Genomic DNA, 57671 nt, shown 5'->3' with positions numbered 1-57671 from the left:
CAACATTAATGTAAATAAAATGATTGACGCGAGAAAAGTGGCAAACGATATGAAAGACATTGATAAAAAGGCACATTCTTATTGCAATCAGGTTAAACCATTATTTGATGATATTCGTTATCATTGCGACAAGTTAGAATTGTTAATCGACGACGAAATTTGGCCTCTAACCAAGTACCGTGAAATGTTGTTTACAAGATAGTTTTTTCATTAGTCAATTGAGGTGACTTTTTTTGGAGTTTAAGTTCAAATGACTTCTTGATATTTTTAATAAATAATGTTTTTCTTAGGAAAAGAGATAAAAGTGTAAAATTAAATTCGCTTGAAAACTTGGTTCTGATTCATTCTAAAGCTTTAAATGAAACTAAATAATCATACTTACTAGATTTTGAATTGTTATCGAAGGATTTAACTTCATACTGGAATTTATTCTGTTTTCTGATTTCTAAAGAATAACTGTAAGGACTTAAATTGCCATTATAATCTATATAGTTTCGGTAAAAACTTGTAATTCCTTTTTTAGAAAATCGAAAACCTTTGTTGTAGAGTATAACAAATAGCTCTTGGGGTAGAACATAATAATATTGTTTACTAAGTAATAAGCTGGGAAATGAATGGTCTAAGAATTCAAAATTTTCATAAATAGATCCTTTTCTCCAGTTTGTATTGGTGTTTCTTACTGGCGATGGGTTTTCGTTTGTAAACTCTTCTATTTTGATTAAATTTTCTTGATCGTTATGAGAAAAAATAATTTTATGCCCCTCGAGAAACCCAAGAGAATCTTTATCTGAAGAAATAAAGGTTTGAATTTTTGTGATGACTTTATTTTGGTTAAAATGAATTATTGATTTGTGTTCAATAAATTTCATTTTGCTATCAAATCTATATATGACAACTTGCTCATGATTAAATTTAATACATCTTCTTGTTATGTAGAGATTTGTTAAATTCGTAAAATAATCATCAATCACTAAACTATCCGGCTCGCTAAATTTTTCTGCAAAAAGACTACCAGTACTAAAAGATGTGTAGTTGTTATTAGTATCAAAACGATATCTTATATTTGAATTGTATTCTTTTTCGGCGCCAACCCAAACCATTTTAAACTGTTCGACTTTATCATAGTCAGGGAAATATTCAATTTTTGAGTCAGAATCAGAACAACTTAGTAATGTTAGTAATAAAAAGACAATCCAAATAGCAAATATTTTCCCCTTCATTATTAGTTGGCAATTAAAAACTCAGATGCGTTATTTTTAATTAAATAAACGAATTTAATTGAAAATTTTTACAAAATGAAATTTGTTTTAGTTTAAAACCTGTTAGTAAAACTGGATTAAAAAAGCACTTAAGTTTTAATACAAAGAATTACCTTTGCACCATATTATATATTTATGAGTCAAGAAGTTTCAAAACGATATGCGCAACGCGGTGTATCAGCATCAAAAGAAGATGTGCATAATGCCATTAAGAACATTGATAAAGGATTGTATCCTAAAGCATTCTGCAAAATAGTTCCAGATTATTTAACTAAAGATGACGATTATTGCCTAATCATGCATGCCGATGGTGCAGGGACAAAATCTTCTTTAGCTTACATGTATTGGAAAGAAACTGGCGATATTTCTGTTTGGAAAGGTATTGCTCAAGATGCGTTAATCATGAATATCGACGACCTGTTATGTGTTGGGGCAACTGATAATATCATGTTATCATCAACCATAGGAAGAAATAAAAATTTAATTTCAGGCGAAGTACTTTCTGCTATTATTAACGGTACTGAAGAATTGCTCGATGATTTAAAATCGTTCGGTGTAACTATTCATTCTACAGGTGGTGAAACTGCCGATGTTGGCGATTTGGTTAGAACCATTATTGTTGATTCTACCGTAACCGCAAGAATGAAACGAAGCGAGGTTATAGATAATGCAAATATCAAAGCTGGCGATGTTATTGTTGGTTTAGAGAGTTTCGGGCAAGCCACTTATGAGAAGGAATATAATGGAGGTATGGGAAGTAACGGTTTAACATCTGCACGACACGATGTGTTCAGTAAATATCTAGCAAAAAAATACCCTGAAAGTTTTGACGCGTCAGTTCCAGAAGATTTAGTGTATTCTGGAGGTGTGAAACTAACAGATAGTGTTAATGATTCACCGCTTGATGCTGGTAAATTAGTGCTATCGCCTACTCGAACGTATGCGCCAATTATAAAAACCATTTTATCTAAATATAACAGTGAATCTATTCATGGTATGGTACATTGTTCTGGTGGTGCACAAACTAAAATTCTTCATTTTGTTGATGAGTTTCATATTGTAAAAGATAATATGTTTCCAATTCCACCATTATTTAAATTGATTCAAGAGCAATCAAAAACCGATTGGAAGGAAATGTATCAAGTCTTTAATTGCGGACACCGCATGGAATTATATGTATCACCTGAAGTGGCGGAAAGCATCATTGAAATATCGAAGTCTTTTAATGTAAATGCTAAAATTATAGGTAGAGTTGAGGCTTCAAAAGTTAAGAAGCTTACAATAAAATCAGAGTTTGGTGAGTTTAGTTACTAAAATTCTTAAAATTTAATTTACTATGGAATAGTTTTTGAGGCAAAAACTGATTTTAAAATCAACCTAACAACCATGAAAAACACCATTTTAATTTTAGTATGTCTATTTGTTAATTTTGTCTTTGCGCAACCAGATACGCTTTACATAAAAGTTAAAAAAGAAAAATACACAGGGCCACAATGGAAACAAAAGAATAATGTATCAGCAGATATCAATCAAGTTTCATTTACTAACTGGAATTCTGGTGGTAGTAATTCAATTTCTGCTTTAGTTGGTTTAAGATCTGCCTTAAATTATAGTGATAAATTCTTCAATTGGAAAAATAACGCATCCATTAGTTACGGTATTAATAAACAGCAATCACGTGAGCTTAGAAAAACCGACGATTTATTTGAGTTAAACTCGAATATGGGGTATAAACCAGATAGTTTATCAAATTGGTTTTACTCCGCAAGACTAAATTTCAGAACTCAACTTACCAACGGTTATAAATATCCAAATACTGATGAGCCAATTTCTAGATTAATGGCTCCAGGCTACTTGTTTTTAGGTGTTGGTATGGAATATGGTAAACGAATTGAACAACTATCATTTTACTTTTCTCCATTAACTTTAAAAGCCACTTTTGTTTTAGATGAAGATTTAGCAAATGCTGGATCATTTGGTGTTACGCCTGCGATTTTCGATGATGAAGGCAATGTGCTTGTTCCTGGCGAACAAATAAGGCGGGAAGTAGGAGTTTTGGTAACCAATAGTTATCAAATGGAGCTTGCAGAAAATATAAACGTTAAAAATCAATTAAGTCTTTATTCAGATTATATAAATAACTTCGGAAATCTAGATATTGATTGGAGAATAGATTTCGATTTTAAAGTGAACTCGTTTGTTCGAGCCACACTTGGTTCTCATATTAGATATGACGACGATGTTAAAATACAAACACCTACCGAGATAGAGGGGGAGTTTGATGAAGCTGGGGCTAAAGTGCAATGGAAACAGTTTTTAGGAGTTGGTTTTGCTCTAGATTTCTAAAAAAATAAATCACAACTTTATTGAAAAATTTGTTAACTTTTTTATGTTGATAAATTATTAAAACACTATAAATCAGTTACTTAGGTCGTTTTGTTGGTAAACTTTATGACTTTTGTCATATTTTATGTTGTACATTTAGGGTTTCTTTATAGAATTAATTAATCTGTATTAACCTTAAAACCTTGAATGTATTAATGAACACTGAACTTGCCCAAAAAACAGCCAAAACTTACAGCACTGACAGTGCATTTGAAGCCTCCCTCAAATATTTTAAAAATGATGAATTAGCCGCCCGTGTTTGGTTAAACAAATACGCTTTAAAAGATTCGGAAGGGAACATTTACGAATTAACGCCTAACGATATGCATACTCGCATAGCAAAAGAAATTGCTAGAGTCGAGAAAAAGTATGCAAATCCGATGTCTGAAAAAGAAATATTTGATCTTATTAAAGATTTTAAATATATAGTTCCTCAAGGAAGCCCAATGGCCGGAATAGGAAATCCTTATCAAATTGGGTCACTATCCAATTGTTTTGTTATTGGTAATGATGGAAATTCTGATTCTTACGGTGGCATCATGAAAATTGACCAAGAACAAGTTCAGCTTATGAAGCGCCGTGGTGGTGTTGGTCACGATTTGTCACATATCAGACCTAAAGGATCAGCCGTAAAAAATTCGGCATTAACCTCTACAGGTATTGTGCCTTTTATGGAGCGTTATTCAAATTCTACAAGAGAAGTAGCGCAAGATGGAAGACGAGGTGCACTTATGCTTTCAGTTTCAATTAATCATCCAGATTCCGAAGATTTTATCAATGCCAAATTAGAGCAAGGTAAAGTAACTGGTGCGAACGTTTCAGTAAGAATTGATGATGAGTTTATGAAAGCTGTTAAAAACGACTCAGATTACATTCAGAAATATCCAGTCTTCAGTGAAAACCCAAAAGTTTCTAAAACTATAAAAGCAAATGCTTTATGGAAAAAAATAGTTCATAATGCATGGAAATCTGCAGAACCCGGAATTTTATTTTGGGATACTATAATCAACGAATCAGTTCCAGATTGTTATGCTGATTTAGGTTATAAGACCGTGTCTACTAACCCTTGCGGAGAAATCCCTTTGTGTCCTTATGATTCTTGTAGATTGTTAGCTATTAACTTGTTTTCTTATGTAGAAAATCCGTTTACAGATAAAGCAGCATTCAATTTTGATTTATTTAAAAAACACGTTGCGGCAGCACAACGTATTATGGATGATATCATTGATTTAGAACTTGAAAAAATCGATAATATCATTAAAAAAATTGACCAAGACCCAGAATTGGACGAAGTTAAAGCTACCGAACGTAATTTATGGTTAAACATTCAGCGTAAAGCTGAAGAAGGAAGAAGAACAGGAGTTGGTATTACGGCAGAAGGCGATATGTTGGCTGCATTAGGTATTCAGTATGGAAGTAAAGCAGGTAATGCATTTTCATTAGAAGTTCATAAAACAATTGCAATTGAAGCTTATAGAGCATCTGTGCATTTAGCTAAAGATCGTGGTGCATTTTCGATTTTTGATGTAGAGCGTGAAAAAAATAATCCTTTTATAAATAGGTTAAAAGAAGCCGATAGTCAACTCTACTATGAAATGTTGGAATATGGCAGACGTAATATTGCGTTGTTAACTATCGCTCCAACAGGAACAACAAGTTTAATGACACAAACAACTTCGGGAATTGAACCGGTGTTTATGCCTGTATATAAAAGAAGAAGAAAAGTAAATCCTAACGATAATGACGCACGTGTTGATTTTGTTGATGAAGTAGGGGATTCTTGGGAAGAATATGTTGTTTTTCATCACCGATTCAAACAATGGATGGAAGTGAAAGGCATTGATACTACGAAAAACTTTTCTCAAACTGAAATAGACAAGCTAATAAAAAAATCGCCTTACTATAAAGCGACTTCCAATGATGTCGATTGGTTAAGTAAAGTGAGTATGCAAGGTGCTATTCAAAAATGGGTAGACCACTCCATTAGTGTAACTATCAATTTACCAAATGATGTTTCAGAAGATTTAGTTGGTGAATTGTACTTAAAAGCATGGGAAGTAGGTTGTAAAGGCGTTACCGTTTATAGAGATGGTTCGCGTTCAGGAGTATTAATTTCTAATGAAGATAATAAAGAAGAAAAAGCAGATACAACGCTAACGGCGTTCCCAATTAAGCGTCCGCAAGTTTTAGAAGCTGATGTTGTTCGTTTTCAGAATAGTAAAGAAAAGTGGATTGCCTTCATAGGATTAATAGATGAGAAGCCTTATGAAGTGTTTACTGGACTAGCTGATGATGAAGATGGAATCTTAATTCCGCGTTGGGTTAATAAAGGTGTAATCATTAAAAATAAAGATGAGGATGGTAGTACCAGATACGATTTTCAATACAAAAACACCCGAGGTTATAAAACAACTATAGAAGGGTTGTCGCATAAATTTAATCCAGAGTTTTGGAATTATGCAAAACTCATTTCAAGTACGCTGCGTCACGGTATGCCAATAGATAAAATTGTAGATTTAATTAACAGTTTGCAATTAGATAGTGAATCTATCAATACCTGGAAAAACGGTGTTGTAAGAGCATTGAAGCGTTATGTTGCAGATGGTACAAAGGCCAAAGGACAAGCTTGCGATAATTGCAAATCTGAAAATTTAATTTACCAAGAAGGTTGTTTAACTTGTAAAGATTGCGGTTCTTCAAAGTGCGGTTAATATTAGAATAAAATAGATTTTTAAAAAAGGAAGCCCATTGGTTTCCTTTTTTCATTATTCAAAAGGCAACTTCAATTATATAAACTCTTGTAATATGATTAAAAAGGGAAGCGAAAATACCGCGTCAATAATAAAAATAATTGAGAATAATTTTAAAGTTGTAATGCCTAAATTTTTGTAGAGATTTAGTTTACGTTTGGCACGAGATTCATTCAATAAATGCCATAATGAAAGTACTAAAAGCAATTTAACTATAAGAATTACGATGATGTCTAACTTTATAAAAGAAAACAACATGTTTAGTATTAAAGACCAAATAATAAATGGTCTGTAAAACATCAATATGGATAATAGTTGCTGCATGAGTATCATTAATAACGATTTATACGAGATATTATTTTTTATTTTACCAATTACAACCCTTTCTAATCATTGAAAATTGATAAATTATCGTATTTTTGGTGTCCAATTATAAAAGGCAGATGTTAGAGAAATTACAGATAGTAAAGCAACGTTTTGATGAGGTTAGCGATTTAATTATCCAACCAGATATTATATCAGATCAAAAGCGATATGTTGAGCTAAATAGGGAATATAAAGACTTGCGAATTCTTATGGATAAACGCGAGAAATACATAGAACTTACCAATAATTTAGCAGAAGCTGAAGAAATTATTTCTGATGGAAGCGATTCAGAAATGGTTGAAATGGCTAAAATGCAATATGATGAAGCCAAATCAGGAATTTCAGCTTTAGAAGAAGAAATTAAAGTGTTATTAATACCTAAAGATCCTGAAGATGCTAAAAATGCCGTTGTAGAATTACGTGCGGGTACAGGTGGTGATGAAGCAAGTATTTTTGCAGGTGATTTATTTAGAATGTATACTAAATATTGCGAAAGTAAAGGTTGGAAAGTAGATACTGTAGATTTTAGTGAAGGCACCAATGGAGGCTTCAAGGAAATTCAGTTTGAAGTTACTGGTGAAGATGTTTACGGAACATTAAAATTTGAAGCAGGAGTGCATCGTGTTCAACGCGTACCACAAACAGAAACACAAGGTCGTGTGCATACTAGTGCAGCTACCGTTATGGTTTTTCCTGAAGCTGAAGAATTTGATGTTGAAATAAACCCGAAGGATGTAAGAATTGATTTTTTCTGTTCTTCTGGTCCTGGTGGTCAATCGGTAAACACCACGTATTCGGCGGTACGTTTAACACATATTCCAACAGGTTTAGTTGCTCAATGTCAAGATCAAAAATCACAACATAAAAATAAAGAAAAGGCATTTAAAGTTTTACGCTCACGATTATACGATTTAGAACTTGCTAAAAAGCAAGAAGAAGATGCGGCTAAACGTGGTAGTATGGTGTCTTCTGGTGATAGAAGTGCAAAAATTAGAACGTATAACTATCCACAAGGTCGTGTAACAGACCATAGAATTGGTTTAACACTTTACGATTTGAGTAATATAGTAAATGGCGATATTCAAAAAATAATTGACGAATTACAGCTTGCTGAAAATACTGAAAAGTTAAAGGCAAATAGCGACGTAATTTAAAACTAACTAAGTGACAACAGCACAACTCGTTCAGGAAATCAAAAAAAAGAAATCCTTTTTATGCATAGGATTAGATGTTGATTTAAATAAAATACCAAAGCATCTTATAGAAGCCGAGGATCCAATTTTCGAATTCAATAAAGCCATAATTGATGCCACTCATCATTTATGTGTAGCTTACAAACCAAATACGGCATTTTATGAAGCTTATGGTATTAAAGGTTGGCAGTCTTTAGAAAAAACTATTAACTACATTAATAATAATCATCCTGAAATATTTACAATTGCCGATGCTAAACGTGGTGATATTGGTAACACAAGCAGTATGTACGCTAAAGCATTTTTTGAAGACCTTGCGTTCGATTCTGTAACAGTTGCACCTTACATGGGTCAAGATTCCGTCGAGCCTTTTTTAGCATTTACAAATAAGCACACTATTCTTCTGGCCCTTACTTCAAACCAAGGTGCTTTTGATTTTCAGACAAAAACTATTGATGGAAAAGAAGTGTACAAACAGGTATTGGAAACTTCAAAACAATGGAAAAATGCTGAGCAATTAATGTATGTAGTTGGAGCTACCAAGGCCGAATATCTAGCGGATATTAGAAAAATAATTCCTGATAGTTTTTTATTGGTTCCTGGTGTTGGCGCTCAAGGTGGAAATTTGCAAGACGTTTGTAAGTATGGGATGAACAACAATGTGGGCTTGCTAATAAATTCTTCAAGAGGTATTATTTATGCTTCAAACGATACTGATTTTGCACAGGCCGCTGCAAGAAAATCTCAAGAATTGCAGGAAGAAATGCGCTCAATATTAGAATTAATTTAATTGAGTTTTAGCCATAAATATCTAAGCTATTCTCTTTCGAAACTAGCTAGATATTTTAATATATTTCGATGAAAGTTTTAAAAAGCACTTTTTAAATCTTCAGAATAATAGACTTTTGATGTGTCGTCTACAAAGTTCGCTATTCGTCTTTCTAATTCTTTTAAACTGATTGCTTTACTAAGGTTGGGTCTTATTTTTCCAACTCTACAAAATTGTGTGTTCATATACGTTCTTTTTTATACTTTAAAGTACGTATAAATGAGCCAATTAGATGTGACGGAATAGTTAAAGAATTATTAAATAAACTTAAGCAATAGATTGATATTGTTCTCTAGCAAGAAATTTTAGTCGATTAAGTTTGTTTAGAAGCTTTATTGCTTTGTATTCTGAAATATCACTTAATGCAGAATCTGTTTGTCTAAAATTATAAGCTTGTTCAACTAATTTTTTGTATTTACTATTGAGTTCTTCCTGCTTTTTAAGAATCACATCCGTGTTTTGCATGACTTAGTTAAATTTCAATCATTTAAATATACATTTTTTATTTAAAAAATTCAAACGAGAAAAATTAGTCCAATAAGACAAGGCTTTTTACTCTAATCTTGTAGTGCGAAAACTTTTTTGAGTAAATCTGTTGTTCTTGATGATATATTTGTTCTAATATCTTTTTCTTCAACGGCTATCATGGTATAAACCCCTTTTAAAGCTTCACCAGTTACATAATCCGTTAAATCTGGATTCACCTTGTTTGTAAAAGGAATGTTATTGTATCTATTAATCAAATTACTCCAAATTTCATCTGCACCTACTTTATCAAAAGAATTTTTAATTACTGGGTTGAATTTAGCGTATAACTCCAATTGTGTTTTTGCGGTGAGGTATTGTGTTGCAGCATCATTATCTCCTAATAGAATGTTTTTAGCATCATCAAAAGTAATTTCCTTTACAGCATCCGCAAATATTGGAGTAGCTTCTTTAACGGCATCTTCCGCAGCTCTGTTAAGTACTTTTAGACCTTCGTCTGCCAAATTATCTAAACCAATATCTCTAAGTGTTTTATCGACTTTCTGAAGTTCTTCAGGTAGTAATATTTTAACCAATTCATTTTTAAAAAATCCATCGGTTTGGGTTAGTTTAGTTACCTGTTTATCTATACCAAAGTCTAATGCTTGTCTTAATCCAGCAGCAATATCAGAATTTCCAAGGGTTCCTCCTTGCGGGAGTTGATTGACAACTTGTTGAAGTTCTGCACAGGCAGTTAGGTTAAGAATTAAAATTAAGGCTAATAATTTACGTGTCATGATTTTGGGTTTTATGTGAAAACAAAGATAAATTTTAGTTCTTAAAATTTTTAGGTTTATACTTTTATTTAATAAAATACTATTTTAGCACAATGTTTGTTATGTAATTGATACAAAGTCAATTTAATCAAGTTAAAGTTTAAATTATAATGAAATTTAAAAAGATATCTTTTTATTTAGTATGCTTTTTTAGTTCGACGTTTATCTTCGGACAAATAAAGGTTTCTGAATATATTCAACAATCAACCATTGCGACTCAAACAGACAATAAGCTTTATTTTGTAGATTTTTGGGCTACCTGGTGCGGTCCTTGTGTTCATGCATCTAAATATATTGAATCGCTACAAAAGCAATATGCTGATGATTTTTATGTGCTTTCGTTATCTCAAGAAAGTCCTGAAGTTGTGAAACGTTTTATGCTTAAACATCAAAATGGATTAGCTACAGCAATTGACTACGAAGGACAAACTTTTTCCAAAAATAAAGTACAGAGTTTACCTTACAGCATTTTATACAACGCACATGGTATGAAACTTTGGGAAGGTCATCCTGCCGATTTTAAGCCAAATCATTTAGAACAGTTTTTGAGAGATAACCCCAATAAAATAGAAGTAGATAAAATAATACTAACACAAGCATATCAAAAAACGGTAGTTAAAAAGGAAGATGTGCTTAAAAAAGACATTGAGATAACGCCTTTAAATGAAACTTGGGATGCCGCTTTGCAAATTGTAAAACATGATAGTTTTATTGAGTTAACCGGTAATTTAAAGGATATTTTGGCATATGCTTTAGATTGTTACAAAAGCCAAATTAAATTAACTAATGCCAATAATGATTCGTATCGGGTTAAATTAAGAATTGATTCGGATGCGTTTAATAATAAATCTAAATATGTATTGAAGGCCTTAAAAATGAAGGAGTCTAGAAAATATACTGAGGGAGAGGCTTTGGTTTTTGAAATTAAAAACCCAACATTTTGGGATACTAATCAAATCGATTGGGGTAAGGATACACAGCAGTTTTTAATTGGTGATTCTGAAATTAAGGCAGATAATGTTACATTAAATCAAGTTAAATTTCAGCTTTCTAATGTGCTTGAAACACCTATAATTGTAACATCGAATGTTGAAAACCAAAAGCATGATTGGGATATTCATTATAAGTATTTTGATTTGATGGTGTCCATAATGAAAGATAATTATGGCATTGATATTGAAAAGAAAGTTATTGAATATCCGGAGTATACCATAACAAGAAAAGGAAGAAATTAATCTTCTGGTATATTAATAAAGTAAAAAAGGCATCCTAGTGGATGCCTTTTTTATTTTTAGTGTTGAATTATAACTATTAGTTGTTTAATACTCTAAATTCAGTTCTTCTATTTTTTTGGTGTTCTGCTTCAGAGCACTCTACACCATTAGAACAACGGTTAACTAATCTAGTTTCTCCGTATCCTCTTCCAGATAAACGGCTTCTGTTAATACCTTTAGATACTAAGTAGTTTACAACAGCATTAGCACGTTGTTGTGATAAAGACATGTTGAAATCATCATTACCTCTAGCATCTGTATGAGACATTAATTCAATATTTACAGGCTTACTGTTTAATAATGGTAATAAAGTTTCATCAATAGTTTTCTTAGAGGCTGGAGTAATACGCGCGCTACCTAACTCATAGAAAATTGGTAATACGTTAGCATCAAATAATCCACAGTCAACTTCTTCCCAAGTAGTGATTCCACCTTTTTTAGCTAAAACAGTTCTAGTAATAGTTTGTGTTTTTGCAGGTACAGTTATACTTCTTGTTGTTGCAGGACTAGCAACAACTTGACGAGTGATAGTTCCATATTCAGCAGGAATCTCAATCTCAGTCATTGTAGCTGGAGTTTTAACAACACGTTTTTTGTAAGTTCCACCTACTTCTCCAACTGGTGAGTTACTTACTGTAGCATCTTTTGCTAAAGTTGTAAAGCTAACATCTTTAAATTGAGCTGGGTACCCAACATAACAAGCAACCATACAGTCCTCTTTGTTTGGAGAATCACATGCAGTTTCTTTGTATTCCCATCCAGAAGTTTCAGGATAAACCTCAAAAGTTCTAGAGTTAGTAGCAAATGATGCAGGATTTACCTTTAAATCACCTCTACCATCTTTTTTAGTATAAGGAACATCAACAGTTTCATATACAGCAGGTACATATACGAATTTTTTAGACGCTTCTTTAATTAATACACGATCTTCAACAGTCTTGTAAGTTGCAGGGACAACTTCTAATTTTGTATAAGAAGGATATACTTCAATAGTTTCTGTAACTTCATTGAATTCATCTTTTGTGATACATTTTACATAACACTTCCCTGGTTCTGGGTTCGAGGGTAGGTTTTGAGCTTGAGCAAAACCTAAGCCTAATAAAAAAGTTAGGCATAAAAATACTTTTGTTTTCATAAAAATTAAAATTTAGTTAATGGGTTAATATTTCCACAGTTGTGAGACACACATAAAATAAATAAGTCACACAAAAAAAAAGAAATTAACATTTGTTAAGAGTAAATTTTAATTTTTTGCAATAAAAATCTTAAATAAATAGACTAGGAGAAGATCACAGTTTTATTATTAAAAACCATTACTTTTCTATTAGCGTGCAGTTTAACTGCGTTGGCGAGAACTATCTTTTCTAAATCGCGTCCTTTTGCAATTAAATCTGATATGGCATGAGAATGTGATACTCTTGTAACATCTTGTTCGATAATAGGACCAGCATCTAGCTCCTCTGTAACATAATGGCTTGTGGCACCAATAATTTTAACACCACGTTTAAAAGCAGAGTGATAAGGTTTGGCACCAACAAACGCTGGTAAGAACGAATGATGAATGTTGATGATTTTATTAGGGTATTGATCAATTAATTTTCCAGAAACTATTTGCATATATCTGGCAAGTACTATAAAATCTATTCTATGGTTTTTTAGAAGTTCCAGCTGTTGGTTTTCGGCTTCATCTTTTAACTCTTTAGTTACTGGAATATGATAAAACGGAATATTAAAACTGTCTGCAATAGGTTTTAAATCCAAATGATTGCTAATAATAAAAGGTATTTCTAAATTGAGTTCACCTGAGTTGTAGCGTCCAAGTAGATCGTATAAGCAATGGTCATATTTTGATACAAATAAAGCCATTTTAGGTTTCTTTTCAGAAGAATAAATACGCCATTTCATTTCAAATGTTTTAGCTAAACCAGTTTCAAAAACAGATTTAAAATGTTCTGTAGAAAATGATTCCGAACTAAATTCACTCTCTAATCGCATAAAAAAGATGTCTTGTTCTCGATCAACATGTTGGTCAATATAAACAATATTTCCGCCTTGTTCTGCAATAAAACTTGTAACAGATGCAATTATTTTAGGTCGGTCTTTACAATGTATTAATATGGTAATCTTATTCATAATGCCTTCAGTATTCGGCGCTAAAAATAGTTTAAAATTGACTTAGGCAAGAATTGGAATAATAGTTTTATATAATCTTTTGTAAATGGCTTATTTTTTTGAATATTTCGTAAATTGCGGTACTAAAATGTAATAATCTTTACGAATGAACCAACAAGTGCCTTATAAGCCCGAGCATAAAGTTAGAATTGTAACAGCTGCATCACTTTTTGACGGACATGATGCGTCAATAAACATTATGCGCCGTATTATTCAAGCAACAGGTGTAGAAGTGATACATTTAGGACATGATAGAAGCGTCGAAGAGGTTGTTAATACTGCCATTCAAGAAGATGTGAATGCTATTTGTTTAACTTCATATCAAGGTGGACATAACGAGTATTTTAAATATATGTATGATTTGCTCAAGGAAAAAGGTGCAGATAATATCAAAATATTTGGCGGCGGCGGAGGCGTAATTTTGCCTGCTGAAATAAAAGATTTAATGGATTATGGAATTGCTAGAATCTATTCGCCAGATGATGGTCGAGAAATGGGATTGCAAGGTATGATTAATGATTTGGTTAAGCAATCAGATTTTGCCATTGGTGATAATTTAAATATAGCGCTAGCGGACTTAGAAAATAAAACTCCAAAAACCATTGCCAGGGTTATATCTTCCGCAGAAAATTTTCCGGATATAGCAAAAGAAACATTGGATAAAATTCATATAAAGAATAAAAATTCAAAAATCCCAGTTTTAGGTATAACAGGAACAGGAGGCGCAGGTAAATCTAGTTTAGTCGATGAATTAGTAAGACGATTTTTAATTGATTTTCCTTCTAAGACAGTTGGTATTATATCTGTTGACCCCTCTAAAAGAAAAACAGGTGGCGCATTATTGGGCGATAGAATCAGAATGAATTCTATTAATAACTCAAGAGTTTATATGCGCAGTTTAGCTACACGTCAATCTAATTTAGCATTATCAAAACATGTTAATGAAGCGGTTGAAGTTTTAAAAGCAGCTGAGTTTGATTTGATTATTTTAGAAACTTCAGGAATTGGTCAATCTGATACCGAAATTATTGAACATAGTGATGTCTCGTTGTATGTTATGACTCCAGAATTTGGAGCAGCTACACAATTAGAAAAAATTGATATGCTTGATTTTGCAGACTTAGTAGCTATTAATAAATTTGATAAACGAGGCTCTTTAGATGCTTTACGCGATGTAAAAAAGCAATACATGCGTAACAATAATTTATGGAATACGCCACAAGAGGACTTACCTGTTTTTGGTACCATAGCATCACAGTTTAATGATCCAGGTATGAACACTCTATATAAAGCAGTCATGGATAAATTGGTTGATAAGACCGACGCTGATTTAAAATCTACGTTTGAAATTTCACTTGAAATGAGTGAAAAGATTTTTGTAATTCCCCCAAATAGAACCCGTTATTTATCGGAAATTGCAGAGAATAATAGGGCTTATGATAAAACAGCTATTGATCAGGTTGATGTTGCACAAAAATTATATGGAATTTATAAAACCTTAGAATCTGTTTTGGGAAAATCTCCACAATTAGATAAAGCTGGTATTGATTCAAAGTCAATCGAATCTAAAGAAAATAGAGAGTTTATAAAATTGCTTACAGGAGAATTCGATAGAGTAAAACTAAACCTAGACCCTCATAATTGGGAAATGATAACAGGTTGGAACGAAAAAGTAAACAGATACAAAAATCCAGTTTATAGCTTCAAAGTTAGAAATAAAGAGGTGAAAATTGAAACCCATACGGAGTCTTTATCACATGTCCAAATTCCAAAAGTAGCGCTTCCTAAATACCAGGCTTGGGGCGATATTTTAAAATGGTGTTTGCAGGAAAATGTTCCGGGGGAATTTCCTTTTACATCTGGACTGTATCCGTTTAAACGAACTGGCGAAGATCCTGCTAGAATGTTTGCGGGCGAAGGTGGTCCAGAACGAACCAACAAACGTTTTCATTATGTAAGTGCTGGTTTGCCTGCCAAACGTTTATCTACAGCTTTTGATAGTGTAACGCTTTATGGAAACGATCCAGATTATAGACCAGATATTTACGGAAAAATTGGAAATGCAGGTGTTAGTATTTGCTGTTTAGATGATGCTAAAAAACTGTACTCAGGGTTTAATTTGGCTGATGTTATGACATCGGTGAGTATGACAATAAATGGTCCTGCGCCCATGTTATTAGGTTTTTTTATTAATGCAGCCATCGACCAACAATGTGAAATTTATATAAAAGAAAACGGTTTAGAAAAAGAGGTTGAAGCTAAAATTGCAAAGTTCTATGAAGGTAAAGAGAGACCCAAATATAATGGAGAATTACCTGAAGGTAATAACGGACTAGGGTTAATGTTGTTAGGGGTAACAGGTGATCAAGTGTTGCCTGAAGATGTTTACGAAAGTATAAAAGCGAATACCATTGCCCAAGTAAGAGGAACGGTTCAAGCCGATATTTTAAAAGAAGATCAAGCACAAAATACCTGTATTTTTTCAACTGAATTTGCATTGCGCTTAATGGGTGATGTTCAGGAATATTTTATTGAAAATAATGTGCGTAATTTTTATTCAGTTTCTATTTCAGGCTATCATATTGCAGAAGCTGGGGCAAACCCAATTACACAGTTGGCATTAACACTGTCTAATGGTTTTACTTATGTAGAATATTATTTAAGTCGCGGTATGGACATCAATAAATTTGGTCCTAATTTATCGTTTTTCTTTTCAAACGGAATCGATCCTGAATATGCCGTTATAGGTCGTGTGGCACGAAAAATTTGGGCTAAAGCTATGAAGCTTAAATACGGAGCCAATGCCCGTGCACAAATGCTAAAATATCATATCCAAACCTCAGGACGAAGTTTACATGCTCAGGAAATTGATTTTAATGATATTCGTACTACGCTTCAAGCATTATATGCCATTTACGATAATTGTAACTCACTTCATACCAATGCTTATGATGAAGCTATAACAACACCTACTGAAGAATCTGTACGTCGTGCAATGGCTATACAGCTCATAATAAATAAAGAATTGGGATTAGCGAAAAACGAAAATCCAATTCAAGGATCTTTCATTATTGAAGAGTTAACCGATTTGGTAGAAGAAGCTGTGTTGTTAGAATTCGATAGAATTACTGAAAGAGGAGGTGTTCTTGGTGCCATGGAAACCATGTATCAACGATCTAAAATCCAAGAAGAAAGTTTGTATTATGAAACTTTAAAACATAACGGAGATTTCCCAATCATCGGTGTAAATACATTTTTGAGTAGTAAAGGATCTCCAACAGTTTTACCTGCTGAAGTAATTCGAGCTACGGAAGAGGAAAAGAAGTTCCAAATTAAAACTTTAGAAAATCTTCATAAAGCACATAAAACCGAAGCCTTACTTAAAGAACTTCAACAAAAAGCTATTCATAACCAAAACATTTTTGAATCTTTAATGGAGGTTTGTAAAGTTTGCTCCTTAGGGCAAATAACGAATGCATTATTTGAAGTTGGAGGGCAGTATCGCAGAAATATGTAAGCCGTTAATCACTTAACTTAGAACATAATTTCATTTTTGAAAGCTAATCAAAAGGTAGAATTATATGAATGTCGAGTACTAAAATTTAAGAAATTATAAAGTTAACATCCAAGAACTTTGAAGTTTTTTGAATTTTTTCAATTCACTTCTTAAAATTGGCAAGAAATCTTTACCGTTACTATTAGATTTTTCTAATCGATAGGAGTTTCTGTAAAGTTTGTTTGTAAGTTTTCTTAAAGACGCAAGATGTTTATGTTTCTTATCCGAATAGCGCTCTAATTCGGCATTAACAATTTCAGGAACAAGGGATACAGATTGTTGTACAATATCACCAGAGAAATAGATATTGATATCTTCTGAACCATCTGGTTTTAAATTAGATAGGTCGTGATTTAAATACAAAGATATGTTCTGAGATAAAGCGAAAATCTCTAAAGCCTTTTGATAAACCGGTAAATCCGATAGGTTTGATGGGGTATTGTGTAACATATCTTAATTCAGTAAGCAATTTTACCAAAATTACTCACAAGTTATGATATTCAACTTTAGTTTTTAAAGTAAAAATGTATATTTGCTTTAATTATTAATTATTTTTAGTTAATTTTCCTTTAAATGAGTATCGATAATATAAATAGCAAAATTTTAAAGTGCTTACAAGAAAATGCGAGACTATCAAATGCTGCCATTGGGAGGCAAGTTGGCATAAGTTCTCCTGCAGTTTCAGAACGCATTAAAAAAATGGAAGATCTTGGAATAATAGAGGGTTATAAAACTATTGTTTCTCCATTTGAAATTGGATATCAACTTAAAGCTATCATAACCTTACGTGCTTTTATGGGTAAACTGAAGCCCTTTTTAGAAAAAGTAAAAACCTATGATGAAGTTATCAATTGTTATAGAATTACAGGTGATGAAAACATTGTAATGGAAGTAGTTTTGAAAAATCAAAAACATTTAGAAACCTTTATAGACCAATTGATTACCTATGGTGAATCAAAAACACAAATCGTTTTGTCTCGGGTTGTTAAACAAAAAGAAATAAAACCACTTAAGTAATCCTTTAGTGAACGCGCCAAGGTGGATTTTTTCTGTTTTCACCTGCTTTATATAAAATGATACAATTTCCGTCAGGATCCTTTAAATGTGCTTCGCGCCAAAGCCACGGTTTGTCCTCTGGTAGTACATCGAATTGAATACCTTTTTTTCGAAGTTCATCTACATATGCATCTAAATCATTTTCTTCAAAATAGATGGTAACACCTGCACCTTTTGGAAGCTCATCAACTTTATGAATAGAAAAGGTAGTATCTCCATCAGGACATTCAAATCTTGCATAATTTGGGATGGCATCCACAATTAATTTCAATCCTAACGATTTATAAAACGTTACTGCTTGTTCTAAGTGAAGCGACGGAACGGTTATTTGATTTAAATTCATAAACAAAGAATTTTAAAAGCTTTTCTTTAATTTTAAATGACTCCTCAAAATAAGAAGTAACAGCATGCAAAAGCCACCTATAATGGTAATCATATACCAAGTATTATCAAATCCGAAACCATCAACCATTTGCATACCTGCCTTGTGTCCGAAAATATGTGCCATTGAAAACGCGATGGAATAAAGAGCCATATATTCCCCTTGATTTCCTTTTTTAGCGCGTTCCATTGCAAAAGCATTGGAGAAAGGAAAAGCAATCATTTCGCCTATGGTCATTAAAAACATACCAACAATTAAAATACCAGACCAAGTTGTATAATTTAAAATTATAAAACTTGATGTCGTTAGGGTTGCACCTATGAGCATGAGTTCGGTTTTCGACAGTCTGCTATTTTCTAGCCACTTTATTAAAGGCATTTCTAATAAAAAAATAAAAAATCCATTGGCACCAAGAAGTAGCCCAATTTCAAGTTCTGATAAAACATGAATTTCTCGGTAATAAATAGGCATTGTAGAGAAGTATTGTAAAAATATAACACCGAATAAAAACATGGCTATCAAAAATATTGTGAATGCTTTATCATTATATGCAGAAACAGGATTAGTCACCAAAATATCATCGAGTACTGTAGATTTTTTAGGATTTAATACCATTATTAAAACTACTGTTGCCAGTATGCATGTTATACCATCTACCCAAAATAAGCCGCCGTATCCCATAGTAGTAATAATAATTCCACCAATTGCAGGACCCGCTGAAAAACCTAAGTTTATTGCTAACCTTATAAGCGTTACACTTCGTGTTTTATTTTCGGGTTTGCTATAAGCACTTAAAGCCACAAACATGGCAGGACGAAACATATCTGCAACCAACATCACTAAAAAAATACCAAAGCATAAGGCGTAAAAAGTATCTAAAAACTGAAGCGCTATAAATAAAACGCCCGTGCTTAAAAGACTTCTTACCATAACTTTGTAGTAGCCAATAGTATCGGTTAATTTACCTCCTAACCATGAACCAGAAACTGAACCCAGACCAAAACAAACCATAAGCGTACCAACATTACTTAAAGAAAAGTTTAAATCTTCAGTAAGATATAATGATAAAAAAGGAATGACCATAGTACCGGCTCTATTAATTAATGTAATTAAAGCAAGCCACCATACTTCTTTTGAAAGTCCTTTAAATGTATCAAGATAATTGTTGAATAATTTTTTCATTGGTTTTAATTGGTGCGAAACTGCATATTAAAATTGAATTCGTAATGTCTTTAAAAATAAAAAGTCCGACGGTGAAGTCGGACTTTTACATATTGTAATAATTTATAATCATATCACCATAATATATAAAAAGTCCAGCTTCTTGCCTTAATACAAGAGGTCCATTGCTTTCTATAAATTCTGACGTTATTTAACATTTTATTTCTTTTCGTGAATCAAATCTAGGTAAAATAAATTTAACTTGTATTTTTACATTGATAATTTCTATAATATGAAGCGATTTGGTTTAGCATTATTAATCAGCTTTTTGCTGGTTTCTTGTAGTAGTAGTTTTCAAAGTTTTTATGATAACCATAAAGCAGATATAGGCACAACATCGTTTCAAGTGCCCAATTTCATGAAAGCTGTTTTAGGTAATATTTCTCCCGAAGTAAAACATGCCATTGGAAATATTTCAGATTTCAAATACATAAAATTCGAGAAGGTTGATAATATAAAGCGACAAAACTTAATTGCAGAAATGAGTGTCGTTACAAATAATGGATTTACAGATGTATTTAGAAAAAATGAGCTTGATAATACTCGAATTATTTCTGTGCGTGAATCGGGAGTTGTCGTTACCGATGCCATTATTTTTAATAGTAATCCAACTGAGACAACAGCTTTTTATTTGCAAGGAAATTTTGATCCTGAAAAAATCAAAATGTTTGCTGATGAAGAGACTTTTAATACATTTTCAAACGATTTAATACAAAATTATAATACCAATCTTAATCCATCATTTAATCCAGAAAATTAATGAAAAATGCAATTTTTATTAGTATTCTATTCATTTCACTGTTGAGTTGCGCACAAAAAAAAAGAGCGTTAAAAGGGGAAACCAAGTTTCAAAAAGAGCTTAACGCAAAATATAAGGATGCCTCACAATCTCCTTTAAAAGATAAGGATAGAAAACAATTTGAAGGATTAGATTTTTTTAAGTTTGATTCGCTTTATGTTGTTGAAGCCAGTTTTAAAAGAACACCAAATGAAAAACCCTTTAAAATGAAAACGACAACTTCAAGAAGACCCATTTATGTGAAATATGGTGAGTTATCTTTTAATTTGAAAGGCGAATCTTTTACTTTAAATATTTATCAAAATCAAGAAGTAATCACCAAAGAAGGTTATGAAGATTATTTGTTTTTACCTTTTTTAGATGAAACCAACGGTTTAGAAAGTTATGGTGGAGGTAGGTATGTTGATGCCAGAATACCTGAGGGCGAAACTATGATAATTGATTTTAACCAAGCTTATAATCCGTATTGCGCTTATAATGATAAATATTCTTGTCCGTTAGTTCCAAGAAAAAATTATTTAAAAACTAGAATTGAAGCGGGAGTAAAAGCTTTTTCTAAAAAATAGGGTTTCAAATAAATTTATGGGAACCGTCGCAATTCGGTTTTCGTTTGGATAAGCCACAAGTGCAATCATTTAAACCATAACCATCAATTATTCTTTTGATGTTTTTTTCAATTCTTGAAATTCTAGTTTTAGATTGTTTTGGTTTAGTAAAATGTAATAGGTAACCGCGCTGTCTGCCTTCAGATAATTTATAAAAAGCATTTTTAAAAGATGAATTTGTTTCAAATATCTGCTCTAATTCATCTGGAGTTTCAAATTCAGAAGTTGTTTTCATCTTTACTTTTAGACCCATTTTTTCAACTTCTATGGCTTCAAAAATATAAGATTTAATAACGGACTTTTGTTTCTCAATGTCATTAAGGTTTGTAAATCTTAATTGTCTTGCAGATTGTGTGTTTTCTGTTTGTTGTACTAAAATGCCTTTTTCATCACTTAACAAGGCACCTTTATTGAAAAGTAGGGCACAATAATCTTTAAAACCGTGAATTAAAATCACATTCTTACCATTGTCAGTGTAGCAAGGGTGCATCCATTTAAAATCTTCAGTTAAACCGCAATCAAGAATAAGTTCTCGTAATCGTGTCAACTCTTCTTGCCAAGTTTTGAGGTTAGCTAAAAATGTATCTACTTTTGCATTCATTTTTTATTTCACTAAAAAGATTCCTAGAAAAACTGCTAAAAAACCGATAACGAAACTAGCTATGGTATATATGGCAAAATTTGTAAAATCGCCAGATTTTAAAAAGATATGATTCTCATAAGCGAAAGTTGAAAAGGTTGTAAAACCGCCGCAAAAACCCGTAGCTAAAAGTAAGGATTGACTTTGTGATAAGGTATTGTTTTTAGCCGCTAAACCGAGAATAATACCTATAAGTAAACTTCCTATTATATTGGCTAAAAAAGTACCATATGGTAAGCTGTTTTCAGCGTTGTTTAAATATTTCCCGAGTATAAATCGTAACACACTTCCAAATCCGCCACCAACAAAAACTAAAAACAGTTGCTTCATTACTTTAATGCCAAATAAATTTCGGTTGTCCAATCGGCAGGATTTGGATGTTGCATAGGATCGTTCGTGTACACTTCAAGAGCAGGACCATTTTCATCTTGTACTAAATTATTATCCTCAATATATTTCATAGCAACTTCCCAAGCTTCTTTTAAATTAGAATAATCACCTTTTAAAGTTGTTTTAAGTGCTTTAAATGGCTTTAACTGACCAGTTAGAATATCGGGTTCAGTTGAAATAATTTTACTAATGGTTGGGATACAACATGAGAACATGGTTGTATTATTTTCTTCATCCCACTTATGATAATAATTAAAAGGAGCTCCAGCCATCTTAATATTATTGTCAATGGCATATGCACCTAATTTAGGCATCATTTTTTCGATATTTGCTGGCATATCTGGGATTTTACACGATACAGTGTTGTATATATAAAACCCACCGCTATGTTCGGTAACACCATCAACGGTAACACTAAATTTTTTCATATCGGCAACAACAATACTATCTAATTTCTCTAAACTACGCTCGTAATGTGGTGCAATTTGTTTTTCCATACCTCCAGTAAAGGTTGCAAAGGCCTTAAATCCAAACGGTAAATCTTTTCCTGAAATGGTCCAGGTAACATCTGTTGTCTGGTCTTCATTTGGATTAAACTCCCAAGAAATATCAGAAGGTGGAAAATCGGCAAATTGCATTTGTTGTGTGATGGATTTATTTGGAGTTGTAGCAATATTTTTCATCGTACCTACGCCATCCTTATCTTCCCATGAATAAGAACCATCAACACCTTGAGTTTGATCAGAAAGCATTATTTGCATATCTGGATCTGCTTCCACCCAAGACGACCAAGCTTCCCAGTTTTTAAAATCAATGACATTGTTATAAATAACTGGTGCAGGTGCTTTTATCGTTCTAGTTCTGCTCACTTCAAACTCGTTAGGTTGAATTGCAATATATATAGCTACACCAATTATAACTATGAGTAATAAGAATAAAATGTATTTGAGAGCTTTCATTATTTTTTGTTTGATTATTTACAAATCAAAGATAATCATTTTTAATTTTCGATTAATAAATTATTACATTTGTTGTGTTGATAATAGATAATTAATATTTAAAACGTAATATTTTCGTATTATCAATAATTTAAGAGCTTTTTTAAGCGTTTTTTTATTTATAATTTAAAACATATTTAATCACAATGAAACTAAAATCTATATTAAATTTATTATTTGTTGCCACAATTTTGTTCTCCTGTGGTAATGAGAAATCTCAAAAAGATAGTGATATTTTGGCATCAAAAGAATCTGTAGCGTTTGATCATAACGTTGAGCAGTTCGCTGATATTAAAATATTAAGATACCAAGTTCCTGGTTGGGAGCAACTTACAATTAAGGAGAAAAAATTAGTTTATTATTTGGTTCAGGCAGGATTATCAGGAAGAGATATTATGTGGGATCAAAATTACAGACATAATTTAACCATAAGAAAAGCTTTAGAAAACATCTATACGAATTTTGATGGTGATAAAACTTCGGAAAATTGGAAGGCTTTTGAGACGTATTTAAAGCGTGTTTGGTTTAGTAATGGAATTCACCACCACTATTCAAATGACAAGTTAAAACCCGAATTTTCTTCAGATTATTTGAAGGAGTTATTAACTTCAACTAAAACAACCTTAAAAGGTGAAGCCTTTGATGTTATTTTTAATAACGAAGATGCTAAAAAGGTTAATCAAGCTAAAGGTGTAGATAATGTAGCACTTTCTGCTGTGAATTTTTACGGACCCAATGTTACCAATGCAGATGTTGAAACATTTTATAAAGCAAAAAAATCTCCAGACCCTAAAAAGCCTTTATCTTTTGGTTTAAACTCACAACTAGTAAAAGAAAACGGTGTTTTAAAAGAGCGTGTGTATAAGTCGGGCGGACTTTACGGGCAAGCCATTGATGAAATTGTAAAATGGCTAGAATTTGCAAAAGGTGTGGCAGAAAATGAAGCGCAAGGAAATGCTCTTGGGCTGTTAATAGATTATTACAAAACTGGTGATTTACAAACTTGGGATGATTACAATGTTGCTTGGACAGCAGCAACAGAAGGTAATATTGATTACATCAATAGTTTTATAGAAGTGTATAATGACCCTTTAGGATACAGAGGTTCTTATGAAAATATCGTACAAATTAATGATTTTGATATGTCACAGAAAATGAAGGTGTTGTCTGATAATGCACAATGGTTTGAAGACAATTCTACATTAATGGACGCTCATAAAAAGAAAAACGTTGTGGGTGTAACTTATAAGGTGGTTAATGTAGCTGGAGAAGCTGGAGATGCTTCACCAAGTACACCTATTGGCGTGAATTTACCAAACGCCAACTGGATTCGTGCTGCTGTAGGTAGTAAATCGGTTTCATTAGGAAATATAACCAATGCTTATAATAATGCTTCAAGCTCCGGACGATTAAAAGAATTTGTAAATGATGATGAAGAATTTGAATTGGAAGAAAAATATGGTCAGTCAGGAGACAAGTTACACACAGCATTACACGAAGTGATTGGTCATGCATCGGGTCAGTTAAATCCTGGTGTTGGCGAAACTAAAGAAACGCTAAAAAATTACGCTTCCACGTTAGAAGAAGGACGAGCAGATTTAGTGGCATTATATTATTTGTATAACCCAAAACTGCAAGAATTAGGACTGGTTGATGACTGGAAAGCGGTTGGAAAAGCTACTTATGATGGGTACATCCGTAATGGATTGATGATGCAGTTAATTCGTTTAAATCTAGGTGATGATGTTGAAGAAGCTCACATGCGAAACAGACAATGGATTTCTGCTTGGGTTTATGAAAAGGGGCTAAAAGATAATGTCATAGAAAAAGTAACCCGAGATGGCAAAACCTATTTTAATATTAACGATTATGAAAAACTCCATGAACTTTTCGGTCAATTATTAAGAGAAACCCAACGCATAAAATCTGAGGGCGATTATGCAGCAGTTGAGGAATTGGTTGAAGGTTACGGCGTGAAAGTAGATCAAGCCATACATGCTGAAGTTTTAGAACGAAACAAGCAATTCACATCGGCACCTTATAGCGGTTTTGTCAACCCTGTATTAGTTGCAGAAAAAAATGATGAAGGTGAAATTACAGATGTAAAAGTAACGCAACAAGAAACATTTGCTGGACAAATGCTAAACTACAGCGAGCAATATAGCTTTTTACCAGAGGTAAATTAAATATTGAAATAAATGGAATAACAAAAGCAGAATCTTTTTTAAGGTTCTGTTTTGTTGTTTACACTAAAAACTAATAAAATTAGATTGACTATTACGAGAGCGCAAACAATTAATAAAATATTCATTTTTTAGTTTGGTTTAGTATATACTAGATGCAATCTTTTAAAAATGGTTGCGTCAAAAATCAATAATTTATTAACTCATTGAAATGGCTTGCTTTTATTCTTGGTTTTTAATTATTATTTACTTCTTAAAGTTTTATAAAACAGAGTATTGAATGAGCCTCACTTTCACAAGTAACTCAAGTTTGATTTAATAATTTTCCAGGTGTTTCATTTGATGAATTATTTAAACTAAAATCGTTTGCTGTCCAATGTTATGTTTTCTTTAAACTAATTATGGATTTTAAGAAATCTATAAATGGATTATTATTGATATAATGGAATTTTTAGCCCAATATAGGCGTCTGTGGTTTTTGATGAGTCTGAAAGTAAGTTTGATAACATAGAGCCAGAACCAATCATTAATGGGCCAAATCTTAAGCCTGCACCCCATGCAAAATCACCATATTCTCTAAAGCTTACAGGCGAGTATAAACTAAACCATTTTGTTTCTAATCGAGGAGCCAATGTTACAGAGTTAATGATATTATTGCTGTGGGTTGAATTCTTTTTAACCAACGATAAATTAGTCTGTAAACTAATATAAAGTTTATTCATTATGTGATAATCTGCTAAAAAGTGAAAAGCAGTTGGTAAATTAATTTTTTGTGCAATGGTTTCTTCGCTACTGGTATAATTATTATCTAAAAATTCTTCAGTGTCTTCATTGAAAGTTGAAGCATCGGCTGTAGCATTTAAATCGTAGGTTGTGACAACACTTTCCTTGTAATCAATAGAGCCTATATCTGTTATTGAAGCTCCAATTTTTAACTTGTATTTGTTGTGTTTTCTAGTTACAGAATCAAGATCCACATTTGGTCTAAATTCATAAGTAAACCCAACATCTGCACCGAAACCAGCAGTTAAGTTTGAAAAGTCGATGTCACTGTTATCAAAATCTTGACTAATACCATATTGCAATTCTCCAGTAGTAGTTAAAGTTTCATTAGTTGCATTATACTGTCCCGTAAAGTTTGGGCTGTTTAAAAACACACCGCCAGCACCTTGTAAATATTTTAAAGTGACACCTCCTTTAAGGAAGCTGTTTTCATTATCAACTAAAATGCGCCCGTATACTAATCCGACTTCTGCCCAAGCATGAATGGTACCAGTTAAGTTTTCAGAATTAAAATCAAAATCTTCACCAATATCAAAATTATCAGATATGTTTTCGTACAACTCACCGCTAATGTTATTCAAATTGAAAAAGGCTCTTACTCTACTAACAACACCTATACTACTTTTTGGTGACAGGTTAAACATAAAGGAAGGACCTAAAACATCAGCATTTAAAAAAAAGTTATTGGCATCAGATGGGAATTTTTCAGTATCAGATTCAATATCAATACTGCCTTCAGATTTAATTATATTGCTAACGTCGATACCAAAATAATCACTCCCTCCAAAAGCACTCACAGAAATTATATTAATATCAGCTTTAAGTCGAGAATCTACGACGTTTGAGGGGTTAGAAATTAAGGAATGAACACCTGAGTAATTATCAACAGCAAACCCAACATAGCTTTGGGCTTTTAAATTTGTTAAAATGGTACTAAAAAGCAATAGCGTAATTAATAGTTTTAATTTCTTCATTTTTTAATTGGTTGGTTAATAGCTGCAACAATCTAAATAATTAAATTTTTTCAAAGCTAAAACCTAGATATAAAGCAAATAAAACCGAAGTAAGGGTTTTCGCGTTAAATATATTGTTGGCGCATTCGAAGCTTGACTTCTAAATTTACATCGAAAAAATTTATAGTAGTTTAAATTAACTGTTTAATTTATTTTTTTACAATTCGTTTTACAAATAAGTTATTGGTAGTTTTAATTTTTAAAATATAAATGCCTGAATTCAGTTTGCTAATATCTGCAATTGTAATATTGGTTTTTAGTTCGATATCTAATATCTGTTTTCTACTAAGATCATATAATATGGCTTTATCAGCTTCTAAATTATTTAATTTAATATGTAAAATATTAGAAGTTGGATTTGGATAAAAAGTAATCTTATTTGTGTAAAGATAGTTTATCGATGAATGGTTGTATACTGGCTTATTGTTTAATAATGCGTTTTGTCACAGTCTTATTTTGAGATGATAATTTAATCAAATACATGCCTTTTGATAATTCTGAAATGTTAATTGCTTTATTTGGTGATTCAATTTTTGAGATTAATTTCCCAGTTATATCGAATATCTCAGCATAATCAATTTCTGCTTTTGAAATAATATTTAAATAAGCTTCAGTAGGATTTGGATAAATATTGATTTTTAAATCACTTGTAATTGAATTTAAAGACAAGGTGCTTTTATCGACTTTAAAAAGCCAATAATCAGTATCGCCATTTGGAGCTTCGGTATTATCGCCAGATAATTCATCAACAGTTGAAACAACGACATAATTACCATCGCTGGTTTGTAATATTTGTTCGGGGTATTCCGTTGAATTGGTTCCATAAGTTTTATCTGCAATTAAATTGCCATTGCTATCAAGTTCTATTAACCAAATATCATTGCTTGCACTGTTTTCGGTTTTATCACCCGAAATGTTGGATAGAGTTTCGGCAGCAAAAACATAACCTCCGCTAGATTTTTCAAAACCATAGGGCGTATATTCATCATCCGATCCGCCAATAGTATTTTGCCATTGTATGGTACCTGTATTGTCTGTTTTTATAAACCATAAATCAGTTCCGCCATTCGTGTCTTCGGTTTTTTCACCACCAATGTTTGAGTCTGAATCTCCCGCTAAAAGGTAGCCTCCATCAGAAGTTTTAATTAGTGTTGAAAGTGCACTAACAGAAGTTGAGGTGCCACCATAATTTTTTTGCCAATCAATGGTATTTGTGCTACTTAATTTTACGACCCAATAATCTTCATTGTTACTGGTATTGACTGTTTTATCTCCTGAAATTCCAGATTCTGCAATAACCCCAATTATGTAACCGCTATCTGCGGTAAGTTCTATCCCGATTAGCTCTTCATCAGCATCACCACCAAGGGTTTTATCCCATATTAAAGTTCCAGTACTGGAAGTTTTTATAATCCAAGCATCTGTAAATCCTCGTGAATTTTCAGATTTATCACCTGATATATTTGAGAACGAATCGCCAGCAATAACAAGTTCATTACTAGCATTTTCGCGTACGGTAACTCCATACTCATCATCTGAACCTCCAAAAGTTTTATCCCAAAGTTTTGTTCCTGCACTATTGATTTTTACTATCCAAAAATCAAAACCGCCTTTTGAATTTTCAGATTTATCACCTGACATGTTTGAGTTAGAATCTCCAACGATAACAAAACCGCCATCTGATGTTTCAATGGCCGACACTGGAAAATCTTCTCCGCTGCCTCCAAAAGTTTTATCCCATAGAACAACTCCTAGATTATTGGTTTTAACTATCCAATAGTCACTACTTCCTCGAGAGTTTTCAGTTTTGTCTCCTGAAATATTAGATTCTGAAACACCAATTATTAAAAAACCCCCATCAGAAGTATTTATAACATCTTCAACATCGTCAAAAGTATTGCCTCCAATAGTATTTTGCCATAATATTTGCGCTTGTAAATTGAAAGAAGTAAAAATTAGTAATGTAAAAAAAAGTAATAATTGTTTCATAATGAGAGTTTTTATAGAATAATTAATAGCTATTCAAACATAATGAATGATATGAAACAATAAAATCCCCAATACTGGGGATTTTTTGGTTTTGAGTCAAAAAATATATCGATAAAGTGTTTTTCTGCTATTATCAACTACTTTATCGATTCAATAAAATCTATTAATATGGCATTTAGCTCTTTTGGAGAATCCAATTGCGGACAATGTAGCGCATTTTCAATAAAAATAAGTTGTGCGTTCCATAGCATTGGAATAGTCAAATTAGCCACATAATTTGTATTGACCAATGAATCATTAATACCAAATACCATCGCAATTGGTACCGTTGCGTTTTTTAGAATATCAACTTCATTGTGCATCTCTCCATTTCCAATAGAAACCGCTAGATGTTCTCTAAATTTTGCATCAGTATTTTTAATATCATTTTCTATTAAAACTGTATTGGTTGTTATGCTGGTAGCAAATTGGTTGATTTCTGTTTTAGTCAATTCTTTTTTAAATAGTAAAGCCATCAATTCACTTGGCAAATAAGCATCTTCAATAATTAAAGGGATATTTAGTGGTGAAGCACCAATAATAAATACACCAATGCAATTTTTTAATTTAGGTAAGGATTGTATAGTAAAATGTCCCCCTAAAGAATGTCCAACTATTACAAAGTTTTTGAGTTTTAAACTGTCACAAAAACCAACAACTGTATTAGTAAATAGTGGTAACGTGTAATTTGTTGCTGAATCAGAATCTCCATGACCAGGTAAATCCAATGCAATGAGCCTGAAATTGTTTAATAAATCATCTTTTAATTGATAGGCATAACTTTTAGAGCTTTGTGAATTTCCATGAATAAAAACAATAGCAATATTTGAATTTACTTCATTATCTAAATACGCTATTTTTAAATTATTTATTATCTGAGTTTTGTTTTTCATATGGAATAAAACATATTTAAATAACACCAATTTTATAGCAAAAGTCAACAAGATCTGCAGCATTATGGCAATTGCTTTTTTTAAGAATATTTTTTCTATGAGAGTACACAGTATGTTCACTTATATAAAGTTTATCGGCGATAGCTTTAGTGCTAAATTTATCTGAAATTAATTTGATAACTTCAATTTCTCTATGAGTAAAAAATGAGTTGAACTCCTTATAAATTTCTTGTTTAAAAGCTTCTTGTTCAATATGTGGGGCATTAAATTCCCAATGAACCGTATTTGAATTATCAATAAATGAAATATCGGTTAATAGTGATAAGTTGCTTTTTAGCTTACCGTTTTTGGTGGCTTCAAAAAGGGAAGACTGTCTCAGTAATTTAACGTACGAACCGTCTTTTTTTCTAAATCTGTAAGTAAGATTAAGAGAACTTTTTTCCAAATTCAAGCATATGTTATTAATAAGATGACTTACCGCTGCCTGAGTAATTTTTTTTATAAGATTTAAATCATCAGGGTGGGCAATGCTTAGAACGGTATCTAAATTAAATTCATCTGCACGGTATCCTAAAAGTTTGTCAATATCTTTTTGATATGAAACTTTTCCATCTTGCCAGTCAATAACATACAAACATTGTTTTGAATTGAGAGGGAAGTTGTCGATGTTTTCAAAGTCATTTTTATGATAGTCTAACTCTTTTAATTTTGAAGTAATTTCGCTTATAAATTTCCGATTGGATTTAATCATTAATTAAGACACTATTTTTAGTAGATGTTTTAGGAGGGTTTGCTAATTATTTTTAAGATTAAATATCAAAACATATCACATATGCATATTAATTTAAAAAGATAGAGAAACCAAATTTTTAAAAGCTAAATCCTAGATAAAAAGCATAAAAAACCGAAATAAGGCTTCATACTTTAGGAATTGATGAAAATAGACGTTTTAATTAACTCACTTAAAGAAAAACTTAATAGCAGAAATAAATAATATAAATGAAATAAAGGCAATTAATATCCAAACGCTACCAGCATAAAAGCGCTTATGTATTTTTAAATCTTTTCGGTAAGTGTATGCAATTATAGTAGCGAACACCAAAAAAAATATAATTCCAAAAATGATTTGACCTTTACTAAACATATAGTTATTTTTATTGCAAATTTAGCAAAATCAAGATAGGATTTACTTTGAAATAAGAATGTTCCAAAAAAATTAAACCGCATCGTAAATTAAACAACTAAAAATCAACTAGATGGAAAATAAAATTGAAGCTGTAAAAGCATTTCATACCGCTTTTAAAATAGGTCATAGAGAAACTCCTAAAGCAGATTTAGGTCTCGCAAAAAACATGTTACGGTATAAGTTAATGCGAGAAGAAAATGAAGAATACCTTGATGCAGCCAATAATAATGATTTAGTTGAAGTCGCCGATGCGTTAGGAGATATGCTGTATATTTTATGTGGAACAATCATCGAACATGGTTTGCAACATAAAATTGAAGAAGTGTTTGAAGAAATTCAGCGCAGTAACATGAGTAAATTGGGTGAAGACGGAAAGCCTATTTATCGAGAAGACGGTAAAGTTTTAAAAGGTCCAAATTATTTCAAACCAAATATTGAAGCCATTTTAGACAAATAGATTCCAAATAATTTATATATAAAAAAAGCAGCCAATTGGCTGCTTTTTTATTACTTAACTTCGTAGCGCCATCCAAAAGGATCTGCTGCTTTATTAGTTTGAATATCGGTAATACGCTTCTTTAAATAACTAGCGTAAGTATCATCAAATTTTGGTAATTCGTAATCTTCATTTTTATAACCAAACCCAGAAATAGGAGAGATTACAGCAGCAGTTCCTGCACCAAACATTTCTTTTAACGAGCCATTTTTAGCAGCTTCAACAACTTCACTAACCGTTATTTTTCTAACCTCTACAGGGATGTTTTCAGATTTAGCCAATTCAATAATACTCTTTCTGGTAATACCATCAAGAATTCTATCACTAGTTGGTCCGGTAACTAATGTATCATTAATTCGCACAAAAATATTCATAGCTCCGGCCTCTTCAATATATTCGTGGGTATTATCATCAGTCCAAATCACTTGTTGATAACCTTTTTCTATAGCTAACTGTGTTGGGTAAAATTGTCCTGCATAGTTACCACCAGCTTTGGCAAAACCAACACCACCATTAGCAGAACGCGAATATTTTTCTTCAATTAAAACTCTAACTTCACCAGCAAAATAAGCCCCTGATGGTGCAGTACAAATTATAAATTTATACTCATCTGCTGGCGATGCATGAAAGCCATTTCCTGAAGCAAAAATAAACGGTCTTATATATAACGAACTTCCTGCTTTTTTTGGAATCCAATCTTTATCAACTTCTAATAACGTTTTCAAACCATCCATAAAATAACTTTCAGGAAGCTCAGGAATAGCCAATCGTTTCGATGAAATATTCAAACGTTTAAAGTTCTCTAACGGACGAAATAACCAGACTTTCTCATCGACATCCTTATAAGCTTTCATGCCTTCAAAAACAGATTGCCCGTAATGAAAAATTTTAGCAGCAGGATCCAATACAATAGGTTGGTAAGGCTTCACTACAGGAGTTTGCCATTTACCACCTTTATAGTTACATTCCAACATGTGGTCAGAGAAAACATGTCCAAATTTCAAATTATCAAAATCTACTTCATTGATTTTCGAAGTTTTAGCTTTTTCAATCGCTATGTTGTTGATAATAGTATTCATAGTCTTGTTATTTTAAGAGACAAATTTAAAGAAAATCGTTTTTAAAAAAGCGGTATATTTACATAAATCGTTTAAAATTGAAATTTTAGTGTTATGAAATCAGTTACATTATTAATTATATCAGTTTTTATGTTAATTTCTTGCAAAAACAATGCTCAAGAAAATACAGAAACTACCCCAAAAGAAAAAAAAATAGAATACGCCTCATTCGGTAAAAGTATTATTGCCACAGATGCCATTGCAGCGAGCTCTATGGCAACCCATTATAAAACCTTGAATGTAGGCGATAGCATCGACTCAAAAATAAAAGCAAAAGTAAACGACGTTTGTCAAGCCAAAGGCTGTTGGATGCGTTTACAGTTAGACGACGAAAATGAGGTAATGGTAAAATTTAAAGACTATGGGTTTTTCGTTCCAAAAGACATTTCAGGCAAAACCGTTATTATTAATGGTAAGGCATTTATACAAGAAGTCTCTGTAGACGAGCAGCGCCATTATGCCGAAGATGCTGGTAAAACCCCCGAAGAAATTGCAAGTATTACAGAGCCTAAACGCACGTACTCCTTCGAGGCCGATGGTGTTTTAGTAGCACAGTAAAAAATAATTTTTTGGGCGTCGGCCTGCCGGCAGGCAGGTTACCACAAGGGTCGGGCTATACATTACAAGTCCTCGCTTCGTACCTCCGCTGTGGGCTTTCCATTACTATCCCTAACGCGGGGTCAATCAATAATGGACAGCTTTTAGTTCAAAATAAAATCAACTCAATTATAGATAAACAACACATGAAGCGCGAAATTATTATTACCGCCGATGGATCTTCAACCATTCACATCCCAGAATGGAACGAACAATACCATTCAAAACACGGGGCAATCCAAGAAGCGTATCATGTATTTATTAAGTCTGGTTTGCATCATTTTTGTCATCCAAAACAAAGTGACGAATATGGTAATAACATCTCCATACTAGAAATCGGTTTCGGTACAGGCTTAAATGCCTTCATTACACTTTTAGAAGCCGAAAAACTAAAACTAAACATCAATTATAATGGGGTAGAAGCTTACCCAGTTTCAACAGCTGAAATTCAAGCATTAAATTATATCGAAACTTTAAATGCAGAAAACAAATCTGAAGTTTTTAAAACCCTTCATAAAGTCACTTGGGAAGAAAAACATCAAATTAATGATGCGTTCAATTTAATAAAACGAAAACAATTTTTTTCAAAAATTAATGATTACGAAGCACACGATATCATCTATTTCGATGCTTTTGGAGCTCGGGTACAACCCGATTTATGGACAGAGCAAATATTCACAATAATGTACAAGGCTTTAAAGCCAAAAGGCATTTTGGTAACTTACTCTGCCAAAGGAAGTGTGCGTAGAGCAATGCAAGCCGTTGGGTTTAAAGTAGAAAGACTTCCTGGGCCTCCAGGTAAACGCGAAATGCTAAGGGCTACCAAATAATTTGCCGTATTCTTTCTCAGTTTGGGGTAGAAGAATTTAAGGCAAGTGATAATTTTTAATTTCCTGCTTGAAACTTGCATCTTCTTCCTACACTGTGTTAAACCTAATATAAAATTTCAATAAGCCTCTTACCATTTCGTAACTTTATAAAAAAAAGTAAATGCGAGTTTTAATTACTGGAGCAACCGGATTAATTGGAGGAGAAATTGTAAAGCTTTGTCATGAAAAAGACATTCAAGTAAATTACTTAACAACAAGTAAATCTAAAATTGTTCAAAAAGAAAATTATAAAGGATTTTATTGGAATCCAAAAGCAAACGAAATTGATGTTGAGTGCATCAAAGATGTTGATGCCATTATTCATTTAGCAGGCGCAACGGTTTCAAAACGTTGGACACCTAGTTATAAAAAAGCAATTTTAAGCAGTAGAACCCAAACTACGGCTTTATTAGTTGATGCGCTTAAGCATAATAAACATAAAGTTACACAAGTAATATCGGCAAGTGCAATTGGTATCTATCCAGACTCATTAACCAATTATTACGACCAATCTCATCAAGAAGTTAGTACGTCGTTTTTAGGAAACGTAGTTGAGGTTTGGGAACAGGCAGTCGATGAGTTTGCTAAACTATCCATAAGTGTTTCAAAAATAAGAATAGGCTTGGTGCTTTCCAGTGAAGGTGGCGCACTTACAGAAATTGTAAAACCAATAAAGTTTGGTGTAGGCGCTGCTTTTGGTAGCGGTAAGCAATGGCAATCGTGGATTCATATTCACGATTTAGCAAACTTATTTATGTATGTATTACAAAATAATTTAATTGGTGTTTATAATGCGGTAGCACCAAATCCAGTTTCTAATTTAGAGTTAACCAAAACGGCGGCAAGTGTATTAAACAAGCCTTTATTTATGCCAAATATTCCTAAGTTTTTTATGAAATTGATTTTGGGCGAAATGCATATTCTACTCTTTGAAAGTCAACGTGTAAGTTCTAAAAAAATCGAAAACAAAGGGTTTAATTTTGAGTATAACTATCTAGAACCAGCATTGACAGATTTGTTGGGTAAATAATATTCGCGTTAAAGCTTAGTGCAGGATTATTACTTTTTTCATACGATGCTCATCGGTATATAAATAAAAAACCATCCTATTTTTACAAGATGGTTTTTCAATTAGGTTGTTCTATCAATTAAGACTTTGCAGCCGAAACAGAAACCTTTAATTCAATATCGTCGTTAATAAATTTATCACCTAAATTATCAAAAAACGATTTAGAACCGTATTGCACATTCCATTTACTTCTGTCGATGGTAAACGTTTCACTTGTTAAAGTAACCACACCATTTTCATTAGTTACACTTACTGGAAATGTTACATTGTTCTTAGCGTCTTTAAGAGATAAATTACCAGAAAGCATCATTTTTCCTTCAACCTCTTCTAAACCAGTTATTGTAAATCCTGCACTTGGATACTTTTCGGCATCAAAAAAGTCTGGACTTTTTAAATGGCCAGTTAATTTTGCGTTTTTCTCGTCTTCAGCAGGAATATCGGTTACAACTATAGAGTTCATGTCAATTAAAAAAGTTCCACCTACTATGTTTCCATTAGAAACATCAAGCACCCCATTTTCAATAGCAATGGTGCCAGTGTGCGTTCCCGTAGGTTTAAACCCTTTCCATGCAATTGTTGATGCGTCTTTGTTAACCGTGTAAGCTTCTGCGTTTACAACTTCTTCAACTGCCTCGGCTGCTGTAGTCGTTGCTTCTTTTGCCTTGTCTTTACAGGATGTTACAGCAAATGTAAATGCTGAAATAAATAAAATAATTACAAAATTCTTTTTCATTTTAATTGTTTTTAGTGTTGGCTTGTAAAATTAGTCATTCGCTTTCAAAAAAAAAATTAAAATAATTTTAATGACATTATGACATTTTTATAATATTGGCAGTACTTTTGCCAACTAAATTTAAGATTGAAAATTTGAATTTACTATGAGTAAAAAAGATAAGAAGAATATTGATAAGGAACAAGTTGAAACTTCTCAAGCAGAAACTGTTGAAATTGAGGAGCAAGTAACTGAAGAGCAAACCAAAGAAGAAAAACTTGAAGCTGAATTGAAACAAGAAAAAGATAAGTTTTTACGTTTGTTTGCAGAATTTGAAAATTATAAAAGACGCACATCAAAAGAACGCATTGAGTTATTTTCAACAGCTAGTGAAGATGTGATGAAAACCTTATTACCTGTTCTTGATGATTTCGAGCGCGCATTAACTCATATTGAAGAAGATAAAGAAGCTGAAGAATTACGTAAAGGCGTGTTGTTAATTTATCAAAAATTAATAAAAACATTAGAGCAAAAAGGTTTAAAAGCAATGGAAGTTAACAAAGGCGATGCCTTTAATGCAGATAACCATGAAGCAATCACACAAATACCTGCCCCAAGCGATGATTTAAAAGGAAAAATTATCGACATCGTAGAAAAAGGATACCTTCTTGGAGAGAAAGTAATTCGTTTTCCAAAAGTAGTTATAGGGCAATAAAATTAAGACATGGCTAAAAGAGATTATTACGAAATATTAGGTATTAGTAAAGGCGCAAGTGCTGCCGAAATAAAAAAAGCTTACAGAAAAAAAGCGATTGAATTTCATCCTGATAAAAACCCAGATGATAAACAAGCAGAAGCGAATTTTAAGGAAGCAGCTGAAGCTTATGAAGTTCTAAGCGACGATAATAAAAAAGCGCGTTACGATCAATATGGTCATCAAGCTTTCGAGAATGGCGGCGGCTTTGGTGGCGGTGGTATGAATATGGACGACATATTCAGTCAGTTTGGTGATATTTTTGGTGGTGGCTTTGGAGGTGGTTTCTCTGGATTTGGCGGTGGCGGTGGCCAACGTCGAGTAAAAGGGAGTAACTTACGTATTCGAGTAAAACTAACTTTGGAAGAAATAGCTAATGGCGTTGAAAAGAAAGTTAAGGTAAAACGAAAAGTTCAAGCACCAGGTACAACATATAAAACCTGCTCGACATGTAATGGTTCTGGGCAAGTTACCAGAATAGCGAATACAATATTAGGTAGAATGCAAACATCATCACCTTGTAATGTATGTGGTGGCGCAGGACAAACTATTGATAAAAAACCAAGTGATGCAGATGCACAAGGCTTGAAAGTAGCCGAAGAAACAGTATCAATTAAAATTCCTGCAGGTGTAGTTGATGGTATGCAACTTAAAGTTTCTGGTAAAGGAAATGAAGCACCAGGAAATGGAATTTCAGGAGATTTAATTGTAGTGATTGAAGAAGAAACTCACGAAAAATTACAACGCGAGGGCGATAATTTACACTACGATTTGTATGTAAGTTTCCCAGAGGCCGTTTTAGGGACTTCAAAAGAAATTGATACCGTAACAGGTAAAGTGCGCATAAAGGTTGAAGCCGGTGTACAGTCTGGTAAAATTTTAAGATTACGCGGAAAAGGAATACCAAGCATAAATGGTTATGGTAAAGGCGATTTGTTAGTTCATGTTAATGTTTGGACGCCCAAAACACTAAATAAACAACAAAAAGACTTTTTTGAATCGATGCAAGATGACGACCATTTTTCACCGAAACCTGAAAGTTCAGATAAGTCTTTCTTTGAAAAAGTAAAAGATATGTTTTCTTAAGAAAACGGGTCATACAGCATGAAAATCCACTTTTATAGTGGATTTTTTTTTGCATAAAAAGTGAAGATAATTAATAGTTTTGCTATTATTATTGAAAAAAAAACTATATTTGACTATCACTAAATTTATTTAGTGGTAATTTTTCTTTTTCATAGCAATTTTTTTCCCATCCTTAATTTATTAAGGGTGGGTTTTGTTTTTTAAGTAAAACTCAATTTTAGGAAGCCAAGAAAATGTAAGTAGAATTTAACCTGAATGTATATCGGGTTCACTTAAAAAATTTAATAAATGTCTTACTAATTAAAAATAATTATTGCTGAAAGCACCGAACTTCTTAGGCAACATTTAATATATTTACCATTTAGAAGTTAATTAAAAAATTTGCATGAATAACTTACTTGAAGTAAACGGTGTTTCCAAGTATTTTGGCGATTTTAGGGCATTGAATGACGTGTCTATTTCAATACCAAAAGGTAGTATTTTTGGATTATTAGGCCCTAATGGTGCTGGTAAAACAACATTAATTAGAGTAATCAACCAAATCACAATGCCAGATTCTGGATCGGTGTTTTTGGATGGTGAAAGCTTAAGTCAAAAGCATATTGAAGATATAGGGTATTTGCCTGAAGAACGTGGCTTATATAAATCAATGAAGGTTGGAGAGCAGTGTATTTATTTGGCCCAATTAAAAGGATTGAGTAAAGCTGAAGCAAAAAAAAGATTAAAATATTGGTTTGAGCGTCTAGATATTGGAGATTGGTGGAATAAAAAAATTCAAGAACTCTCTAAAGGGATGGCACAAAAAATTCAATTTGTAGTTACTGTGCTTCATGAACCTAAATTGTTAATTTTTGATGAACCTTTTTCTGGCTTCGACCCTATAAATGCTAATTTAATAAAGGATGAAATTTTAAGATTGCGCGAAAATGGCGCAACCGTTATATTTTCAACACATAGAATGGAATCTGTTGAAGAATTATGCGACGATATTGCTTTAATACATGAATCTAATAAAATATTAGATGGTAATTTGGTTGATATAAAGCGTCAATTTAAAATTAATACTTATGAAGTAGGAATTAGAACCAACAATCAAAATGATCTAGAAAAGGATTTAGCTGATAAATTTAGTATTTCAAAAGCTAATTTTAAAACTTTAGAAGACGAGTTGAAACTCAATATAAAACTTCAAGAAAATGAAACCCCGAATGAGTTATTGCGCTATCTAACAGAAAGAGGCGATGTGTCTCATTTTGTGGAGCTTATTCCTAGTGTAAACGATATATTTATTAAAGCTGTTAAGAATAACTAAGCTATGAATCACTTACCACTTATTATTAAACGTGAATATTTAACGAAAGTGAAAAACAAGTCGTTTATTATAATGACTTTTTTGAGCCCGTTAATTGTTATAGCATTTGTTGCCATTGTTGCCTATTTATCCCAGTTAAATAGTGATAAAGTAAGAGTAGTAACTATATTAGATGAATCTGGTTTAGTAAAAAATATTTTTAAGAGTACTAAAAACACATCGTATAATATTCTAGAAAGTATGTCTTTGGAAGACGCTAAAAACTTAGTAAAAATTTCTAATGGTTATGGGTTGTTACATATTGAAGATATTTCAGGTGGAAAAATCGAATCAAAAAATATCACATTCTATTCCGAAGAATCACCATCTCTTACTTTAATATCTGGTTTAGAAAGTCAAATTCAATCAGAGTTAACCCTTCAAAATAGGATAAAAGAAGGAATTGATGTTGAAAAACTCAAAGCTTCTATAGTTAATATTGAAATTAATCAAGAAAGTTTTGAAGGTGAAAAAACATCTAAGGCAGATAGTGTAATCAAACTTATTTTTGGAGGTTTAGCAGGTTACTTATTATTCATGTTTATCATTATTTATGGTAACATGATTATGCGGAGCGTTATTGAGGAAAAAACAAGTAGAATTATTGAGGTGATAATTTCTTCAGTAAAACCTGTCCAACTCATGCTTGGTAAAATTATTGGAACGTCGCTAGCCGGAATTACTCAATTCGTAATTTGGATAATTTTAGGTTCTATATTAATGAGTATAGTGTCATTGATTTTAGGAATTGATATGGCGCAAATGCAAACGCCGCAGCAACAAATTATAGAACAAGCCATGGAAAACCCGGAGGTGAATGCACAATTACAAAATATTCTAACAGGTTTTTATAATTTACCGTTAACTAATTTAATTGTTGCTTTTATATTATTTTTTATTGGTGGCTATTTATTATACAGTTCGTTATACGCAGCAATTGGTGCAGCAGTTGATAACGAAACAGATACCCAACAATTTATGTTACCCATAATGCTTCCACTTATTTTAGCAGTATATATTGGTATATTTACGGTTATAGAAGATCCCCACGGTACAGTTTCAACGGTATTTTCATTTATACCATTAACTTCGCCTGTGGTTATGCTAATGCGGATTCCTTTTGGTGTTCCAATTTGGCAACAGGTACTATCCTTATTAGTTTTAATAGGCTCTTTTATGTTTACGGTTTGGTTTGCAGCAAAAATTTATCGTGTTGGTATATTGATGTATGGTAAGAAACCGAGTTACAAAGAATTAATTAAATGGATTAAATATTAGCATGCAAGACAATGTAAAAAATCAAATCGAAGATAAAGTACAACAAGTAGAAGAAGTCATTACTGAAAGTTCTTTATGGGAGAAAATTAATGAGTTTCTCGAATATAAAATTATTAATTATACAACCGGAACAGGTGCTGAAGCCCACGATATTGTGCTTAAGGTAAAATATGTATTATTGGTTGCTTTAGTCTTAATCGCAACAACATTCGTCTTAAGGTCGGTTAGAAAATTGGTAACTAAAAACATGCCTAAAGACGATAAGGTTAAATTTACAACCGTTTTTTCGTTTGCTAAATGGATAATTTACACCATCGTTTTACTCGTTGTTTTTGATTCTATAGGGATTAATGTAACAGCTATTTTTGCAGCTTCAGCAGCTCTATTAATTGGTATTGGTTTAGCGCTGCAAACGCTTTTTCAAGATATTATCTCTGGTATTTTTATTTTAGTAGACCAATCTGTTCATGTAGGCGATATTATTGAAATTGATGATAAAATTGGTAGAGTAGAAGAAATAAAACTAAGAACTACTCGCGCTGTAACGATAGATAATAAGGTGTTGGTTATTCCGAATCATTTATATTTAGAAAATAGTTTATTTAATTGGACACAAAATGGCACAACCACAAGAGAGTCTGTAAGTGTTGGTGTTGCCTATGGAAGTGATGTACAATTGGTAAAAAAGTTATTAATTCAAGCAGCCAGTGCACATCCAGAGGTTATTAGTACACCAGAGCCCACAGTTGTTTTTACAGATTTTGGCGACAGCTCACTTAATTTTAAAATCGTATTTACATTAAACGATAGTTTTAAAGCACAATTTCCTAAGAGCGATATTCGTTTTGAAATAGATAGATTATTTAGAGAACATAACGTTACTATACCATTCCCACAAAGAGATATTCATATTATAAAAAAATAGACATCGAATTGATTAATTGCAAATTAGATTATAAATTAAAGCTAAAAGCAAGATTTGTAGTGATATCTATGTTCTTATCTTTTCAGGTTACAACTGCTCAACTTACTGATTTGGCGAGGCTAGAGTATTCGTTTATACCTCAAAGTAAATCTGAAGATCAATACACCCGATTACGAGCACTTTTAAATTACCCTATAGAATTAAAAAACGACTCTTATCTTATTGTTGGCGCGGAATATAATCGAATATTACTTAACTTAGAAGATAGTTATCCGTTTGAAACATCGAGTTTAAATAAAATTCATGTAATAGATTTAAACCTTGGTTATACTTTTAAATGGAATGAAAACTGGCGGTTTGGTGTGAAGTTTAATCCTAGAATTGCATCAACACTTTCAAAGACTTTAAACTCCGATGATTATTTCATGAATGGAGGTGTTTTTGTTTTAAACGACAGAACTAAAGATGAAAGTTTAAAACGTCCATACCGTTTAATTTTAGGATTAACTTACAATGCAACAACAGGGATTCCTTTTCCGCTACCCTTTGTAAGTTATTTTAGAGAGGTGAATGAGCAATGGAGTTTTAATTTAGGCGTACCAAAGTCTAATATTAAATATACCTTTAACAAAGAAAACAACTTACAAGCGTTTGTTGGGTTAGATGGCTATTTGGCACATTTACAAGAACCTACTACAATAAATGGTGAAAATGTAGATCATATTTCATTATCTGTTGCCATTGGCGGACTTGGGTATGAATATTGCTTTACAAAACATTTAGTGGCTTATATGTATACAGGATATACGTTTAGATTGAATAATGTATTACGAAATAAAAATAGAGATGAAGTTTTTAAATTGAACGATGTGAATGCATTTTATTTAAGAACAGGTTTAAAATTTAAAATATAAATATGGCAAAAATACTAGTTATTGAAGATGAAGCAGCTATAAGACGCGTGCTAGTTAAAATACTATCTGAAGAAAATGAAGCATATTCTGTGGACGAAGCAGAAGATGGATTGTCTGGTATAGAAAAAATAAAAAATGATGATTTCGATTTAATTCTCTGCGATATCAAAATGCCTAAAATGGATGGTGTTGAGGTGTTAGAAGCAGTTAAAAAAATTAAACCTGAAATTCCTATTGTTATGATTTCTGGTCATGGCGATTTAGATACTGCAGTAAACACGATGCGACTAGGGGCTTTTGATTATATCTCAAAACCACCAGATTTAAACAGATTGTTAAACACGGTTAGAAATGCTTTAGATAGAAAGGAATTAGTTGTAGAAAACAAAATTCTAAAAAAGAAGGTAAGTAAAAAGTATGAAATGATTGGCGAAAGTGAGGCCATTTCTCAGATTAAAGAAATTATCGATAAAGTAGCACCAACTGATGCACGTGTATTAATAACAGGGCCAAATGGAACTGGTAAAGAATTAGTAGCACATTGGCTACACGAAAAAAGTGAACGTGCAAAAGGTAGTTTAATTGAAGTAAACTGTGCTGCTATTCCAAGTGAATTAATTGAAAGTGAATTGTTCGGGCATGTAAAAGGAGCCTTTACGAGTGCTAATAAGGATCGTGCAGGAAAATTTGAAGCGGCTAATGGAGGAACTATTTTTCTAGATGAAATTGGCGACATGAGCCTTTCGGCCCAAGCTAAAGTATTAAGGGCACTTCAAGAAAGTAGAGTGCAACGTGTTGGAAGCGATAAGGATATTAAAGTTGATGTTCGAGTAATTGCAGCCACAAACAAGAATTTAAAAAAGGAAATAGAGGAGGGTAATTTCCGTGAAGATTTATATCACAGACTCGCCGTTATTTTAATTAAAGTTCCAGCTTTAAATGAGAGACGAGATGATATTCCGTTGCTAGTAGATCATTTCTCAGAAAAAATAGCCAACGAGCAAGGGACAACTAAAAAGACGTTTTCAGATAAAGCAATTAAACTTTTACAAGAGTATGATTGGACAGGGAATATTCGAGAACTTCGTAATGTTATAGAACGCTTAATTATTCTTGGAGGTAACGAAGTTAGCGAACAGGATGTTAAGTTATTTGCTTCTAAATAAATCAAAAGAGGTCTTATTTTTATAAGACCCCTTTAATATGTTTAGCAAAATCATCGATTCTTTTTTTTATAACATCGGGTATCCTATTGTCTTCAACATAGGTATGGATATCACCCAAATAATGCATCCCTAAATATTTAGCAGACTGCACAAACGGCATGTTAAATCCTTCAACTAAATCATCATGATTATTAATGCTAATCATTGCCATGTTTTTACCCCGTAATTTTCTACCTGTATTTTTATGCACCCTTATCAAATCAGAAATTCTATCAAAAAAAACTTTTAGTAAGCCGCTCATACTGTACCAATATACAGGTGTTGCAAAAATGATGGTATCATATGTGTTTATAATGTTGGTGATTAAATCTATGAAATCGTCATCTTCATTCTTATAATCATAATCATAATGTCCAATTGTTTTTGTGTTCAAATCAATAACATCAAAATGATTTTTACTAGCGAGATAATTCACTATTTTGCTAGTGTCTCCCTCACTTCTAGAGCTACCTTGTATAATAACAGTTTTATTCATAATTCAATTCATTATAACAAAATAACAACTTTTATGTCCTTGAATTATCGTTTTTAAATAGAAACTAATAATGCTATGCATGAGAAAATCGATAGCATTTTTATATATTTAAATCCAGTTAATTAAAAATTTTATGAACGATTACAAAGTAACCTCAAACATTTCTTTAAAAAACACACAAACCAAAGTTGTTATAGACGATGCTGAAAAGCAACTTAAAAAACTTAGAAAAGAATTAGGAAAACTTCAAGACACACTTTACGCACACGGTAAATATTCAGTATTGGTATGTTTACAAGGTATGGATACAGCGGGTAAAGACAGTTTAATTCGAGAGGTTTTTAAAGACTTTAATGCTAGAGGTGTTGTAGTTCATAGTTTTAAAGTGCCTACAGAATTAGAGTTAAAACACGACTATTTATGGAGGCATTACATCGCGCTTCCGGCACGTGGTAAGTTTGGTGTTTTTAATAGAACGCACTACGAAAATGTATTAGTAACTCGGGTGCATCCGTATTACATTATGGGTGAAAATATTCCGGGAGTAGAAAGTGTAGAAGATGTTAACGATGCTTTTTGGAATAAGCGTTTCGAGCAAATAAATAACTTCGAAAAACACATTGCAGAAAACGGAACTATCATTTTTAAATTCTTCTTAAACCTATCTAAAGCTGAACAAAAAAATAGACTTTTGCGTCGTTTGCGTAAACAAGAAAAAAACTGGAAATTCTCACCAGGTGATTTAAAAGAACGCAAGCTATGGGATAAATACCAAAACTGTTATGAAGACGCTATCAATAGAACCTCAAAGCCTCATGCGCCTTGGTTTACTATTCCTGCCGACGATAAACCGACTGCTCGTTATTTGGTGGCAAAAATTATGTTGGATACCTTAAAAACATACAATAATATAAAAGAACCCGAACTTGACGACGATATAAAAGCCAATATCGAAATGTATAAACAGCAACTTAATAATGAATAAGTTTATTAGGTAGTTTTTATACCTTTTAACTAATCTACAGATTTATATTCGCATAATTCAAACCGTATAAGCGTTAATGCAATTAATGCATGGTATTAACACAAATTTAAGTTCAGTTTTAGTTTTCAGATTTCAATTAATAGTATCTTTAGCAAAGATAAAATTGATATCAGATCGTAGTGAAAATGTCATACCAAGCATTGTTTAAAATAATATTCCAAATCAATGAAAATTTTAAAATTTATTCTACTTATCGTCACAGTCATTTCAACATTAAATTTTAATGCACAAACCGATGAGGATGTTCTAAAAACCATTTATAAACAATCCTTGACCAACGGTAAAAGTTATGCTTGGTTAAATCATTTATCCAATCAAATTGGTAGCCGTTTATCAGGGTCTTTAGGAGCCGAAAGAGCTGTTGAATATACAAAAGAAGAGCTTGATAAACTGGGATTAGACAAAGTATGGTTGCAACCTGTCATGGTTCCTAAATGGGTTCGAGGTTCTAAAGAGTACGCCTATATTGAAAGTGAACCAGGAAAAACAACCAATGTGAATATTTGTGCTTTAGGTGGCTCAGTAGCTACACCAGCTTTAGGTTTAAAAGCCGAAGTTGTTGAAGTGAAAAATTTTGAAGAGTTAAACGCTTTGGGAGCCGAAAATATTGAAGGTAAAATTGTGTTCTATAACCGTCCCATGAAAGCCGATTTAGTAAATACATTTGAAGCATACGGTGGTTGTGTAAATCAACGTTATAAAGGGGCTGCCGAGACCATTAAATATGGAGCAATTGGGGTTATTGTACGTTCTATGAATTTACGAATGGATGATTTGCCTCATACCGGAAGTATGACTTACGATAACTTACCTGTAGATAGACGTATTCCATCTGCCGCAATTAGCACCAATGATGCCGAATTATTAAGTACCATGCTAAAGCTAAACAAGAACATTAAATTTTACTTCAAACAAAACTGCAAACAACTTAATGATGTGCAGTCTTATAATGTTATTGGAGAAATAACAGGAAGCGAATACCCTAATGAATATATAGTTGTTGGTGGTCATTTAGATTCATGGGATTTAGGTGATGGCTCACACGACGATGGTGCGGGTGTTGTACAATCTATGGACGTACTGAGGCTTTTAAAGGAATCAGGAATAACACCAAAGCGCAGCATTCGAGTAGTTTTGTTTATGAATGAAGAAAATGGTTTACGAGGTGGAAGAAAATATGCTGAGGTGGCCAAACAAAAGGGTGAAAACCATGTATTCGCACTTGAAAGTGATTCAGGTGGTTTTACTCCACGTGGGTTTAGTTTTGATTGTAACGATGCTGCTTTTAATCAAGTGTTAAGTTGGCAACCTTTATTCAAGCCTTATCTTATTCATTATTTTGAAAAGGGTGGAAGCGGTGCCGATGTTGGTCCGCTTAAAACAGAAACCAACGTGTTGGCAGGATTGCGTCCAGACTCCCAGCGCTACTTTGACCATCATCATGCAAGTAACGATACCTTTGATGCGGTTAATAAACGGGAGTTAGAGTTGGGTGCAGCTACCATGACCGCTTTGGTATACTTGTTCGATAAATATGGCGTAAACCCGATTGCTAATGCGGCGCCAATAAAAGATTAGTTTAACTAAATGAAAAAATTACCCATCATTTTAGTCTTAATTTTAAACACCTTTGTTATGGCTCAGAACGAAGAAAAACTACCCTTTTATCAAATACCAGATTACGCTGAAACTTATACTCCTGGAACAGTGGCTTCAAGAATGGTTGATGGGTTAGGATTTAGATATTATTGGGCTACTGAAGGTTTAAAGCCTGAGGATTTAAACTATAAACCGAGTGAATCGGGACGAACTTCAAAAGAAACCATTGCTCATATATTTGGACTTTCTAATTTTATTTTAAAATCAATTTCTTCAGATTTTAAAGCTTTGGAAGCTGAAGACATGACGTTTCAAGAACAAAGAAAGCAAACATTGCTAAACTTTCAAAAGGCTTCAGAATTACTAAGAGGAACAAATGATTTATCAAAATTCGATAATGAAAAATTCCCGTTTTGGAATCTTATAAATGGGCCAATTTCAGATGCGCTGTGGCATTGCGGACAAGTAGTTATGTTGAGACGTGCTTCTGGTAATCCGTTTAATTCTAAAGTTAGTGTGTTCTCTGGAAAGTTAAGAGAATAGTGAGTTCTTCTTTTTTATCCTTTTCTTCTAATAAATCTCATAATAAAAAAGATTAAGCTTAAAATTGAGATGACTATTCCAGTTACTGCCATTTCATTTGTTGATAGATTTGATAAAAAATACAGAATAGTGGCAATAGCTACAATTGGTACGGTCCAACCTCCAGGAATTTTAAAACCTTCATAAGAATCTTTTTCAGATTTACGTAATTTGATTACAGACAATGCTACTCCTAAATATAGGATTAGCATAGAACTACTGGCAATAACTGCAAGTTGTTCGAAACTCCCAGATATGGCTAAAATGAAGCCGATGGTTGCATATACAATTATGGCGACATAGGGGGTTGCAAATGATTTGTGAATTTTAGATAATGCTTTTATAGGTATAACGTTATCTCTTGAAAGGGCGTAAACTATTCTTGGGCTATTTAATATAGTGCCACTCATATAACCAAACATAGAAATAACGGCACCAATAATTAACAGCGTATACCCAAAAGAACCCATAACCACCTTAGCGGTTTCGGCTAAAGGTGCAGCCTTAAAATTTGGTAAATCAGTTCCCATAACACCTTGAGAAACCGTTTGAATTAATACATAGACAACAACTACTGTTGTAATACTTATTAAGATAGCTCTAGGAATTGTACGTTTAGGATTGATAACCTCACCACCAACAATAATACCAGTTTCACACCCTTGAAAGGCAAAAAATAATATAAGCGATGTTTCACCAAGCGTTTTAATACTTGGCATATTTTCAAAATATAAATTACTTATTGAAACATCTTTAAAACCGATAACAATAAGAAGTAGTAGTGGTATGAGTTTCATTAGTGTGTTAAATTTCACTAAGCCAATACCTTGTTTCAGGCCAATAACATTTATGTACACCATGCCATAAAACAATATAAAAAGGAACACAAACCGAGGTAAACCTTCTGCGAAAATCGGGTATGCAGAACCAATAACATTAACTAAAGCATTGGATACTGCCGCATCTGCAAACAAATTACTTCCAATGGCAAAAAAGCCTGCAATAAAACCGGCATAATCTCCAAACGCGGTTTCTATATACGTATAAGGACCGCCAGTGTTGGTCACTTTACTGCCTGCTTCTGCAAAGCAAAGCATTATCATTGCCATTAATAAGCCGCAAAAAAGGTAAGCAATGATGCTTGAAGCTCCCATATAGCTGGCTACAATGGCAGGAAGTACAAATATACCAGACCCAATTATAATATTAACGATGTTTGCTGATAAGCCTAATACACCAACTCGCCTTTTTAATCCTTCTTCTTTTTGAATCATAGTTTCCTTATTATAAATAGCTTAACCACCATTTGTCTTTATTATTAGCTTTGTAAATCATGTATTTTTTGCTCGGAAAATATAGGAGTGCAATAACTCCAATCCAAACTAAATATACCACAAATAGTGAATAACCGTAGTCTAGAAGCTTTGCGTTATTAAAAACATCTACAGTAATAATCATGTTTTTCCAATTACCGCCAAAAATAAGCATACCTATTATGGCCAAAACGTGAATAACAAGGACATGTATGAAGTAAAAAAAGAAGGGCACACGTCCAAAGACTAGTAAGAAGTCGGTAATTTTATTTTTCACACGTTCTATACCATATAAAAATAAAAGTGCAGGTCCTATGGTAATTAACAAAAACGAAAGGGAAGGTGGGTATTTGGTTACTTTAAAAAATGATAAAATAGTATTTGTAGTGGTGGCCTGTTCTGTCCATGGGACTAAATCTCCATAAACATTTAACCCTCTTATAACAAAAAATAAAAGAATAGCTCCAAGACCTAGGCGTAGTAACCATTTTTTTCTTAAAGTAGCATCAAAATCTTTGTTATAAAACGTTCCAAAGCAATAACCCAAACTTATTAATCCGACCCACGGAATTATGGGATAAACAAAGGCTATCATTCTGCCATTCTCAAAACTTACAAATTGAAATTGGTGCAATATATACCATAAGATAGACGTAAAACTTTTGCCTTGAAGCACAATTCCATCTAACAAATTATGGCATGCAATTAAAATTACACCAATCAGTAACAGTAGTTTTTTTGGGAGGTAAATAAGAAAAGATAAAAGTATCATACATAGGCCTATAGCCCAAATAACTTGAAGCGCAATAAATTCATAATTAATATTAAACCACCAAAATAAATTGTTTAAAACAATCTCTAAAAAAACTAACCACAACCCTCTTGTAAAAAGGAATTTAAAAAGTTGGGACTTTGATTTTTTACTACCATATAAAAATGCAGAAGTCCCTGCTAAGAATATAAAAACCGGTGCGCAATAGTGTGTTATAAATCTAGTAAAAAACAAGAATGGTGTTGTTGTTTCAAGATTGGTTGGGTCGTTAAAAAACGCTCCATAATGAAAATAATCTCTAACATGATCTAGCGCCATAATTACCATGACAACACCTCTTAATACATCAATAGATTCAATTCGGGTTGATTTTATGATACTCATGCAACTAATTTAAGTGTTTAAAATTGAAAATAAATAAATTGTTCGCCGCTGCCTTGTGCAATAACGATTAAAAAAAACATGATTGCCCAAACAACACCCAATACCCACGTTGGTGTTTTTAAAGATACTTCTTTCATTGAAGTATTTCGCATGATCCAATGGCATAAAAATAAAAGACTTATAACTATTGATACTTTCATTATATCGAATGATTGAAGAATTTTGGCACCATCTTGGTTTAAATAAAACATAGATTTTATCATGTTCCAAGCGGTTTCAAATTCTCTAGCTCTAAAAAACACCCATGTAATATTAACGCATGAAAACGTGATGAATGCTAAAAAAATACCATTCCATTTGGTTATTTTAAATGGTAAATATTGCTGTTGCAGTCGTTCTAAAATTAAATAGGTGCCATGTAAACCGCCCCAAACAATAAAAGTCCAAGCTGCTCCGTGCCATAAACCGCCTAAAAACATAGTTAACATCAGCGCTACATACATTCTAGTAATTCCATGTCGATTTCCTCCTAATGGTATGTATAAATAATCTTTTAACCATGATGATAATGAAATGTGCCAACGTTTCCATAAGTCAGAAAATCCAAGCGATGCATAAGGGTATCTAAAGTTGTCTGGTAGAATGATTCCTAACATTAAAGCGATTCCTATTGCACAGGTTGAGTAGCCTGCAAAATCGAAAAATATTTGTCCTGAAAAAGCAATGGTTCCGATCCAAGCATCAACACCATTGAGTATTTTTCCAGCACCAAAAACGGTATCTGAGGTATCAGCCAATAAGGTATCAGCCATTACTACTTTTTGAAACAAGCCGATGGTTAATAAAAACAAACCCCAAATAAATTGATTAGTCGTTGCTTTCTTTTCTTCGTAAAACTGAGAGATTAATTCTTTTGCTCTAACAATTGGTCCTGCAACCAATTGAGGAAAAAAGGTAACGTATAATGCGAAATCTAGAAAAGTTCTAGCTGGTTCAATTTTTCTCTTATACATGTCGATGGTATAAGACATGGTTTGAAACGTGTAAAAGGAAATACCCATTGGTAAAATAATATCCATTGGTCGCGCCTGAAAATCTACCCCAAAAGCATTCATAAGAGCGACAAAGTTTTCAAGTATAAAATCGCCATATTTAAAAAATGCTAAAAATCCAAGATTAACAAACATGCTAAGCATTAACCACATTTTTCGTTTCTTTTGATTCTCCTCGACAGCAAGCTTTTTACCTGCCGTCCAGTCTACAACCGTAGAAATCCAAAGTAAAATAACTAATGGCGGATTCCATAAGCCATAAAAGACGTAACTCGCCAAAAGGAGCATTCTCTTTTTTCCAGTCCAACTAAATAGTTTTAAATAATAAAGTGCTAAAACTATAACCAAAAACACTACGAAGCTTAATGAATTAAATAACATAATTAATTGGTATTATAGTTAGTTAAAGCGCCATCAGATTTCATAATTTTAATAAGCTCTCTGGTAAAAAACTGAGCATCTTTTAAAGCTAAATGAGACCATTCTGGTAAAAATAAATTTTGAAACTGTGGGTAGTCAAGGTAATTATAAGCTTTCGCTCCCGATTGTTCAACAAGGACGTTCCAAAACGCTTCTCTCGGAAACCCTTTACTTTCAACCATTTGAAAAAGACCTGATGACGGGCACCTTATTAAAATGAGGTTGCCACCTCTTGCTTTGAATTTCTTAGCTAATTCAGAAAATGCAGCAATTGTTCCATCTTTATCTGGTGGTGGATGGTCGCCCGATAAAATAGCGGTCCATACTTTTTTTACGGTGTTGGCATATGCTGTGTCGTTTTCCATTCGTTTGGTCATTTTCATATGCCTTTCTAAAGTAATGTCTTCAAAATTGTTGAAGGGCGGATAAATTGGGCCTCCACGTTCGTCTGGATTTAAATTTTTTAGTAGTGTTTTTAAATCCACATCAGAATCCCAATTTTCATCACCATCACGAATAAATGCCAAACTTTTTTGAAGCGGAACCGATAATTTGTGATTAATACGTTGTGCGTAGGTTCTATTATAATAGTAATCAACAAGTGTTTGAGATCGCTTCATAAACTCCGCTTCAGGATATGTTGTAGCGAATAGTAACGGAGGTGTAACGCCTACTAAGAGTGTTCCACTAAAATCGGTATTATCTACAATATCTTTAAAAACAGGAATAGGCGATGCCCCTTGTGTGGCTAACATAACTGGGTCGGTGTTGGTTTCTGTTTTCCAAATATCTAATTGTAAATCATATAAAATCCTGGAAGAACCTATAATAGCTACTGTGTTTTCTTGGCTATTTTCTAATTTCGCTCTTTGATTCGCCCAAAGGTTTTTATTATCGTCGATATTTGGGTGATGACCTTGAGAGCGCCAATAAAGCTCCCATGCAGTTACTGATAGAAATCCAATAGTTACTGCAATTATGAGTGATTGTTTTAATTGCATGACGGTTTATTTTTTTTCTGCTTCGGCGAGTTTTTTGGTATCTACGTATTGCTGAAAAGCAATTACTTTTCCGTCATTTATTGTCCAGAGGTGAGCTGCCTGTGCATTATAAGTTTTACCACTTTCTTTATATTTGGCATCATAGCGCAATGTTGCCAAAACTTTATTATTGCTCATTTCATGCAATGTAATATCAGCGAGTTTAAAATATTCATGGTCTTCACCAACACGTGCAAAAACACCGTTTAAAACAGCATCTGGACCAATGTAAGGATTACCATCTGCCATTTTATTACTTTCTGCTTCATTCCAGACTATTTTAGAATCAAACCGGCTTAATACTGCCGGAATATCGCCTTCTGAAAATGCCTTATACATTGCATCAACTATGGCTGCATTTTTTTGAGGTATGGCATAGCGATAGCTTTTAAAAATTTTCCAATTGCCCTTTACCTTTTTTAATGTGTTTACAAATTGCCCACTTTGTACAACTTTTGGTTCATCAATTTTACTAAATACAAAAGAGCCACTCACAAACATAAATCCTTTTTTTAACACCGTTTCATCAATCGTTTTTAAGGTAATATTATATTTTCCAGCATTAAATGTGGCACCATATTGAGCTTTTATGGCATCTAAACCAGATACCATACTACCGTCTGTATTTTTAATTGAGGCATCATTAGTATACAAGGCATCTATAAAGTCTAGATTCTCAGTATCTATCAACGTGATATATTGTTGGTGCATTCTTTCTACGTCCACATTTTGAGCATGTACATAAAATGAACTCGGTGCGCTGATTGAGACAACAAATAATAGCAGTATGTTTTTAAGATTTCTCATGATTTTAATTTTTGGTTGGTTAATAGTTTTAGTGATAATTTGTTATTTGGCTTTATGTGCTTCTAATTCAATTTCAATCATAAATTCGGAAATAGCCAATTCTTTTACACCCAACCAGGAGCCTGTTGGGAATCTTCCTTTGTAAATTTCATTTCTATATCCTGCAACTTCGAGAAACTTGGGCATGTTTGTGGTAAAAACATTTTCTACAATCACATCATCAAAAGTGCAACCATAATGTTTTAAGATTTTCTCCAAATCGGAATAACAGTTTTTCATTTGCTGTTCTATATCCCCAATTGCTGTGGGGTTTCCTTCGTCATCCATACTTACGGCTCCAGATATTTTAATGTCATTTCCAATTTTAACAGCGTGCGAATAGCCGTAAGCTTTTTCAACTTCTGGACGAAGAAGAAAGTAATCCGGTCCTTCAGGCGTTGTTTCAACTACTTCAACTTCTTTAATTTCCTCTTGTTTGGTTTGGTTGCATCCTAAGAAAATCGTGCAAAGAATGATTGATAACAAACCTAATTTTAGTTTTTGTGTTGTTTTCATTATTTAAATGGTTTGATTTATGATAACGAGTTTCGTTAAAGGGAAAAAACTAAAAGACAGCCAATACGGTTTGGCTGTCTTTTGGTATAGTATGAAGCTTACTTCGCATTTAGTAAAGCTTGACTGTAATAAATCATGTGTGACGTAATTTTACCATCTTTATCAAAACTGCTACTTGCATGAAGAGGTACTTCTAATTCTTTTTTATCAGATTTGCGTATCAAATGATAATTCCACCATGAAAGCACCTCACGACCGTTACTCATTTCATATTCTAAATAATCTGGGTATCCTATCATATCAAGACTTACAATTTCAAAATTATCTAAGAATTGTTGCCAGTTTGCTCTTGCTTCGGTTTTATTGTCCGATTCCCCGAATTTCTGATGAATAGTGCTGAAAGTAGCATCATCACTAAAATAACTTAAGCATTTGTCTAAATCTGATTGTTCGAAAGCATAAAAAGCGTTACGAACCGTGTTGATATTATCATGATGATTGTAAATTGTGCCATTCGTTCTATTTCCATAGCTAGCTCCAATCTCGTCGAAAACACTTTGGTTAGTATAATTTATAAGAGTTTGTATTTTATTGTCTTTATTCACAACATAAAGTCTGTGCATGGGCATATTAACTTTTACTCCAGTTTTTTTGTGAACACCTTTAATGTCTTCCCAGGTTTGTACCCAAACTACGTCCTTGTCGTTGTCTTTTTTGTATTCAATAGCGTCTGGATATGCACCTTTAGTACGTACTATTGAAAAATAATCTAAAGCTTTGTTCCAGCCAATGGCGCCTCCTGCAAACGAAGCCTTGTCTCGACCTTTTTGTTTTGTGGCTGTGCTTACACCATTATAAACTTTAAAGTCATCTGCTAAATAGCTAGCCACTTTTGTAGAATCGCCTGCAACAAATGCTTTTGTCATGGCTTCAACTGTTACAATTGCTGGATGATCAATATAAACAGTACCGTTTGATTTTTTTTGAGCATAAATGCTCGTGATGCTTAAAAGAAAAGCGAGAATTGGTAATAATGTTTTAGTTTTCATTTTTTCTTGGTTTTAAGTTATTTGTTAATAGAGTTAATTCAATACTTAAATTGAGTACTGATTCAAAGTTGGTTTTGTATGTTTAAATTGAATGATTAATTGAATTTTAGCCAATTCAATATGATAAACAACGCTAGGATTGTCAATAAGACACTTTAATAAAACTACAGCTAGAGTTATACTTCGGGTGCAAAGTTTTGTCACTTTCATTTTAAATGGGTTAAAATTGGTTATTACGAAAGTTCTTACTATTAAAAAATAGTGAAGGGAGCTGCTTTTGCGAAAAGTAAATGCCTTTTAATCCAGAGCGATGAATTAATGGCTAATGAGAACTTTGTCTTCATTGTTGTCTTTATATTAATTAAGAATCAATTAAAGACTTAGGGAAAAGTGTTATAATATTAAGTAAAATATTGAATATTAACAAATTAATTGATAGATTTTCATTAAAAGTAATGAATAATAAAAAAATGCTTAACATTTGTTAAGCATTTTAGTTATTATGATAATAAAATATGATAAACTATTTTACAAGTTGTTTTTCGATTTTTGTAGAAAAATCAACTTCAATTTGGTTGTTCAGAATGTTTTCAAAAGTTTCTCTTTTTCTAATAAGATGCGCTTTACCATTATACCATAATACTTCAGCAGGTCTGAATCTTGAATTGTAATTACTCGCCATGGAGAAACAATAAGCCCCAGCATTTTTAAAACTTAAAATATCACCTTCATTAATTTCATTAATTCGTCTGTTGTTACCAAAAGTATCTGTTTCGCAGATATAGCCAACTACAGTGTAAAAACGTTCGCGTCCTTTCGGGTTAGAAATGTTAGAGATTTCATGATGAGAGCCGTAAAACATGGGTCTAATTAAATGATTAAATCCAGAATCTACTTGAGCAAATACTGTTGAGGTTGTTTGTTTAACCGCATTCACCTTAGTTAAAAAGTAACCAGATTCACTGACTAAGAATTTTCCAGGTTCAAAAGCTAAGGTTAATTCTTTACCGTATTCTTTACAGAATGCATTAAATCTTGCCGTTAATTTTTTGCCTAATTCTTCAATATTGGTTTCTATATCTCCTGGTTTATAAGGTACTTTAAAACCAGAACCAAAATCGATGAAATCTAAATTTTTAAATTGTTTTGCCGTGTCAAATAGAATTTCACTAGCATATAAAAACACTTCAATATCTAATATATCACTACCAGTATGCATATGTATACCATTAATATTCATTTTGGTATTTTCTACTATTCTTAGTATATGTGGTATTTGGTGTATTGAAATCCCAAATTTTGAATCGATATGTCCAACCGAAATATTGGCATTTCCACCTGCCATAACGTGTGGGTTAATTCTAATACAAACTGGAATTTTAGGGTGTTTTGTCCCAAATTGTTCTAGTATAGATAGATTATCAATATTAATTTTAACACCTAATTTTGCAGCTTCTTCAATTTCATCTAATGATACGCCATTAGGAGTGTAAATAATTTGGTCTGGCGAAAAACCAGCAGCCAAACCTAATTGAACTTCCTGAATTGAAACCGTGTCAATACCAGATCCAAGCGACTTAAAAAGCTTTAAAATAGAAATGTTTGACAAAGCTTTAACGGCATAATTAAGTTTTAACTTCTTAACATCTTTAAAGGCATTGGTGAGTCTTTTATACTGACTTTCAATTTTACCAGCATCATAAACATAAACTGGACTTCCAAAATCTTGTGCAATTTTAAGCAACTGATTATCTAACATAGTACTTCTAATTTTTGTCAAAGATATTTCTTTGAGTGAAAAAAAAAATAAATAAATAAAAAATTTTTAAAATTAAACATAATGTTAATTATTTAACAATAATTAATATTATTCAAGTTTTCGTAATTAAATATTAGGGTAAGTAAACGCTATTATATACATTTGTGAATCTTAAAACAGAAGTTAAATTATGAACTTACACGAATACCAAGGTAAAGAAATATTAAGCACTTTTGGAGTGCGTATACAACGCGGAATTGTAGCCCAAAATGCTCAAGAAGCTGTGGCTGCAGCAAAACAACTAACAAGCGAAACTGGCACAAGTTGGCACGTTATTAAAGCTCAAGTTCATGCTGGTGGACGTGGAAAAGGTGGCGGTGTTAAGCTAGCTAAAAATCTTAAAGAAGTTGAAGAAATTGCTGGAAAAATTATAGGCATGGATTTGGTAACTCCACAAACTTCAGCCCAAGGTAAGCGTGTTCATCAAGTGTTAGTAGCTGAGGATGTGTATTATCCAGGAGAAAGTGAAACTAATGAATTCTATATGTCTGTTTTATTAAATAGAGGTACAGGACGAAATATGATTATGTATTCTACTGAAGGTGGAATGGATATTGAAACTGTTGCTGAACAAACACCACATTTAATTTTTACTGAAGAAGTTGATCCTGCTGTTGGTTTATTGCCATTTCAAGCAAGACGTATTGCTTTTAACCTAGGACTTTCTGGTTTAGCATTTAAAGAAATGTTGAAATTTGTTACTGCATTATACACAGCTTATGTAAAATCTGATTCTTCTTTATTTGAAATCAATCCGGTTTTAAAAACGAGTGATAATAAAATTATGGCAGTTGATGCCAAAGTAACTATAGATGATAACGCCTTATTCAGACATAAAAATTATGTTGATCTACGTGATGTACGTGAAGAAAGCGCTATTGAAGTTGAAGCAGGTGAACTAGGACTAAACTATGTAGACTTAGATGGTAATGTAGGTTGTATGGTTAATGGTGCAGGTTTAGCCATGGCTACAATGGATTTAATTAAACAAGCAGGAGGAGAGCCGGCAAACTTTTTAGATGTTGGTGGAACTGCAGATGCAGCTCGTGTAGAAGCAGCGTTTAAAATAATCTTAAAAGACCCAGCTGTTAAAGCTATCCTA

56 protein-coding genes (2 of these 56 cut by a window edge) are annotated in these 57671 nt (G+C 32.6%); 27 read left to right on the top strand and 29 right to left on the bottom strand.

Going from position 1 to position 57671, the window contains the following annotated elements; translation table 11 throughout:
- Positions 1 to 202, top strand: the 3' end of a protein-coding gene (locus BUA46_RS12160; RefSeq protein ID WP_019388080.1) for a glutamine synthetase III family protein. Its footprint begins 1985 nt before the window's first position; the window shows 202 of its 2187 coding nt (coding positions 1986-2187); its start codon lies beyond the left edge, outside the window; the stop codon is at positions 200 to 202.
- A 139-nt stretch (positions 203 to 341) separates the two neighbouring features.
- Here BUA46_RS12160 and BUA46_RS12155 read toward each other — a convergent pair whose 3' ends face one another.
- A complete protein-coding gene (locus BUA46_RS12155; RefSeq protein WP_019388081.1) occupies positions 342 to 1220 on the bottom strand; it encodes a hypothetical protein in 879 nt (292 codons plus the stop codon).
- A gap of 174 nt (positions 1221 to 1394) precedes the next feature.
- Between BUA46_RS12155 and BUA46_RS12150 the strand changes: the two genes are divergently transcribed.
- The 3 genes from BUA46_RS12150 to BUA46_RS12140 all read left to right on the top strand — a co-directional run bounded on the left by BUA46_RS12150 (position 1395) and on the right by BUA46_RS12140 (position 6355).
- Positions 1395 to 2573 carry an AIR synthase related protein gene (locus BUA46_RS12150; RefSeq protein WP_019388082.1) on the top strand — a complete coding sequence of 393 codons (1179 nt, stop codon included), beginning with the start codon at positions 1395 to 1397 and terminating at the stop codon, positions 2571 to 2573.
- A 72-nt stretch (positions 2574 to 2645) separates the two neighbouring features.
- On the top strand, positions 2646 to 3605 hold the full coding sequence (locus tag BUA46_RS12145) for a DUF3078 domain-containing protein (protein WP_019388083.1): 960 nt from the start codon (positions 2646 to 2648) through the stop codon (positions 3603 to 3605).
- A gap of 194 nt (positions 3606 to 3799) precedes the next feature.
- Positions 3800 to 6355: an adenosylcobalamin-dependent ribonucleoside-diphosphate reductase gene (locus BUA46_RS12140; RefSeq protein WP_019388084.1), complete on the top strand. Its 2556-nt coding sequence runs from the start codon at positions 3800 to 3802 to the stop codon at positions 6353 to 6355.
- 75 nt (positions 6356 to 6430) lie between these two features.
- Here the strand turns inward: BUA46_RS12140 and BUA46_RS12135 are convergent, their stop codons facing one another.
- A complete protein-coding gene (locus BUA46_RS12135) occupies positions 6431 to 6718 on the bottom strand; it encodes a hypothetical protein (protein ID WP_072794754.1) in 288 nt (95 codons plus the stop codon).
- Between the two features lie 119 nt (positions 6719 to 6837).
- On the opposite strand from BUA46_RS12135, the gene prfA reads away from it, so the two are divergent.
- Positions 6838 to 7914, top strand: coding sequence for a peptide chain release factor 1 (gene prfA / locus BUA46_RS12130; RefSeq protein ID WP_019388085.1), 1077 nt, complete (start codon positions 6838 to 6840; stop codon positions 7912 to 7914).
- A 10-nt stretch (positions 7915 to 7924) separates the two neighbouring features.
- On the top strand, positions 7925 to 8743 hold the full coding sequence (gene pyrF / locus BUA46_RS12125) for an orotidine-5'-phosphate decarboxylase (RefSeq protein ID WP_019388086.1): 819 nt from the start codon (positions 7925 to 7927) through the stop codon (positions 8741 to 8743).
- A gap of 77 nt (positions 8744 to 8820) precedes the next feature.
- Here pyrF and BUA46_RS15140 read toward each other — a convergent pair whose 3' ends face one another.
- The 3 genes from BUA46_RS15140 to BUA46_RS12115 form a co-directional block, all read right to left on the bottom strand.
- On the bottom strand, positions 8821 to 8967 hold the full coding sequence (locus BUA46_RS15140; protein ID WP_019388087.1) for a hypothetical protein: 147 nt from the start codon (positions 8965 to 8967) through the stop codon (positions 8821 to 8823).
- Between the two features lie 82 nt (positions 8968 to 9049).
- Positions 9050 to 9247, bottom strand: a complete 198-nt coding sequence (locus BUA46_RS12120; protein WP_019388088.1) for a Lacal_2735 family protein — start codon at positions 9245 to 9247, stop codon at positions 9050 to 9052.
- Positions 9248 to 9339: 92 nt separating this feature from the next.
- Positions 9340 to 10044 carry a DUF4197 domain-containing protein gene (locus tag BUA46_RS12115; protein ID WP_019388089.1) on the bottom strand — a complete coding sequence of 235 codons (705 nt, stop codon included), beginning with the start codon at positions 10042 to 10044 and terminating at the stop codon, positions 9340 to 9342.
- Between the two features lie 149 nt (positions 10045 to 10193).
- Here BUA46_RS12115 and BUA46_RS12110 point away from each other — a divergent pair, with 149 nt between their 5' ends.
- Complete coding sequence (locus tag BUA46_RS12110) at positions 10194 to 11318, top strand: TlpA family protein disulfide reductase (RefSeq protein ID WP_019388090.1); 1125 nt, start codon at positions 10194 to 10196, stop codon at positions 11316 to 11318.
- A 76-nt stretch (positions 11319 to 11394) separates the two neighbouring features.
- Here BUA46_RS12110 and BUA46_RS12105 read toward each other — a convergent pair whose 3' ends face one another.
- Together BUA46_RS12105 and purU are read right to left on the bottom strand one after the other, a co-directional pair.
- Positions 11395 to 12492: an OmpA family protein gene (locus tag BUA46_RS12105; protein ID WP_019388091.1), complete on the bottom strand. Its 1098-nt coding sequence runs from the start codon at positions 12490 to 12492 to the stop codon at positions 11395 to 11397.
- Between the two features lie 143 nt (positions 12493 to 12635).
- Positions 12636 to 13490: a formyltetrahydrofolate deformylase gene (purU, locus tag BUA46_RS12100; RefSeq protein WP_019388092.1), complete on the bottom strand. Its 855-nt coding sequence runs from the start codon at positions 13488 to 13490 to the stop codon at positions 12636 to 12638.
- Between the two features lie 145 nt (positions 13491 to 13635).
- On the opposite strand from purU, the gene BUA46_RS12095 reads away from it, so the two are divergent.
- Positions 13636 to 17046, top strand: a complete 3411-nt coding sequence (locus tag BUA46_RS12095; protein WP_019388093.1) for a methylmalonyl-CoA mutase family protein — start codon at positions 13636 to 13638, stop codon at positions 17044 to 17046.
- A 93-nt stretch (positions 17047 to 17139) separates the two neighbouring features.
- Here BUA46_RS12095 and BUA46_RS12090 read toward each other — a convergent pair whose 3' ends face one another.
- Positions 17140 to 17535 (bottom strand): hypothetical protein, encoded by a 396-nt coding sequence (locus BUA46_RS12090; RefSeq protein WP_019388094.1) that lies wholly within the window; start codon positions 17533 to 17535, stop codon positions 17140 to 17142.
- 123 nt (positions 17536 to 17658) lie between these two features.
- Between BUA46_RS12090 and BUA46_RS12085 the strand changes: the two genes are divergently transcribed.
- Entirely contained in the window at positions 17659 to 18102 is a 444-nt protein-coding gene (locus BUA46_RS12085; protein ID WP_019388095.1) for an Lrp/AsnC family transcriptional regulator, read from the top strand.
- 4 nt (positions 18103 to 18106) lie between these two features.
- On the opposite strand, the gene BUA46_RS12080 is transcribed toward BUA46_RS12085, so the two are convergent.
- Positions 18107 to 18484 (bottom strand): VOC family protein, encoded by a 378-nt coding sequence (locus BUA46_RS12080; RefSeq protein WP_019388096.1) that lies wholly within the window; start codon positions 18482 to 18484, stop codon positions 18107 to 18109.
- A gap of 12 nt (positions 18485 to 18496) precedes the next feature.
- Positions 18497 to 19705: an MDR family MFS transporter gene (locus BUA46_RS12075; RefSeq protein ID WP_019388097.1), complete on the bottom strand. Its 1209-nt coding sequence runs from the start codon at positions 19703 to 19705 to the stop codon at positions 18497 to 18499.
- 241 nt (positions 19706 to 19946) lie between these two features.
- Here BUA46_RS12075 and BUA46_RS12070 point away from each other — a divergent pair, with 241 nt between their 5' ends.
- Positions 19947 to 20504, top strand: a complete 558-nt coding sequence (locus BUA46_RS12070) for a DUF4252 domain-containing protein (protein ID WP_143148131.1) — start codon at positions 19947 to 19949, stop codon at positions 20502 to 20504.
- Positions 20504 to 21109 (top strand): DUF1684 domain-containing protein, encoded by a 606-nt coding sequence (locus BUA46_RS12065; RefSeq protein ID WP_019388099.1) that lies wholly within the window; start codon positions 20504 to 20506, stop codon positions 21107 to 21109. The genes BUA46_RS12070 and BUA46_RS12065 overlap by 1 nt, the downstream gene beginning before the upstream one ends.
- 4 nt (positions 21110 to 21113) lie before the next feature.
- Here BUA46_RS12065 and BUA46_RS12060 read toward each other — a convergent pair whose 3' ends face one another.
- Genes BUA46_RS12060 through BUA46_RS12050 form a run of 3 tightly spaced genes read right to left on the bottom strand, consistent with a single transcriptional unit; the run spans position 21114 to position 23137 of the window.
- Positions 21114 to 21749 carry a DUF1801 domain-containing protein gene (locus BUA46_RS12060; RefSeq protein ID WP_019388100.1) on the bottom strand — a complete coding sequence of 212 codons (636 nt, stop codon included), beginning with the start codon at positions 21747 to 21749 and terminating at the stop codon, positions 21114 to 21116.
- A 3-nt stretch (positions 21750 to 21752) separates the two neighbouring features.
- Positions 21753 to 22118: a fluoride efflux transporter CrcB gene (crcB, locus tag BUA46_RS12055; protein ID WP_019388101.1), complete on the bottom strand. Its 366-nt coding sequence runs from the start codon at positions 22116 to 22118 to the stop codon at positions 21753 to 21755.
- Positions 22118 to 23137: an SRPBCC family protein gene (locus BUA46_RS12050; protein WP_019388102.1), complete on the bottom strand. Its 1020-nt coding sequence runs from the start codon at positions 23135 to 23137 to the stop codon at positions 22118 to 22120. The genes crcB and BUA46_RS12050 overlap by 1 nt, the downstream gene beginning before the upstream one ends.
- A gap of 185 nt (positions 23138 to 23322) precedes the next feature.
- Here BUA46_RS12050 and BUA46_RS12045 point away from each other — a divergent pair, with 185 nt between their 5' ends.
- The gene (locus tag BUA46_RS12045; protein WP_019388103.1) at positions 23323 to 25362 is read left to right on the top strand and encodes a dipeptidyl-peptidase 3 family protein; all 2040 of its coding nucleotides are present in this window, start codon (positions 23323 to 23325) and stop codon (positions 25360 to 25362) included.
- 428 nt (positions 25363 to 25790) lie between these two features.
- Here BUA46_RS12045 and BUA46_RS12040 read toward each other — a convergent pair whose 3' ends face one another.
- The 5 genes from BUA46_RS12040 to BUA46_RS15255 form a co-directional block, all read right to left on the bottom strand.
- Positions 25791 to 27116 carry a DUF5723 family protein gene (locus BUA46_RS12040; RefSeq protein ID WP_019388104.1) on the bottom strand — a complete coding sequence of 442 codons (1326 nt, stop codon included), beginning with the start codon at positions 27114 to 27116 and terminating at the stop codon, positions 25791 to 25793.
- Between the two features lie 188 nt (positions 27117 to 27304).
- Positions 27305 to 27529 carry a T9SS type A sorting domain-containing protein gene (locus BUA46_RS15330; RefSeq protein WP_432416274.1) on the bottom strand — a complete coding sequence of 75 codons (225 nt, stop codon included), beginning with the start codon at positions 27527 to 27529 and terminating at the stop codon, positions 27305 to 27307.
- Between the two features lie 46 nt (positions 27530 to 27575).
- Complete coding sequence (locus tag BUA46_RS12030; protein WP_019388105.1) at positions 27576 to 29144, bottom strand: T9SS type A sorting domain-containing protein; 1569 nt, start codon at positions 29142 to 29144, stop codon at positions 27576 to 27578.
- 137 nt (positions 29145 to 29281) lie between these two features.
- Positions 29282 to 30076: an alpha/beta fold hydrolase gene (locus BUA46_RS12025; RefSeq protein ID WP_162129538.1), complete on the bottom strand. Its 795-nt coding sequence runs from the start codon at positions 30074 to 30076 to the stop codon at positions 29282 to 29284.
- A gap of 16 nt (positions 30077 to 30092) precedes the next feature.
- Positions 30093 to 30827: a LuxR C-terminal-related transcriptional regulator gene (locus tag BUA46_RS15255; protein WP_019388107.1), complete on the bottom strand. Its 735-nt coding sequence runs from the start codon at positions 30825 to 30827 to the stop codon at positions 30093 to 30095.
- A 505-nt stretch (positions 30828 to 31332) separates the two neighbouring features.
- Here BUA46_RS15255 and BUA46_RS12010 point away from each other — a divergent pair.
- Positions 31333 to 31719, top strand: a complete 387-nt coding sequence (locus BUA46_RS12010; protein WP_019388109.1) for a pyrophosphohydrolase domain-containing protein — start codon at positions 31333 to 31335, stop codon at positions 31717 to 31719.
- A 50-nt stretch (positions 31720 to 31769) separates the two neighbouring features.
- Here the strand turns inward: BUA46_RS12010 and BUA46_RS12005 are convergent, their stop codons facing one another.
- Positions 31770 to 32837, bottom strand: a complete 1068-nt coding sequence (locus BUA46_RS12005) for a branched-chain amino acid aminotransferase (protein WP_019388110.1) — start codon at positions 32835 to 32837, stop codon at positions 31770 to 31772.
- A gap of 93 nt (positions 32838 to 32930) precedes the next feature.
- On the opposite strand from BUA46_RS12005, the gene BUA46_RS12000 reads away from it, so the two are divergent.
- The 3 genes from BUA46_RS12000 (at position 32931) to BUA46_RS11990 (ending at position 35372) form a co-directional block, all read left to right on the top strand.
- Positions 32931 to 33434 carry a DUF4920 domain-containing protein gene (locus tag BUA46_RS12000; RefSeq protein ID WP_019388111.1) on the top strand — a complete coding sequence of 168 codons (504 nt, stop codon included), beginning with the start codon at positions 32931 to 32933 and terminating at the stop codon, positions 33432 to 33434.
- Positions 33435 to 33619: 185 nt separating this feature from the next.
- Positions 33620 to 34303 (top strand): tRNA (5-methylaminomethyl-2-thiouridine)(34)-methyltransferase MnmC2, encoded by a 684-nt coding sequence (gene mnmC2, locus BUA46_RS11995; protein WP_019388112.1) that lies wholly within the window; start codon positions 33620 to 33622, stop codon positions 34301 to 34303.
- Positions 34304 to 34463: 160 nt separating this feature from the next.
- Positions 34464 to 35372: a TIGR01777 family oxidoreductase gene (locus tag BUA46_RS11990; protein WP_019388113.1), complete on the top strand. Its 909-nt coding sequence runs from the start codon at positions 34464 to 34466 to the stop codon at positions 35370 to 35372.
- Between the two features lie 118 nt (positions 35373 to 35490).
- On the opposite strand, the gene BUA46_RS11985 is transcribed toward BUA46_RS11990, so the two are convergent.
- Positions 35491 to 36144, bottom strand: coding sequence for a YceI family protein (locus tag BUA46_RS11985; RefSeq protein ID WP_019388114.1), 654 nt, complete (start codon positions 36142 to 36144; stop codon positions 35491 to 35493).
- 145 nt (positions 36145 to 36289) lie between these two features.
- On the opposite strand from BUA46_RS11985, the gene BUA46_RS11980 reads away from it, so the two are divergent.
- The 7 genes from BUA46_RS11980 to BUA46_RS11950 all read left to right on the top strand — a co-directional run bounded on the left by BUA46_RS11980 (position 36290) and on the right by BUA46_RS11950 (position 43597).
- Positions 36290 to 36838 carry a nucleotide exchange factor GrpE gene (locus BUA46_RS11980; protein WP_019388115.1) on the top strand — a complete coding sequence of 183 codons (549 nt, stop codon included), beginning with the start codon at positions 36290 to 36292 and terminating at the stop codon, positions 36836 to 36838.
- Between the two features lie 9 nt (positions 36839 to 36847).
- Positions 36848 to 37963, top strand: coding sequence for a molecular chaperone DnaJ (dnaJ, locus tag BUA46_RS11975; protein ID WP_019388116.1), 1116 nt, complete (start codon positions 36848 to 36850; stop codon positions 37961 to 37963).
- Positions 37964 to 38348: 385 nt separating this feature from the next.
- Positions 38349 to 39275, top strand: a complete 927-nt coding sequence (locus BUA46_RS11970) for an ABC transporter ATP-binding protein (RefSeq protein WP_019388117.1) — start codon at positions 38349 to 38351, stop codon at positions 39273 to 39275.
- A 3-nt stretch (positions 39276 to 39278) separates the two neighbouring features.
- Positions 39279 to 40592, top strand: coding sequence for an ABC transporter permease (locus BUA46_RS11965; RefSeq protein ID WP_019388118.1), 1314 nt, complete (start codon positions 39279 to 39281; stop codon positions 40590 to 40592).
- 1 nt (position 40593) lies between these two features.
- Complete coding sequence (locus BUA46_RS11960; RefSeq protein WP_019388119.1) at positions 40594 to 41517, top strand: mechanosensitive ion channel family protein; 924 nt, start codon at positions 40594 to 40596, stop codon at positions 41515 to 41517.
- An 8-nt stretch (positions 41518 to 41525) separates the two neighbouring features.
- The gene (locus tag BUA46_RS11955; RefSeq protein WP_237714670.1) at positions 41526 to 42431 is read left to right on the top strand and encodes a DUF6268 family outer membrane beta-barrel protein; all 906 of its coding nucleotides are present in this window, start codon (positions 41526 to 41528) and stop codon (positions 42429 to 42431) included.
- 2 nt (positions 42432 to 42433) lie between these two features.
- Complete coding sequence (locus tag BUA46_RS11950; RefSeq protein WP_019388121.1) at positions 42434 to 43597, top strand: sigma-54-dependent transcriptional regulator; 1164 nt, start codon at positions 42434 to 42436, stop codon at positions 43595 to 43597.
- A gap of 19 nt (positions 43598 to 43616) precedes the next feature.
- Here BUA46_RS11950 and BUA46_RS11945 read toward each other — a convergent pair whose 3' ends face one another.
- Complete coding sequence (locus BUA46_RS11945) at positions 43617 to 44132, bottom strand: flavodoxin family protein (protein ID WP_019388122.1); 516 nt, start codon at positions 44130 to 44132, stop codon at positions 43617 to 43619.
- Positions 44133 to 44265: 133 nt separating this feature from the next.
- Between BUA46_RS11945 and BUA46_RS11940 the strand changes: the two genes are divergently transcribed.
- The 3 genes from BUA46_RS11940 (at position 44266) to BUA46_RS11930 (ending at position 47319) form a co-directional block, all read left to right on the top strand.
- Positions 44266 to 45117 carry a PPK2 family polyphosphate kinase gene (locus BUA46_RS11940; protein WP_019388123.1) on the top strand — a complete coding sequence of 284 codons (852 nt, stop codon included), beginning with the start codon at positions 44266 to 44268 and terminating at the stop codon, positions 45115 to 45117.
- Between the two features lie 225 nt (positions 45118 to 45342).
- Positions 45343 to 46755 (top strand): M20/M25/M40 family metallo-hydrolase, encoded by a 1413-nt coding sequence (locus BUA46_RS11935; RefSeq protein WP_019388124.1) that lies wholly within the window; start codon positions 45343 to 45345, stop codon positions 46753 to 46755.
- Positions 46756 to 46764: 9 nt separating this feature from the next.
- Positions 46765 to 47319: a hypothetical protein gene (locus tag BUA46_RS11930; protein WP_019388125.1), complete on the top strand. Its 555-nt coding sequence runs from the start codon at positions 46765 to 46767 to the stop codon at positions 47317 to 47319.
- 14 nt (positions 47320 to 47333) lie between these two features.
- Here BUA46_RS11930 and BUA46_RS11925 read toward each other — a convergent pair whose 3' ends face one another.
- From BUA46_RS11925 to lysA, 8 genes are all read right to left on the bottom strand, one after another.
- Positions 47334 to 48632, bottom strand: a complete 1299-nt coding sequence (locus BUA46_RS11925; protein ID WP_019388126.1) for an APC family permease — start codon at positions 48630 to 48632, stop codon at positions 47334 to 47336.
- Positions 48633 to 48642: 10 nt separating this feature from the next.
- Positions 48643 to 49827 (bottom strand): acetyltransferase domain-containing protein, encoded by a 1185-nt coding sequence (locus BUA46_RS11920; RefSeq protein WP_019388127.1) that lies wholly within the window; start codon positions 49825 to 49827, stop codon positions 48643 to 48645.
- Between the two features lie 17 nt (positions 49828 to 49844).
- Positions 49845 to 51260 (bottom strand): MBOAT family O-acyltransferase, encoded by a 1416-nt coding sequence (locus BUA46_RS11915; RefSeq protein ID WP_019388128.1) that lies wholly within the window; start codon positions 51258 to 51260, stop codon positions 49845 to 49847.
- A 2-nt stretch (positions 51261 to 51262) separates the two neighbouring features.
- Positions 51263 to 52300, bottom strand: a complete 1038-nt coding sequence (locus BUA46_RS11910; RefSeq protein WP_019388129.1) for a hypothetical protein — start codon at positions 52298 to 52300, stop codon at positions 51263 to 51265.
- A 6-nt stretch (positions 52301 to 52306) separates the two neighbouring features.
- Positions 52307 to 53146: a nuclear transport factor 2 family protein gene (locus BUA46_RS11905; protein WP_026010088.1), complete on the bottom strand. Its 840-nt coding sequence runs from the start codon at positions 53144 to 53146 to the stop codon at positions 52307 to 52309.
- A gap of 42 nt (positions 53147 to 53188) precedes the next feature.
- On the bottom strand, positions 53189 to 53701 hold the full coding sequence (locus tag BUA46_RS11900) for a RidA family protein (RefSeq protein WP_019388131.1): 513 nt from the start codon (positions 53699 to 53701) through the stop codon (positions 53189 to 53191).
- Between the two features lie 98 nt (positions 53702 to 53799).
- Entirely contained in the window at positions 53800 to 54750 is a 951-nt protein-coding gene (locus BUA46_RS11895) for a nuclear transport factor 2 family protein (protein ID WP_019388132.1), read from the bottom strand.
- A gap of 523 nt (positions 54751 to 55273) precedes the next feature.
- Entirely contained in the window at positions 55274 to 56509 is a 1236-nt protein-coding gene (gene lysA / locus BUA46_RS11890; protein WP_019388133.1) for a diaminopimelate decarboxylase, read from the bottom strand.
- 190 nt (positions 56510 to 56699) lie between these two features.
- Between lysA and sucC the strand changes: the two genes are divergently transcribed.
- Positions 56700 to 57671: the 5' portion of an ADP-forming succinate--CoA ligase subunit beta gene (sucC, locus tag BUA46_RS11885; protein WP_019388134.1), read on the top strand. 219 nt of this gene lie beyond the right edge of the window; the window shows 972 of its 1191 coding nt (coding positions 1-972); the start codon lies at positions 56700 to 56702; its stop codon lies beyond the right edge, outside the window.

The organism is Algibacter luteus (genome assembly GCF_900141715.1).
GTDB lineage: Bacteria > Bacteroidota > Bacteroidia > Flavobacteriales > Flavobacteriaceae > Arenitalea > Arenitalea lutea.
Note: the sequence above shows the minus strand (reverse complement) of the source record. Positions and strands in the feature narration are given on the sequence as shown.

What these genes read in the sequence shown, in the direction of transcription:
- BUA46_RS12040 (WP_019388104.1), bottom strand. Translation starts at nt 27,116, where the DNA reads ATGAAGAAATTAAAACTATTAATTACGCTATTGCTTTTTAGTACCATT.
- BUA46_RS12000 (WP_019388111.1), top strand. Translation starts at nt 32,931, where the DNA reads ATGAAATCAGTTACATTATTAATTATATCAGTTTTTATGTTAATTTCT.
- BUA46_RS11970 (WP_019388117.1), top strand. Translation starts at nt 38,349, where the DNA reads ATGAATAACTTACTTGAAGTAAACGGTGTTTCCAAGTATTTTGGCGAT.
- BUA46_RS12135 (WP_072794754.1), bottom strand. Translation starts at nt 6,718, where the DNA reads ATGCAGCAACTATTATCCATATTGATGTTTTACAGACCATTTATTATT.
- BUA46_RS11960 (WP_019388119.1), top strand. Translation starts at nt 40,594, where the DNA reads ATGCAAGACAATGTAAAAAATCAAATCGAAGATAAAGTACAACAAGTA.
- BUA46_RS11910 (WP_019388129.1), bottom strand. Translation starts at nt 52,300, where the DNA reads ATGCAATTAAAACAATCACTCATAATTGCAGTAACTATTGGATTTCTA.
- BUA46_RS12080 (WP_019388096.1), bottom strand. Translation starts at nt 18,484, where the DNA reads ATGAATTTAAATCAAATAACCGTTCCGTCGCTTCACTTAGAACAAGCA.
- purU (WP_019388092.1), bottom strand. Translation starts at nt 13,490, where the DNA reads ATGAATAAGATTACCATATTAATACATTGTAAAGACCGACCTAAAATA.
- BUA46_RS12010 (WP_019388109.1), top strand. Translation starts at nt 31,333, where the DNA reads ATGGAAAATAAAATTGAAGCTGTAAAAGCATTTCATACCGCTTTTAAA.
- prfA (WP_019388085.1), top strand. Translation starts at nt 6,838, where the DNA reads ATGTTAGAGAAATTACAGATAGTAAAGCAACGTTTTGATGAGGTTAGC.
- BUA46_RS11990 (WP_019388113.1), top strand. Translation starts at nt 34,464, where the DNA reads ATGCGAGTTTTAATTACTGGAGCAACCGGATTAATTGGAGGAGAAATT.
- mnmC2 (WP_019388112.1), top strand. Translation starts at nt 33,620, where the DNA reads ATGAAGCGCGAAATTATTATTACCGCCGATGGATCTTCAACCATTCAC.
- BUA46_RS11915 (WP_019388128.1), bottom strand. Translation starts at nt 51,260, where the DNA reads ATGTTATTTAATTCATTAAGCTTCGTAGTGTTTTTGGTTATAGTTTTA.
- BUA46_RS12030 (WP_019388105.1), bottom strand. Translation starts at nt 29,144, where the DNA reads ATGAAACAATTATTACTTTTTTTTACATTACTAATTTTTACTTCTTTC.
- BUA46_RS11925 (WP_019388126.1), bottom strand. Translation starts at nt 48,632, where the DNA reads ATGATTCAAAAAGAAGAAGGATTAAAAAGGCGAGTTGGTGTATTAGGC.
- BUA46_RS12060 (WP_019388100.1), bottom strand. Translation starts at nt 21,749, where the DNA reads ATGAATGCAAAAGTAGATACATTTTTAGCTAACCTCAAAACTTGGCAA.
- BUA46_RS11940 (WP_019388123.1), top strand. Translation starts at nt 44,266, where the DNA reads ATGAACGATTACAAAGTAACCTCAAACATTTCTTTAAAAAACACACAA.
- BUA46_RS12105 (WP_019388091.1), bottom strand. Translation starts at nt 12,492, where the DNA reads ATGAAAACAAAAGTATTTTTATGCCTAACTTTTTTATTAGGCTTAGGT.
- BUA46_RS11985 (WP_019388114.1), bottom strand. Translation starts at nt 36,144, where the DNA reads ATGAAAAAGAATTTTGTAATTATTTTATTTATTTCAGCATTTACATTT.
- BUA46_RS11920 (WP_019388127.1), bottom strand. Translation starts at nt 49,827, where the DNA reads ATGAGTATCATAAAATCAACCCGAATTGAATCTATTGATGTATTAAGA.
- BUA46_RS12075 (WP_019388097.1), bottom strand. Translation starts at nt 19,705, where the DNA reads ATGAAAAAATTATTCAACAATTATCTTGATACATTTAAAGGACTTTCA.
- BUA46_RS11930 (WP_019388125.1), top strand. Translation starts at nt 46,765, where the DNA reads ATGAAAAAATTACCCATCATTTTAGTCTTAATTTTAAACACCTTTGTT.
- BUA46_RS11935 (WP_019388124.1), top strand. Translation starts at nt 45,343, where the DNA reads ATGAAAATTTTAAAATTTATTCTACTTATCGTCACAGTCATTTCAACA.
- BUA46_RS15140 (WP_019388087.1), bottom strand. Translation starts at nt 8,967, where the DNA reads ATGAACACACAATTTTGTAGAGTTGGAAAAATAAGACCCAACCTTAGT.
- BUA46_RS12045 (WP_019388103.1), top strand. Translation starts at nt 23,323, where the DNA reads ATGAAACTAAAATCTATATTAAATTTATTATTTGTTGCCACAATTTTG.
- lysA (WP_019388133.1), bottom strand. Translation starts at nt 56,509, where the DNA reads ATGTTAGATAATCAGTTGCTTAAAATTGCACAAGATTTTGGAAGTCCA.
- BUA46_RS11950 (WP_019388121.1), top strand. Translation starts at nt 42,434, where the DNA reads ATGGCAAAAATACTAGTTATTGAAGATGAAGCAGCTATAAGACGCGTG.
- dnaJ (WP_019388116.1), top strand. Translation starts at nt 36,848, where the DNA reads ATGGCTAAAAGAGATTATTACGAAATATTAGGTATTAGTAAAGGCGCA.
- BUA46_RS12110 (WP_019388090.1), top strand. Translation starts at nt 10,194, where the DNA reads ATGAAATTTAAAAAGATATCTTTTTATTTAGTATGCTTTTTTAGTTCG.
- BUA46_RS12065 (WP_019388099.1), top strand. Translation starts at nt 20,504, where the DNA reads ATGAAAAATGCAATTTTTATTAGTATTCTATTCATTTCACTGTTGAGT.
- BUA46_RS12150 (WP_019388082.1), top strand. Translation starts at nt 1,395, where the DNA reads ATGAGTCAAGAAGTTTCAAAACGATATGCGCAACGCGGTGTATCAGCA.
- BUA46_RS11965 (WP_019388118.1), top strand. Translation starts at nt 39,279, where the DNA reads ATGAATCACTTACCACTTATTATTAAACGTGAATATTTAACGAAAGTG.
- crcB (WP_019388101.1), bottom strand. Translation starts at nt 22,118, where the DNA reads ATGAAGCAACTGTTTTTAGTTTTTGTTGGTGGCGGATTTGGAAGTGTG.
- BUA46_RS12090 (WP_019388094.1), bottom strand. Translation starts at nt 17,535, where the DNA reads ATGTTACACAATACCCCATCAAACCTATCGGATTTACCGGTTTATCAA.
- BUA46_RS11905 (WP_026010088.1), bottom strand. Translation starts at nt 53,146, where the DNA reads ATGAGAAATCTTAAAAACATACTGCTATTATTTGTTGTCTCAATCAGC.
- BUA46_RS12140 (WP_019388084.1), top strand. Translation starts at nt 3,800, where the DNA reads ATGAACACTGAACTTGCCCAAAAAACAGCCAAAACTTACAGCACTGAC.
- BUA46_RS12025 (WP_162129538.1), bottom strand. Translation starts at nt 30,076, where the DNA reads ATGAAAAACAAAACTCAGATAATAAATAATTTAAAAATAGCGTATTTA.
- BUA46_RS12005 (WP_019388110.1), bottom strand. Translation starts at nt 32,837, where the DNA reads ATGAATACTATTATCAACAACATAGCGATTGAAAAAGCTAAAACTTCG.
- BUA46_RS11980 (WP_019388115.1), top strand. Translation starts at nt 36,290, where the DNA reads ATGAGTAAAAAAGATAAGAAGAATATTGATAAGGAACAAGTTGAAACT.
- BUA46_RS11900 (WP_019388131.1), bottom strand. Translation starts at nt 53,701, where the DNA reads ATGAAAACAACACAAAAACTAAAATTAGGTTTGTTATCAATCATTCTT.
- BUA46_RS12095 (WP_019388093.1), top strand. Translation starts at nt 13,636, where the DNA reads ATGAACCAACAAGTGCCTTATAAGCCCGAGCATAAAGTTAGAATTGTA.
- BUA46_RS12145 (WP_019388083.1), top strand. Translation starts at nt 2,646, where the DNA reads ATGAAAAACACCATTTTAATTTTAGTATGTCTATTTGTTAATTTTGTC.
- BUA46_RS12155 (WP_019388081.1), bottom strand. Translation starts at nt 1,220, where the DNA reads ATGAAGGGGAAAATATTTGCTATTTGGATTGTCTTTTTATTACTAACA.
- BUA46_RS15255 (WP_019388107.1), bottom strand. Translation starts at nt 30,827, where the DNA reads ATGATTAAATCCAATCGGAAATTTATAAGCGAAATTACTTCAAAATTA.
- BUA46_RS11945 (WP_019388122.1), bottom strand. Translation starts at nt 44,132, where the DNA reads ATGAATAAAACTGTTATTATACAAGGTAGCTCTAGAAGTGAGGGAGAC.
- BUA46_RS11895 (WP_019388132.1), bottom strand. Translation starts at nt 54,750, where the DNA reads ATGAAAACTAAAACATTATTACCAATTCTCGCTTTTCTTTTAAGCATC.
- BUA46_RS12115 (WP_019388089.1), bottom strand. Translation starts at nt 10,044, where the DNA reads ATGACACGTAAATTATTAGCCTTAATTTTAATTCTTAACCTAACTGCC.
- BUA46_RS12085 (WP_019388095.1), top strand. Translation starts at nt 17,659, where the DNA reads ATGAGTATCGATAATATAAATAGCAAAATTTTAAAGTGCTTACAAGAA.
- BUA46_RS12120 (WP_019388088.1), bottom strand. Translation starts at nt 9,247, where the DNA reads ATGCAAAACACGGATGTGATTCTTAAAAAGCAGGAAGAACTCAATAGT.
- BUA46_RS12050 (WP_019388102.1), bottom strand. Translation starts at nt 23,137, where the DNA reads ATGAAAGCTCTCAAATACATTTTATTCTTATTACTCATAGTTATAATT.